Below are 57671 nucleotides of genomic sequence, written 5' to 3' on the forward strand. Positions count from 1 at the left end.
CTGTAGCGTTTAATAAATAAGTAACAACTATGATACGATAAGAGAGACTCTTTGCGAAATATTGCATTCGCAAAGGGTCTTTTTATTCATTTAGGAGAATATTTTTCCATTTTTCACATTGTTCACGAGAATAACTAAACAAAATGACACAGTTACTTTACAATAGCCCATAAAATTTTATACAATTAAGTTTATATCTAATCTGAAAAATTTGACGAGCAAGGTGGACATGTTATGGCGAAAGAGCAAATTTTGACTCCCGAGGACGTTTTTGAGTTAGTCAAATCCTACATGAATGATGAAAATGTCGCATTCGTGAAAAAAGCATATGAATTAGCAAGGGATGCCCATATTGAGCAATTCCGAAGCTCAGGTGAACCGTATATTATTCACCCTGTGCAAGTAGCTGGAATTTTAGCTGAATTACAAATGGATCCTGAAACAGTTGCAGCTGGTTTTTTACATGATGTTGTCGAGGATACGGATTTTACGCGCGACGATTTGGTTCGTGAATTCGGCGAAGAGGTTGCGATGCTTGTAGATGGTGTAACAAAGCTGGGGAAAATTAAATATTTATCTAAAGAAGCGCAACAAGCAGAAAATCATCGAAAAATGTTTGTAGCTATGGCGCAGGATATTCGTGTCATTTTGATTAAACTGGCAGACCGCCTACATAATATGCGCACGTTAAAGCATTTACCAGCCGAAAAACAACGCCGTATTTCTAAAGAAACGCTTGAAATTTTTGCACCACTTGCGCATCGTCTTGGGATTTCGACTGTTAAATGGGAGCTTGAGGATACGGCACTTCGTTATTTAAATCCACAGCAATATTATCGCATTGTCAGTCTTATGAAGAAAAAACGTGATGAGCGTGAGGCCTATTTAGATAATGTAATGGGTGAGATGAAGTCACAGCTTACAGATGTTGAAATTGAAGCAGATATATATGGTCGCCCAAAACATATTTACAGTATTTATCGTAAAATGGTGTTACAAAAGAAACAATTCAACGAGATTTATGATTTATTAGCCATTCGTGTACTTGTCGATAGTATTAAAGATTGCTATGCCGTACTTGGGATTGTGCATACATTATGGAAGCCAATGCCTGGACGTTTTAAAGATTATATTGCGATGCCAAAACAAAACCTATATCAATCCCTGCATACAACAGTAATTGGTCCTTATGGTGACCCATTAGAAGTTCAAATTCGTACGAAAGAAATGCATAAAATTGCCGAGTACGGGATTGCAGCGCATTGGGCGTATAAAGAAGGTAAAAAAGTTGATAATGAAAAACAAAATGTCGACCAAAAATTAACGTGGTTCCGAGAAATTTTAGAATTCCAAAACGAATCTTCTAATGCTGAAGAATTTATGGAATCTTTAAAATTTGATTTATTCTCTGATATGGTCTATGTATTCACACCTGAAGGAGATGTCATTGAATTACCAGCAGGCTCTGTACCAATCGACTTCGCATATCGTGTGCATTCAGAAGTTGGGAATCGTACAATTGGCGCGAAAATCAATGGTAAAATGGTGCCACTTGATACACCGTTAAAAACGGGAGATATTATTGAAATTTTAACGTCTAAGCAATCATTTGGTCCGAGTCGCGATTGGCTAAAAATTGCCCAATCCTCACAGGCGAAAAATAAAATAAAGCAGTTTTTCAAACGTCATCTTCGTGAGGAAAATATCATCAAAGGTAAAGAGATGATAGAAAAGGAAATCCGCGCACAAGGTTTTGACGTAAAAGAAACAATGTCAGCGGACAATTTGAAGCGAGTATGCGAAAAATTCAACTATACAAATGAAGAAGATTTATATGCAGCTGTTGGCATGAATGGCATTACAGCTCAGCAAGTTGTTAATCGTCTAGCGGAAAAACGTCGCAAAGAGCGTGAACAGGAAGAAGCGCTAGAGAAAATTGAACAAAAAATGAAAAACCCTATTCCGCAAAAACGTACGGAATCGGGTGTTATCGTAAAAGATATCGACAATATGCTTATTCGACTTTCACGTTGTTGTACGCCAGTTCCTGGAGATGAAATTGTAGGCTTCATTACGAAAGGAAGAGGTGTTTCAGTGCACCGTGCGGACTGTCCAAATATTCAAGTTGATGATGAGCAGGAGCGCTTAATAGAAGTTGAATGGGAACATGGACTAACTCCAGAGAAAAAAGAATACCCTGTCGATATTGAAGTTTCGGCCTTCGATAGACCAGGAATTTTAAATGAAATCATGCAAATTGTTAGCGAAACGAAAACGAATATTTTAGCAGTGAGTGGTCGTGCAGATCGTGATAAAATGGCAACGATTCATTTAACGATTTCGATTTCAAATATTTCGCATTTGCATAAAGTAGTGGAACGTATTAAGCAAACACCTGATATATATTCAGTACAACGTGTTATTAACTAATTAGGATGGTTAGGCAGTAGCAACTTTGTTATGTACCGAAAATGGAACTTCTGGTGCATACAATAGGAGAATTGAGGTTTTAAAAAATGAAAGTAGTTTTACAACGTAGTAAAGCAGCCTCTGTTACGGTTGACGGAAAAGTAACGGGTGCTATTGATAGCGGTTATGTTCTTCTGGTTGGCATTACACACGGGGATAAGCAGGAGGATGTTGAATATTTAGCGAAAAAAGTAGCAAATCTCCGCCTTTGGGAAGATGCTGATGGAAAAATGAATCATTCCATTTTAGAGCATGGAGGGGCTATTCTATCCGTTTCACAATTTACATTGTATGGAGATGCAAAAAAGGGGAATCGTCCAAGTTTTACAAGTGCAGCAAGACCAGAAGTTGCGGAACCGTTATGGGAGGCTTTTAATAATTCCTTACGTGAACACGGTTTACATGTGGAAACAGGAATATTTGGTGCAATGATGGATGTTGCACTGACAAATGATGGCCCTATTACAATACTTCTTGAGTCTAAATAATTGGTACATTTCCTATGATTCCTTCATACATTAAATAGTATGGTTAGTTTTGTAGGAAGGAAGTGTATTAAAGATGACGCAGGTAGGAAGCATATCAAATCCATATTTATACGAGACTCTTAACATGATGATTGGTCAGGCAATTGTAGTGCAAACTAAGAAAAATATTCAGCAAGGAAAATTAATCTCTGTATTACCTGATGATATTGTTTTAGAGGTTAGCCATACGCCATTTTTCATTAGTATGAAGGAGATTGTATGGGTTACGCTAGCAACAATGAAAAAATAAGCGCATAAAGGACCTCTATACTCATGTAATGTGAGTTGGAGGCCTTTTTTCGTTTAAGTGTACATAATATTTGACAGTGAGTACTGAAAGGCAAACACCATAACTTATAACGTCTATAACAAAGAGTCATTTAAAACAAAATAAATAAGCTGCAAGGGAAGTACAATTCTACTTTCCTTTGCAGCTTATTAATAATCCCCGCTGATACAAGTTTCACTTTATCGATCTTCGTTAAAGTATTTTAAAATACCTTGGTAGATACCGAGAGTAGCTTGTTCACGGAATTTAGCGTTTGTAATAACACGTTCCTCACTACCATTACTTAAGTAGCCTAGCTCAATGAGTGCAGCTTGTTGACGATTTTCTCGTAGAACTAAATAATTTCCTTGTTGGGTACCACGATTCTTTAAATCGATTTTATTGGAAAGTCCATTATTTATTGCCTCTGCAAGACCTTGTTGATTACTGTTCATATAATATGAGGTGAAGCCATTAACGGAGCTATCGTCTGTTGCATCATAATGAATACTGATAAAAGCATCTGCCTCATACTGGTGCGCAATTGAGACGCGTTTACGGAGTGCAACATATTCATCTGATTCTCTTGTCATGACGACATTTGCTCCAGCAGCACTCAACTTTGAAGCTAGAAGAGAAGCTGTTTTCAATGTAATTTCCTTCTCATTTGTTCCACGTTGTCCGGTAGTGCCGTGATCATTTCCGCCATGTCCAGCATCTACGACAATTGTTAGCCCATTTAAAGTGCCTTTCTTGCGTGGTGTAGATTTATCTTTTTTTATAGCAGTAGTTGTTTTGCTCGACGAAGAAGTAGTAACGACCCAGTTCGCCACAAATGCAGTTTTGTCATCTACTTGTATTTCATAAAAGTCATTTTTAGCGCCTACAATAGGGTAGGTTTCACCGGCATCTACACGTACAACAACATCAGCAGTCGTTGATGCATCTGTCCGTAGGTTTGTCCCATTATAAATGATTGTGACAGATTCAAGCTCTGAGGAAGAAGAAGCAGATTTTGATGTCGTTTTTCCTTTATTTGAAAAAGTACCATAAAAGCTATAAACCCAACCTGTTTTATTATCGTTATATTGAATTTTTACCCAGTTATGCTCTTGAGCCAGCACTTTAAAGGCTTGTCCATTTGAAGCTGTTCCTATTTTTTTAGCATTTAAGTCGGGATTTTGGCGCACATTAAGTGAATCTACTAAAACTGTAAATGTTGTATCTTTGTTGATTTTTTTTGTAGTAGATACTTCAACTTTAGGTTCATCAGCCTCAGCCTTAACCTTTTTTTCAGGTAGGTCATTGATTGTAACATAGTCAGTAGATACCCACCCAACTAGTCCGTTCCAATCTATTTTTGCCCATTCACCATTTTTTTCAATAAGTTTAGCTTGGCTGCCTATTGATAATTGTCCTAGAACTGCTGAAGATATGTCAGGCTCAGTACGAATATTTAGACGATCAACTTGTGATATCAACGTTTGATCAACCGTTTGTTTATCGTTTATTGAAGTTGTTAGCCAAGATGCTACCCAACCTTCGTAATTGCCTGCTTTTACTTGAATCCAGTCACCTTCACGACTAATAGAAGTTAGCGAATCACCCTCATCTAATGTTGTAATGATTGGATAAGACAGTCCAGGTCCCTCACGTAAATGAAGAATCGTTCCAGTTACTTTTAAATCACTGGTGTCTGCTAGTGCTCTTTGAATATTATTCATATTTGGAATCGCAATTATTAGCACTAGTACGAAGATGATACTAATATTTAAAAGTTTTGTCCTCATCAGACTCCTCCTATCTTGTGCTATTTTACCATGCTTTAGTAATAGAATTCGTGGGAAAAAGGTAATGGAATTTGTTATTTTATCGAATGTATTGTAAAAAAAATAAAAACAGTTGACATTGCCTTTTGTTGTGACTAACATAAAGGGTAATCAAAAAATGATTAACCGCTTATGACCAAGCGAGTAGCATATACCTCTATTGGAGAAGAGAGGGAAAGACCTAGGCTGAAATCTTTCCTACAAAAATGTATATTGTGAACAACACTTGAGAGGCTTTTTTCTGAAAAGGTAACGCTTAGTAGGAAAAAACGGAATCGGCCGTTATCCGATTTGGAGGAGGACGCATGTATTTGATGCGTCAACTAGGGTGGAACCGCGGAAGCTTGTACAGCTCTCGTCCCTTGCGTAACGCAAGGAGGCGAGGGCTTTTTTAGTGGACAAAAAATAAGAGAAGTCCAGAAGACAGCTTGCTCATAAGCAATTAATAAAGGAGGTTTTTCTATGAGTTTTAAAGTGCCACGAGGGACACAAGATATTTTGCCTGGTCAATCAGAAAAATGGCAAAAGATAGAAGCGGTTATCCGTGATATCTGTCGTGTCTATCGCTACAATGAAATTCGTACACCAATTTTTGAGCAAACAGATTTATTTGCACGTGGTGTCGGTGAAACAACAGATGTTGTTCAAAAAGAAATGTATACATTTGAAGATCGCGGTGGCCGTTCGTTAACATTACGTCCGGAGAATACAGCTGGTGTAGTTCGTGCTTATGTTGAGCATAAAATGTTTGGTGCACCTGATCAACCAGTAAAGCTTTCATATTTAGGACCGATGTTCCGTTATGAACGTCAACAAGCAGGGCGCTACCGTCAATTTGTTCAATTTGGAGTAGAAGCAATTGGTTCAGCTGATCCAGCCATTGATGCAGAAGTTATTGCACTAGCAATGGATGTCTATGAATCAGCAGGTTTAAAAGATTTAAAATTAGTCATTAACTCACTTGGTGACAAAGATACACGTGATACACACCGTACAGCACTGCTACAACACTTCGAACCACATATTCATGAGTTTTGTTCAGACTGCCAAAATCGTTTGCAAAAAAACCCACTACGTATTTTAGACTGTAAGGTAGACCGCGAGCACCCATTAATGCAATCTGCACCTGCATTAACTGATTTCCTAACTGAGGAGTCAGCAGCATATTTCGCTCAAGTTAAAACGTACTTAGATACACTGGGAATTTCGTATGAGGTCGATCCAAATCTTGTAAGAGGTCTTGATTATTACAATCATACGACTTTTGAAATTATGTCAACGGCTTCAGGATTTGGATCAATTACTACACTTTGTGGTGGGGGTCGCTATAATGGCCTTGTGCAAGAAATTGGTGGACCAGAAGTACCAGGTATCGGTTTCGCATTAAGTATTGAGCGTCTGTTGCTTGCACTTGAAGCTGAAGGTGTTGAATTAGACACAGCATCAGGACTCGATGTTTATATGATCGCTATGGGCGAAGAAGCGAAGCTAAAAACTGTAGAATTAACAAGTACCTTCCGTGCTAAGGGCATTTCTGCAGAGATGGATTATTTAGATCGCAAAATGAAAGCTCAAATGAAATCAGCAGACCGTTTAGGTGCGAAATATACGATTGTTTTAGGCGAAACGGAACTTGAAGAGCAAGTAGCTACTGTTAAACATATGGAATCAGGTGAACAACAAAAAGTAGCGTTCTCGGAATTAGTGAACTACCTATTAAAACAATAAGCGAATCTGTTAAAACATAAATCGTTTATAGATCAATACAGGATTATCTGTCCAATTCAAATATCTACGTCGTTTGGACAGATAATTCATCTAATGAACTGCTAATTTTCCTTGGCATCCATTCACTACTAGTAGGAACGGTATGCTACATAAGTAAAATAAACGGTTCATCAACGAAAGTTGGGGATGACATTTTGTGAAAACGTATGTCATGTGGATAAATCAACCCAAAGTTATGGAGATGAGCCAAATAAATTTTGGAGGAATTAAATAATGGCAACAAGAACACATGCTAGTAATGAACTTTCAGAAGTATTAAAAGGCGAAAAAGTCGTATTAAAAGGTTGGGTACAACGTCGTCGCGACTTAGGCGGTTTAATCTTCATTGATTTACGTGACCGTACTGGAATCACTCAGGTAGTGTTTAGCCCTGATGTTGCAGAAGCACATGCTCTAGCCGATAAAGTGCGTAGTGAGTACGTAATTGAAGTAGAGGGGACAGTTATTCTTCGTGCAGAAGATCAAATCAACCCAAATGTACCAAACGGCAAAATTGAAGTAGAAGCAACAAAATTAGTCGTTATTAATACGGCAAAAACAACACCATTCCAAATCGAAGATCGTACTGATGTATCTGAAGATTTGCGTTTAAAATATCGTTATCTTGACCTGCGTCGTCCTGTTATGTTTGACACATTTAAAATGCGTTCAGACGTTACTCGTACAATTCGTAACTTCTTACAAAACGAAGGCTTCTTAGAAGTAGAGACGCCAATTTTAACAAAATCATCTCCAGAAGGAGCTCGTGACTATTTAGTACCATCACGTGTTCATGAAGGCGAATTTTATGCACTACCACAATCACCTCAGCTATTTAAGCAATTATTAATGGTGTCTGGTTTCGAAAAATACTTCCAAATCGCACGTTGTTTCCGCGATGAAGACTTACGTGCTGACCGTCAACCAGAGTTTACACAAGTTGATATTGAAACAAGCTTTTTAACGCAAGAAGAAATTATTGAAATGAACGAACGCTTAATCCAAGCAGTTATGAAAGAAGTAAAAGGCATTGATATCCCTGCACCATTCCAACGTATGAAATATCAAGAAGCTATGGATCGTTACGGCTCAGATAAACCTGATGTACGTTTCGGCTTAGAGCTAGTTGCTTTAAATGATATTTTTGATGGCTGTAATTTCAAAGTGTTTGCTGATACAGTAGCACAAGGTAAGCAAGTAAAGAGTATCAACATTAAAGGTGCGGCAGACAAATACTCTCGTAAAGACATGGACGAGCTAACAAAATTCGTTGGTATTTATGGAGCAAAAGGTCTGGCTTGGTTAAAAGTAACAGAAGAAGGCTTAAACGGACCGATTGCAAAATTCTTTGACGAAGCATTAGCTGCTTCATTAATCGAACGTATGAAAGCTGAAGTGGGCGATATTTTAGTATTCGTTGCTGATAAAGCGTCTGTTGTAGCAGCATCTTTAGGTGCACTTCGTACGAAATTAGGTCAAGATTTAGGCTTAATCGACGAATCAGAATTTGCATTCCTATGGATCACAGATTGGCCATTATTAGAGTACTCTGAAGAAGACGGTCGCTATTATGCAGCGCACCATCCATTCACACGTCCATTTGACGAAGATATTCCGTTAATGGAAACTGATCCTTCAGCTGTCCGCGCGCAAGCATACGATATCGTATTAAACGGATATGAGCTTGGTGGAGGTTCGCTACGTATTTATGAACGTGAATTACAAGAAAAAATGTTTAATTTACTTGGTTTCACAGAAGAAGAAGCAAGAGCTCAATTTGGCTACTTATTAGAAGCATTTGAATACGGAGTACCACCACATGGAGGTCTTGCATTTGGTCTTGACCGCTTCGTAATGCTACTTGCAGGCCGTACTAACTTACGTGACACAATTGCATTCCCGAAAACAGCAAGTGCAAGCTGCTTATTAACGAATGCACCAAGTGAAGTTTCTCTAGAACAATTGAATGAGCTAAATTTAGCAATTAAAACATTTAAAAGATAATTAATACTCCTAAATACCTGGATTCTCTAGCGAAATTTGTTGAGAATCTAGGTATTTTTTGCGTTTTCGCAAGAATGAAGATTTTTTTGAAGAAAATAGTTTGAATTGTCAGAAATATCGTGTTATTATAACTGTAATACGAATCCTGATGTGTTTGTCTAATTGCTAGCTCTACTTAACAGTTTTGACCGAACACATTAGAATCGGGAGCCTTCATTTTGTAGTCGCAAACAAGCCCCATGCGGAGCGGGACGTTTAAAGCTGCAAACCAGGCACCCCCCTGCGAATTGCGGGTTCAAAACGAATGTTTCTTGGCATAACGGCACAATCGGGATTCGTCATACATAGTAAATAACCACAAAAGAGGAGCATAAAATTGGCTCCTTTTTTAGTGCGAATAAATGGGTATTCAAAAAGACAACTGCATAGCAAGACTTATAATAGAACAAATTTGATAATTGTAGAGGAGAAGTGACAATGATCCTTAGCTTAAAAAAGAATGAAGTGAAAATTGTGCCGTATGATAATGAATGGAAAAATGAATTTATACAGGTTCGTTCCGGGATCGTATTCAACATATTGGTAGCACATCGATTGATGGGATTCAGGCAAAAATTCAGTGAAAAGATTTAGAAAATACAAAAAATACTTTTTATTTTTGTAAAAGTGTCATATAATTGGTATAGACAACTATACCGAATCAAATGATAGCTTGGTAACTTCAGCAAAGCTCCTCAAAAAATGATTAGGGGGTGATCTATTGAAGAATACACTTTTAATTTCCAATGTTACGATAGTCAATCATGATGAGGCACCGATTAAGGGTGACTTATTCATTGATAATGGTAGGATTATTAAAATAAGTCATAACCTATCTGATCAGGCCGAATGCTATATAGATGGCAAAAATAAAAATTGGCTACTACTACCTGGCTATATTGATATGCACATACATGGCTCTGCTGGGCATGATGTGATGGATGCTACACAATTAGCATTACATCAAATGGCACGTTCTTTAATACAAGAAGGCGTTACGGGCTTCCTTGCTACTACAATGACGCAATCTATAGAAGCAATTGAAAGCGCTTTATCCAACGTTGCTCAATTTGAAAATAATGATGATGAGGCAAGCTTATTAGGGATACATGTAGAGGGGCCATATGTATCGAAAAAACGGGCAGGAGCTCAGCCAATAGAATACATTATTTTACCGTCTGCTGAGCAATTTACATCCTGGCAGAACATAAGTAAGCAACGCATTAAACAAGTCACAATTGCACCTGAGGTAGAGGGAGGCTTTACGTTTATTGAAGCGCTAAAAGATTTAAATGTTATTGCTTCCATTGGCCATTCTGACGCATCAATTGAGGAAGTGGATAAGGCAATAGCATTGGGAGTAAGGCAGGCTACACATTTATATAACCAAATGCGCCCTTTCCATCATCGTCAACCAGGTGTCGTTGGTGCAGTGCTTTTAGAAGATCAGGTGAAGACTGAAATTATAGCTGATTTCGTGCATAGCCATCCTCAAGCTGTAAAGCTAGCATATCGAATAAAAGGAGCGAATGGTATTATCTTAATTACAGATGCGATGCGGGCAAAAGGCTTACATTATGGTGATTATGATTTAGGTGGTCAAACCGTTCATGTTTCTAAGGATGGGGCTCATTTATCTAATGGGGCTTTAGCGGGTAGTGTGCTAACGATGGAGCAGGCAGTAAAAAATATGAAAGCAGTTACCGATTGCTCATTGCAGGAAATTGTCGCAATGTCCTCTACGAATGCTGCTAAACAATTACAGCTTGCAACTAAAGGTCGTATTGCAGAAGGCTATGATGCAGATTTTGTATTACTAGATGAACATTTAAATGTACAAAAAACTATTTGTCGGGGTAAAGTTGTATTTGAGAAGTGAAAGTAAAGAGGCGATAAGGATGGTGCAACACTTGTTAGATAAAAATTCTCATATACCTATCTATATACAAATAGAAGAGATTATTAAACAACGTATTTATTTAGAAGAATACAAAATCGGAGAAAATATTCCTTCTGAGCGAGAGCTTTCTATGCAGTTTGATGTTAGTAGAATGACAGTTCGTCAATCAATCACAAATTTAGTCAATAGCGGTTTACTGTACCGCGAAAAAGGGAAAGGTACATATGTTGCTAACCCAAAATTAGAACAACCGCTAAAAGGATTAACAAGTTTCACAGAGGATATGCGGGCTAGAGGAATGGAACCAAGCAGTAAAGTTTTACGCTTTGAAAAAATCGTACCACCAATTGATATTGCTAGAGATTTAATGTTAGAGCCGGGCGAAGAGGTATTCTTCGTTGTTCGAATCCGTAGTGCAGATTCCAAGCCAATGGCAATCGAAAGAACGTATATTCCTGTGAAAGTATATCCAGAATTAGATGAAAAGAAAATAATGGGGTCATTATATGCGTTAATTGAAGCAAAATTCCATCAAAAAATTGGCAATGCTATTCAGCAAATGGAGGCAGCTATTGTTCCAAAAGAAGATAGTAAATTTTTGCAAATTAATCATACTGCACCTGTGTTAATTATTAAACGTACAAGTTATTTATCTGATGGAGTTCCGTTCGAGCTTGTGCGAAGTACTTATCGAGCTGATCGATACAAATTCATTAGTGAAATTAAAAGGTGATCCTATGGATGCATATTATCTAGAAATTCAAAAGTTAATGCAGGTCGTGAGGGAGCAAGAATATGCCCGAATAAAAGAGGCGGCACAATTAATTGTCAAAAGGCTTCAATGTGGGGGAATTGTCCAATTATTTGGTTGTGGTCATTCTCATCTTTTAGCACAGGATGCATTTTATCGTGCAGGAGGGCTTGTACCTGTATGTCCTATTATTATTGAACCTTTAACATTACACGCAGGAGCAATGACGTCATCTGAAAATGAGAAGAACCCGACTATCATTGAACGGTATAAAGATCATTTTGATTTTCATGAAAATGATGTTTGCATTGTTATTTCAACATCCGGGAGAAATCAAGCACCTATTGATGTAGCATATTTAGCGAAAGAAGCTGGAGTGTTGGTCATGTCGCTGCAATCTCTTGCTTATTGCGAACAGCCGACCCGCCATCAAAGTGGACAGCGCTTAGAGGATGTAGTAGATATAGTGATCGATACGCATATACCAATAGGAGATGGTTTGCTGCATCACCATGAAATACAGTATGCGCCATCCTCTACAGTGATCGGTTCATTTATTTTAAATGCATTATTCAGTGAAATCATTGAGAACATGGCTTTATCTGACGAAATATTACCAGTTTTTAAAAGTAATAATGTTGACTCTGATTTGTCTCATAATGAGGCTATGATTACCAATTATCAACATCGTATTAACTTTAAATGACATGCGGAGGGATATCGATGAAGAAAATGTATAAAATAACAGCGCCAGAGGGACTACATGCTAGACCGGCAGCATTACTTGTAACGGCTGTAACACCGTTTGAGTGTGACGTTCAGTTAACGTATAAAGAGAAATCGGTCAATTTAAAATCAATTATGGGCGTTATGTCACAAGGGGTAGCACCTGGAAGCATTGTAGAAATTTCAGCAGAGGGATCTGATGCCGAGAAGCTTTTTCAAACAATAACAGAAGTTATGGTTTCAAAAGGAATTGGTGAGGAATGTTAGAAATACAAGGAATTGCTGTTTCTCGAGGCATCGCCTTTGCAAATGCGTATTGTTTAAAGGAACCAGATCTAACTTTTGAAGAAGTTAAGATTACTGATGTACATGCTGAACTAGAAAGGTTCAAGGCAGCTATTGTTAAAACGAAAGCGGAACTTCAAGAAATTCATGAAATAGCTCAGGAGAAATTTGGTGCTGAAAAGGCGGCTATTTTCGAGGCACATCTATTAGTGCTAGAGGATCCTGAAATGCTTACGTCTATTGAAGCGAAAATTCAATCTGGGGTGAATGCTGAATTTGCAATAGATAAAGTATCGAATATGTTCATTGCAATGTTTGAAGGGCTAGATAATGTCTATATGCAGGAGCGAGTCGCAGATATTCGAGATGTATCTAAACGGGTATTAGCCCATTTATTAGGGGTTGAAATGGTGGATATGAATCGTTTAACCTCTGAAGTTATTATCGTTGCTAAAGACTTAACACCGTCCATGACTGCGATGTTAGATACAACGTATGTAAAAGGGTTTATAACGGATATTGGTGGCAAAACATCTCATTCTGCTATTCTCGCAAGAACGTTAGAGATTCCAGCAGTAGTTGGGACGAAAAATGCCACGGAAGGTATTCAACATGGAGCATCAATTGTTTTAGATGGGACAAATGGCAAGATTTTTGTCAACGCTTCATCGGAAATAACTAGCTTTTATTTGCAGCAACAACGTTTACACAATGAAGAGAAGGAAGAACTTCTTCGATATCGTTCATTACCAAGTTTGAGTGCGGATGGATTTTCAGTAGAAATTGCAGGGAATATAGGAAACCCTGAAGATGCGGATATGGTCATTAATGCTGGTGGAGATGGTATTGGCTTGTTTCGTACAGAGTTTTTATATATGGAACGACAGGAGCTACCAACTGAGGAGGAGCAGTTTCAAGCATATAAAAGCGTACTTGAGAAAATGCAAGGCAAGCCAACGATTGTTCGGACATTAGATATTGGTGGCGATAAAAATCTACCATATTTAAAACTTGCTGAAGAGATGAACCCTTTTCTTGGCTATCGAGCAATTCGAATTAGTTTAACCCAACAAGAAATGTTTCGTGTACAGATTCGCGCATTACTAAAAGCAAGCGCTTACGGCAATTTAAAAATTATGTTTCCGATGATTGCTACATTGGACGAATTTAAAATGGCGAAGGCAATATTGCTTGAAGAAAAACAAAGTTTGAAGAGTGATGGATATCTTATATCTGAAACACTAGAAGTGGGGATGATGATTGAAATTCCGTCGGCAGCGATCATTGCAGATGTATTTGCAAAGGAAGTAGATTTTTTCTCAATTGGTACAAATGATTTAATCCAATACACGTTAGCAGCGGATCGCATGAACGAAAATGTTTCTTATTTATATCAACCGTATCATCCTGCTGTTTTAAGACTTATAAAAAATGTCATTGATGCAGCACAGCATCATGGAAAATGGGTAGGTATGTGTGGTGAAATGGCTGCAGATGAAATAGCGTTACCGATTTTACTAGGATTTGGATTAAATGAGTTTTCCATGAGTGCTTCCTCTATTTTAAAGACTCGTGCACATCTCGCTAAGCTTTCTAAACAACAGCTAACACCACATAATGAGCACATCTTACTATTATCCACGGCCTCAGAAGTCGAGGAATATGTGAAAAATAATCTATTAAGTTTATCTTGAATTGTGCGAATATTCAGTACTTGAAAGGGGTGGTCTAGCGTATGGAAATAAAAATAATCCCTCCAAAAGATTATTTACAGGTACATCAATTAAGAGATTATTGTTTTCCTAATAAGTATACGGGTGCGCAGCGCGATGATTTTCACTATTGGATTGAGCATAGCACAACATTAGGTGCTTACGATGAACATAAAGTAGTTGGACAGCTATTAATATTGCCACTTAATATGACAATTCATGGTGAAAATTATAAGATGGGTGGAATTGGCTTTGTTGCAACATATCCTGAATATCGGCAACAAGGTATTATCAAAAAGCTTATGACCGAGGCACTGAAAAAAATGCGAGAAAATGGGCAGAGCACTTCTGTGTTAGCACCATTCTCCGTATCCTTTTATCGTTACTTTGGCTGGGAATTATTTTTTGAGAAGTTATGTTATACCATTCCGCAATTGCTGTTTCCTTCTTTCGGAAAGCAGCTGGACGTAGTAAAACGTATGAGCTTTGAATGGCCAGATCATTATCTTTTTCAGGCAATTAAGGATTTTCATAATGCACAATCGATTTTTAATAATGGGAGTATGCTGCGAGATGATGCTTGGTGGAAAAGGATAGAAAGAAGGATGCCTGATAGTCATTTTGCGGCATATTTTAAGGAAGATAAAATTGCGGGTTATATTCGCTATATCATTCAGGATGGAACGTTTGAGATTCATGATTTTATAGCTGAAGATTTACTAGCAGAACAAGCGATTTGGCGTTTTATCACGTCTCATGCTGCGAGTGTAAGTAACATTAAAGGAGTTACTTCTAACGATCATCAATTTGGCTTTTATTTTAAAGAACCACAGTTTAAAAAGGAAGTCGTTCAAGATGTGATGGTAAGAATAGTAGATGCTTTGATGTTCATGCAACATTATCCGTGGGGCGATATTCAGGAGCCGTTATATATTCAAATTGAAGATCCATTTTGTAGTTGGAATGAGCACGCATATAAAATAAATAAAAGTGGAGATGTCTCGATAATTGAGACAAATTCTATCCCAAATGTGCATATGTTAACATTACCAATTAATCTTTTTTCAGCAATGATGGTAGGCTATCTTTCTGTAAAGGATGCTGTCTTGTATGCAAATGAAGAAATGGCTGATGACATTATTGATCGATGGCAGCAAGCGTTACCCTCTAATAAACCAGCATTCTATGAATACTTTTAACTTCTTTCAGCAAATGTCTTTGTAGCGAAAGTGAAGCGTCAGTAACATATGTCTTTTGTGCTGAGAGCGTAGCGACAGCAACAAGGGTGACCAACATCGTGCTACTGACGCTACGTTAGCACTACGTTAGCACTACGTTAGCACTACGTTAGCACTACGCTTTTGCGCAAAAAACATTTGTTGGCCAAAAGCCTCGAGACGCAATTATGCCGAGGTATAATTGATGTATCGATGTCGTGTCATGTGGTGAAAAGTGGATATGAATGTAGTTGATTCTGAAAAATTAAATTTTTTTGAACTTTTTTCTGGACTATACCAGTTAGGTGAATCCATTCTGTAGTCTGTAACAGAGTTATAGCCCAATTTTTAAAGTCTCTCCACAAGGGAGGAAATGGTGTAAAAAGTATATTGTGGTATATACCAATTGATGCTATTCTCATCATAAGAAAGCGATTTCATAGTTGAAAAATCATAAAAATAAAAGTTAAAAAGACGAACTTAATCATGAAAAGGAGTGTTTTTATGAAAAACATTATGCTAGTGTGCGTAGCGGGAATGAGTACTAGTTTGCTAGTGTCAAAGATGCAAAAAGCCGCACAAGATCAAAACATTGAGGCAGATATTTATGCGATTGCTGAAGGTGAGGTTGACAAAGTATTAGCTACTAAAATGGCGGATGTGATGCTATTGGGTCCTCAAGTCCGTTACTTAAAAGGGACATATGAAAAAAAATACAAGGCAATGAATTTTCCGATTGAAGTCATTAACATGGCGGATTACGGCATGATGAATGGCGAAAATGTTTTAAAGCAAGCGTTACAGTTGATTGGTTAAGGGGGCAGCGACAATGGAAGAAACAGTTTTGATGGAATCTATTATGGGACTGATTGTGCACAGTGGTAATACGAGAAGTGAATGTATGGAGGCTATCCAGCTAGCGAAAAATGGTCAGATTCAGGAAGCGAAGGAAAAAATACAGTTAGCTAACGATGCATTGATTGAAGCGCATCATTCTCAGACGGCTCTACTTTCACAAGAAGCAAGGGGAGAAAAAGTTGAAGTGTCAATGCTGTTAATTCACGCGCAGGATCATTTAATGAATGCCATTACGTTTCGTGATTTAGCAACTGAAATGATTGAGTTGTATGAACGAATCAAAGGGGAATAGCATCAAGCCTTGATGTCACAATAAAAAGTAAAGGGAGTGTGTGAAATGTTCCGTTTTTTAGAAGAAAAATTTGTGCCAGTCGCAGCTAGAGTAGGGAATCAGCGTCATTTAGTTGCCATTCGAGATGGATTTATTACAATCATGCCATTGACAATTGTTGGGACATTTGCGGTTCTTGTTAATAGTTTGCCTATCAAATTCTATCAAAATGCGCTCGATGCCATCTGGAAGCATGAAACTTGGACACAGTGGGGCGGCAATGTTTGGGGAGCAACATTTGGAATCATCTCTCTGTTATTAGCCTTTACAATTGCTTACAATCTTGCGAAAAGTTACGACAAGGACGGACTTTCTGCCGGTGTAATCAGCTTTTCAACTTATTTGACGTTTGGTACCTTTGGTGAAGGTGGATTAACAGGGTTAACGACAGGTACAGGTGGTATATTTATTGCCATTATTATTGCGTTGCTGTCAACTGAATTATTTTGTAAATTGACTGGCAATCCTAAGCTGTTAATTAAAATGCCGAATGGAGTACCACCGGCTGTTTCAAAATCTTTCGCCGCATTATTACCTGCTATTATTACAATTGGTTTATTTGCTCTAGTTCGTACAATTATTTCGGCAGGCTTTGATATTCCTGATATTGTCGGTTCATTCTACTCAGCAATCCAAGAGCCGTTTATGGGCTTAACGAATTCATGGATTGCGGCTTTACTTTTAGCATTCATTCCTACGTTTTTATGGACATTAGGTGTTCATGGTGCTAACATTATCGAACCATTTATGCAAACGATAAATTTACCAGCTATTGAAGCGAATGTAAGAGCGATTTCATCTGGTGAAGTAGCGCCATACATCGTAAATAAACCATTCTTTGATGCCTTCATCAATATGGGGGGTTCCGGGACAACAATAGCACTTATTATTGCTATTTTCCTTTTTGCTAGAAAGAATAAACAATATAATACCGTCGGGAAATTGTCGGCGGCACCAGGGCTTTTTAATATTAATGAACCGTTACTTTTCGGTCTTCCAATCGTGTTAAACCCAGTGTTATTTGTACCGTTTATTTTGACACCAATGGTGAACGTAACAATTGCTTTCTTTGCAACGAAGTGGGGCTTTGTGCCAGCAGCTACTGTTTCACCACCATGGACAACGCCACCGGTTATTAATGGATTCTTAGCGACTCAATCTTGGCAAGGAGCTGTACTTAGTCTTGTTTTACTGATCGTCGCAGTATGTATTTATTTACCGTTCATTTCAATGGCAAACCGCATGGCAAAGCAGAATGAACTACGGGCTGCTGAAGCAGAGTCTCAAAAAGATCAGCATGTTACAAAATTAGAGAGTCAAAAAGTAGAAGTGTAATTGTGAGCTAACGGAGGTATTTAAATTGAAAAGATTAGGGATTTCACTATATCCTCAGCATAGTACACTAGACGATATGAAGCGATATGTTCAGCTCGCTCATGACAATGGTTTTGATCGAATATTTACATGTCTTATGTCATTAAATAACGATCAGGAACGACAAAAATTACAACAAATCAATAAATTTGCGCAGCAGCTTGGCTTTGAAATTTCAGCTGATATTGCCCCAGCTGTTTTTGAAGATTTAGACTTAACGTATAAAGATATCGGTTACTTTAAGGAGCATTATCATTTAGCGGCATTGCGCTTAGATATGGGCTTTTCTGGTCAGGAAGAAGCGTTTATGTCGCTCGATGCAAGTAATTTAAAAATAGAATTAAATATTAGTAACGGTACTAAATATGTAGAAAATATATTATCCTATCAACCGAATAAAGATAATATTATTGGCTGCCATAATTTTTATCCGAGACGTTTCACAGGTTTATCACGTCAACATTTTTTACAAACATCTCAACAATTTAAAGCAAATCATATTCGAACAGCAGCCATGATTTCATCTCAGCATGCTATGTTTGGACCTTGGGAAGAAACCGAGCATGGCTTACCAACATTAGAAGAGCATCGTCATCTGCCAATTACAGTACAAGCGAAGGATTTATGGCACACTGGTTTAATAGATGATTGCATTATCGGCAATATGTATGCTTCTGAGGAAGAAATACGTGCGTTAGGTCAATTAAATCGCCATAAGCTAGAGCTGAAAGTTGAGCAGTCTATTGAAACGTCTATTTTAGAAGAAGCCATCCTTTTTAAGGAGCCACATTTTAATCGTGGCGATGTTTCGGATTATGTGATCCGTAGTACGCAATCTCGTGTTAAATATAAAAATGGTGACTTCCCTGTACATGATAGCCACCCATTAACATTGGGCGATGTGACAATCGATAATAATTTAGATGTACGTTATAAAGGTGAGCTCCAAATTGTTTTAAAGGAGATGCCGAATGCCGGATCAACAAATGTTGTGGCAAGAGTAGTAGAAGAAGAGCAATTTTTATTAGCACATATTCAGCCTTGGGCATCATTTGGCTTTACGAAATGATTACAGAAGAAGGGATTAAGCCATTAGTAGATAGTGCTTAATCCCTTTTTTATCTTTAGTAAGCAGATATTTTCTGAGCGAAAGCGAAGCGGCAGCTCCAAGTGATTGCTATAGCGACAGCCAAGCTAAGGCAAAATCTAGATGAAAGGAGTAAAGATATGTATGTATTAGCGATTGACGGTGGGGGAACGAAAACGTCAGCAGTGATTTGTGATGAACTGGGCAATGTTTATGCTAAAGTAGTAACGACTCGCAGTAACCCAACAGCTATGGGTATTCAATATTTTAGGTCAACGATTCATGATATACTACAAAATTTACAGCAACAGAATTCGCAAGTATTTGCAGCAATAGATAGTTGTTTTGCTGGCATGGCTGGTGTCAAGGAGCTACAGGCAGAGGAAGTTGTAGAAGCGATAGTACGTCAATACGTTCCTAAAACAGCACCTGTGATTGTTGATAATGATGCTCTAATTGCACTTTATGCAGGCACACTTGGGCAGGCTGGTATTGTGCAAATTGCAGGGACAGGCGCTATTACGATGGGCTACGATCGTGAGCAACATTTTCATAGAGTTGGCGGCTGGGGTTATCTTTTTGATGATGAAGGCAGTGGCTATGATTTAGGTGTTCAAGTGCTGAAGGCTATTTTTCAAAGCTATGATGGGCGAGGAGACCCAACAGCATTGACAGATGTAGTATTACGTTATTTTTCTGTAGAAAATGTACCACAATTAATAGAGCGCATATATGGAGAAGAGCATCCTCGGACAGTGATTGCACCGTTAAGTAAATATGTTTTTGACGTGGCAGAAGAAGGTGATCCTGTTGCTATTAAAATCATTGAGGATGCAAGTAAGAAATATTATGTGGCGATTAAAGCATGTTACGCTCATATGACTTGGGAGGAAGGGAAAGTACCTGTTGTATTAGTGGGTGGCGTTTTTAATAATGAAACATATTTTGTACCGAAATTACAGCAATTCGCACAGGCTGACGAGATACCATTGCAATTTATGGCACCAGTTTTACAACCAATCGGCGGGGCGGTAATTGCAGCTTTCAAGCAAATAAATATTCAAATTGCTTCAGAGTTTGTAGGGGATTTCCAGAGAAATTATGAACGGTGGAAATAACGAATTCTATTTGAAATATAGAAACCTAGAACATAAATCCATTTTGAAAAATATCAGAATGGATTTATGTTGTTATTTTAATTAATCTAGTATTAGTTTGTCTTTATTAAGTTTAAATGAATAAGCAGCCACTATTAATGCCACTAATACCATTAAGCCTCCAAGCCATATTAAATTGAAAACACTTGAATATTCTATTATCAATCCACCTAATCCAGCTCCTAAAGTCATACCAATATTCATGATGGCTGTGTCGAAACTTATAATAATTTCTGAGGATTTTGGCTTTAAAGAAGTCAGATAATATTGTTTAGCCGGGGTAGTTGTCCATGCTGCAGTTGCCCAAATGATAATTGTCATGAACGCTCCTATTGTTGAGAAAATAGTAAATGTTAAAACAAATAAAGCTAAGGAATGTATGGCAAGGCTTAAATATATCGTACGAGAAGAACCCCACTTGTCGACGGCATACCCGCCAAAACGAGAACCGAAAAACGCAAAAATACCTAGAATTAGAAGAGATATACTTATTATTTCTATAGAAAATCCTGCATATGAGCTTAAAATAGGAGAAATATAAGCAAAAACAAATGTATAACCGAGAATCCAAAATACGGTTATAAATAGCCCACTAAGTAAGCGCTTATCTTTTAAAAGTAGTAATTGTTCTTTAATGGGCATTGGCGTTGCCCCATCTAATTTAGGTAAATATTTAGAAAGTAAAATAATAGTAAGTAGCGTTATACCTCCTATAATAAGGAAAATGTTATGCCAATCTATATATGCTGCAATGAATGTACCAATTGGTACTCCAAGTGCTAACGAAATTGTGAACCCTGTAATTACCGTTGCCATTGCACTGCCTCGCTTTCCAGGCTTAGCAAGGTAGGAAGCGTAGTTTGTAGCTACAACAATAAATAAGCCTCCACTCATTGCTAGCACTACACGGGATAGCATTAAGAGAGCATAATTAAAGCTGAAAAAAGCAAGGATATTTCCAATTAAAAAAGTAATCAAGGAATAGATTAGTACTTTTTTTCTAGCAAAATTTGATGTGACTATTACTAAAATAAGTGCCCCTATAGCATAGGATAAGGAATACATGGTTATTAGTTGACCAGCAATTGCAATAGATACATTTAAATCTGAGGAAATTATTTCTAATGTTCCTGATACAACAAATTCAGCAGTACCTGTTAAAAAGGCACCTAATGCTAATAAATAGATGACATATTGTTTCAATATTTTCACTCCTTTTAAAAACTTGTTATCATTTTATCTAACATGCTACTATGAGTAAAATTGATGTTTTTCATTAAGGAGATGAGTAAATACTCATGACAATCACTCGTTTTGAAATATTTAGTAAAATTGCTGAGTTAGAGAGCTTTACGAAAGCCTCTGAGCAATTAAATATGACGCAATCTGCTGTAAGTCATGCCATCGCTAGTCTAGAAACAGAATGGGGAGTTATTTTAATTAATCGTGATCGAAGAAAGGGGATTACGCTTACTGAAATAGGTCAAAAAACACTTGTTCATATTAGGGAAATATTAAAACGAATGGAGAATATTAATCAAGAAATTGCCTTAACGAAAGATTTAGAAATAGGTACAATTCGTTTAGGTACTTTTGCGAGTGCTTCTTCATGTTTATTACCCAGAATACTTTCTGAATTTCAGAAAAAATATTCAAAGATAGAATTCAAATTTTATGAGGGTTCTTATGAAGAAATTACCGAATGGTTACATACTGGAATTGTAGATATTGGCTTTGTGGTTGAAACAGGCTCAAACGCAACATTTGAAATAATTCCACTTATCAAGGATGAAATGGTTGTGGCATTTCCTTTGAATCATAGATTTAGTCATCATGAAATTGTAAATATTCAGGAGTTACAAAATGAACCTTTTATTATGCCTACTGGTATGTATCAATGGCATATTCAGGAGTTATTTGAATTAGGAAATATAAAACCTGCTATTCGTTTTGAAGTACATGATTGTAATACAATAGCTAATATGGTACAGGAGGGGCTCGGTGTTACTATTGGTCCTGAATTGTTTTTAAAAACTCAGCAACATTTACAAATTGGAAGCTTGAGTATAACGAATTGGCGTAATGTATCATTAGCTTGTCCCTCTGTAGATGATGCTCCACCTGCAGTTAAAGAATTTATTGCAATCGCGAGGAAGGTTTTTAAAAATAAGAAATAATAATTTTCCTGCCATTCCTAGATTTCGAAATCGGCTTTTTAGAGACTAAAGTATTTTGTTAGGATTACATGTTATAATTTTCACTTGATAAATAACGTGATAAAATATAATATAGTTTTGATTTTCTTACTATTTGACTAGGTTTACTAATAAAAAATTCAATAGACGGAGAGTGTAAGGATGTTACATCAATTTTCACGTAACGAGCTCGCAATAGGAACAGAGGGACTCGAAAAATTAAAAAATACAACGGTAGCCATTCTTGGTGTAGGTGGTGTAGGTTCATTTGCAGCTGAGGCATGTGCGCGAAGTGGTATTGGCCGCATTATTTTGGTAGATAAGGATAATGTTGATATTACGAATGTTAATCGTCAATTAGTTGCCTATCTTTCAACGGTCGGACAATCTAAGTCAGGTGTCATGAAAGAGCGTATTGCTGATATTAATCCAGAATGTGAAGTAATCGATATGCATATGTTTTATACAGAGGAAACATATGAGGAATTTTTCGCGCAAGGCATAGATTATGTCATTGATGCAAGTGATACAGTGATGTATAAAATTCATATTATGAAGGAATGTTTAAAGCGTAAAATTCCAATGATATCTAGCATGGGTGCAGCCAATAAAATGGATCCAACTCGTTTCAAAATTGCAGATATTTCTAAAACGCACACAGATCCATTGGCTAAAGTAATCCGTACAAAATTACGTAAGGATGGTATTCATAAAGGAGTAACGGTTGTGTTCTCAGATGAGAGTCCTATTGTTGTTCGTCCAGATGTTGTAGAGCATGTAGGAAAACCGGATGCGGCTATCCGTAAAGCAAAAATGCCTCCATCTTCCAATGCCTTTGTTCCTTCAGTGGCAGGCTTAATCGCTGCCAGCTGGGTAGTGAATACAATCTTAAAAGATGTAAAAATTACACGTGTACAAGATTAAAACAACTTTGAAATATCTGTTATGTCGATAAATATAAAAAGTTAGTCGATAAATTCAAAACTTTCATCGATAAATTAACAATATCCATCGATAAACTCAAATAATTTCTCGATAAAATAAAAGTGGAACGAAATCACCCTTAGTAATGGTGATTGGCCATTTTATGGAAGTAGCTGTCTCAATTGAAGACAGCTGCTTTTTCTATGCTACAATAGGAGCGTTGTAAAAAAAGGGATCTACGATATTTGCTAGGGTATCTATACAATTTGAGATGTTTGGACGGCTTTATATTACGACTCCTCCAACATTTGCTGTAGAACCTACAAAAGGAGGCGTTTTATTATGGAGCAAATCTATCAAATGGAATATAGAGGCTTAAATCTATTCGATGAAATTAGTACAGTAGAATTAGCTATTGATGAAGAAGGGCAAACAATTCACATTTTTGATGTTGGACAAGTTGTTAGCCCTATTTTTAATTTTGATGTTTCGGCCTACGAGCTATCAGATGGTTTTTATAAAATGGCGGATATACTTCGACATAAACGTATATTGACAAATCAACAGCCAGGTAATGAATTAACGCTTAGCGAGTGGTTAATTACAAATACTGCCTATTTTTATATGCCACAAAAAAGAATAAAAAAATATGCTCAAGGAAGTATTATAGAAATAGTTGATCGAACGAAAGAGCAATCTTTATTTGCTGATTATGTACAAAGAATATAATTCTACCAAAATTGTTCGCATAAGGTGCTAAAAATGCTATTAATTCACTAAATTGCCTTATTTTTTTCATGTACCCACTTCTTTATTTGGTTTATTGCTATAATTTTAATAATTCCAATAGATAATAAAAAAGTTTGTTTGGATGTGCAGGACTGCCTAGGGGAGTAGGAATGACGTTTAGAAAACAAATGACAACATGGGAGAGTGGGAAAATGGAAATTCAAGTAATTCGTGATCATTTAGACATTGTAAAACTTCAAGAGAAAATGAATGATATTGTATTTGACTATTTGGATACATCTAATAATTATCCAAAGGCTATGAGGGAACTAAATCCTTTATATACACAGGCTACAACATTTTATAAAGAGTATTTAGACAATAGAGCGGGTGAATTACCAAGTGCCAATACATATTGGCATTTGTTTATAGATTGCTGTGCAAAGCTGTGTTACTTTTTAGCGGCATCAACGTATTATTCAACCAATGAGTTACAAAAAACACCCGAAAAAGTTGAGCAATTATTAACGATTGCTGCCTATTCTTTACCTAGCATTGACCAGGAAGAGAATGAACAATTATTAGCAGCAATTTTTGCACTTTATCGTGAAGTAGTAGGGGATGAAGAGAAAACATCATCATTACGAAATGCGGTGCTTGAACAAAAAGGTTCAATCAAACAATGCTTACAACAATTTAAAGTATTTGTTGATAATGAAATGACGAAATAATTTAAGAGTGATTGAATCATTTTTTTAAAATAATATAACAACTAGAATCTGCTTACTTTTTGAGGTTGATCCACCAATCCTTACAGTACTCTGCTTTGTGAGGGTGATTGGGTTTCAAGTTCTTAAAGTATTGCAGATTTTTTTGTGAATGTTAATAGATTATAGTGAGAAGACCGTGAAGTCCGTTATTGTAGTGTTAAAATTTTGTTGTGCGAAAATAAAAAAAGGACTTTTTTCTTAAAAGGTATTTATAAATTTTTGTCGAAATATAGTTAAAAATTGCAAATCTATTTGCAAGCTTTATGGCTCAGTATCAATAGTAACGGAAATTAACCATACGTTATGGTGGTGATGAAGGTTTATTCCATGCTGTATGAATTTATAGGAAAGGGGCCGTTCAATGTTAGTAAACGGTATCGAAATCGATTTGGCGAAATTAGAAAAACCGCTCTTATTAGTAAGTGAGGATGGGGAACTTCTATTTCGACAGTTAATACAAGAAACACCTGAACATGAGCTTACCCAATGCCAATTAGCCCTCTCGACAAGAAAATCTATCTCATTAGTAAGGGATTTCTGGTTCGCTATGTATAAAGATCGAGAAAAATTATATATCAACAGTGGACATGCGCTCCTGTATCCAATTCGTTTAATCATATTCGAACTTGTGACACAAGACGATTCCTTTAAACGTTTGTCGAAAAAATCTTTTGGAGATGAGTGTTTGTCACTTATTTATGCCATTGTCCTATTACAATTTGTCTTACGGTGGATAAAGGAACGTTTTAGTGATAACAAGGAAGTTTATGAGTCATTAAAATTATTATATAGAACAACTGATGATAATATAGATGATCAATCCTCTCCATCAAGAGAGCAATCAATTGGTCAAGCAATTGCTGTAAAAGCAATACGTTCTGAAGTACGGGAGAACACCCAGGAATTTGCTAGTCTACTTTATCAAACCTACAATTTTCTTCATTATTTACATGATATCGAAAAGGACAAAGAGGAGAAAGAAACGACGAGACTGCCAACGATGAAAAATGTAGAAGATGCATTTAACCAATTTTACAAAACACGCTATACAACAAATAAGGCAATCTTTACAGGATGATTGTTTAGCAGTCTGTCCTGTTTTTTTAGAGAAAGTAATAAGATAAAAAATAAGGCGCTTCTTGTTAAAATTGAAGTGCGATTGAAGTGCCCTATTTTCATGAAAAACATTATTATATGTTTTTCAGTAACCTTATTACTTTTTATCCTTATGAAAAGATTTAAGCTTTTCATAGATTCCTGCCATTCGTTTTTCTTCACCCGCAATAACAGGTTTATAATATTCTGTGCCTACAAGCTCATCCGGTAAATATTGCTGGTCTACCCATCCACCAAATGTTCCGATAGGGCTATTGTGGGGATATTGATAGCCTACATGACCTAAATCTTTTGCCCCTTCATAGTGAGCATCGCGTAGATGATGTGGAATATCGCCTGTTTTTCCCGCATGAATGCTGGCAATGGCGGCATCAATCGCACCAATTGCAGAATTAGATTTGGATGCAAGGCACATTTCAATAACAGCACTTGCAAGCGGAATACGCGCCTCTGGTAGCCCTAAACGCTCTGCCGCTTGCACAGCCGCAAGCATATGCGGTCCTACTTCAGGGTTGGCAAGGCCTATATCTTCATAAGCCATGACAAGTAAGCGTCGACTAACAGCTACTAAATCACCTGTTTCCAATAAATGAGCTAAATAATACATTGCTGCATTCGTATCACTTCCACGAACTGATTTTTGTAATGCAGATAGCAAATTATAAAAATTGGATCCTTTTTTATCACCATAAACGCCAATTCTGCCTACAAGATGCTCAATGATATGATCAGCAGCGATTGTTTGACCGTCTACTTCATCACTAGCATAATAAATTGATTCAAGCAAAGTTAATGCCTTCCGTGCGTCACCATTAGCTGCTTCAGCAATTTGATTAATTTGATGATCTGTTAATACAAAGTGATATTTACCAAGCCCGCGCCTTTCATCAGAAAGTGCTTTTTTTATAAGCTCGATTATATTTTCTTTCGTTAAACGTTTTAGTTGATATATTTCTCCACAACGTGAGCGGATAGCGGGATTGACATCATGGTACGGATTTTCCGTTGTAGCTCCAATTAACACGATGGAGCCGTTTTCAACATGTGGCAACAAAGCATCCTGCTGTAATTTATTAAAACGATGAATCTCATCCAAAAAAAGAAGGACTTTTCCTGAGATTCTAGCTTCCTGTACAATATCCTCGACGTCCTTTTTACCAGCACGAGTAGCATTAAGTGCGAAAAAGGGGAGCTTCGAGCTTCCTGATATGGCATTCGCTATTGACGTTTTGCCGATACCTGGCTCACCGTATAGCAGCATGGATGGAACATGTTCATTTTGAATCATTTTATAAAGAGCGGTGTTAGGACCGATAAAATCTTGGTGTCCTACAATTTCATCAAGGGTTAAAGGACGCATGCGAAAAGCGAGTGGTTCATTATGCATTAAAAATTCCCCCTTTCAACTGTTTTCAATGATTTTTTGTGCTTAGAATGAAGCGTTACACAATATTTTGCCTAACTATACTAAAGCGCAATTAATAGTATATCATAACCTTCCAAGAGTATTTCCGAGTTCTTCGAGAGGAGATTATGATATACTGTTGGTAGTATTTTTGACTAGACTATTTGAGGGTGATAAAATGAAAATTTCTACAAAGGGCCGTTATGGTCTAACGATTATGATTGAATTAGCAAAGCATTATGGAGAAGGACCTATTCCGCTACGCAAAATTGCTGCTGAAAAGGATCTTTCTGAGGCATACTTAGAGCAGTTAGTGTCACCATTACGTAATTCAGGCTTAGTGAAAAGTGTACGCGGTGCATATGGTGGGTATATGCTAGCAAATCCACCAAGTGAAATTTCAGCAGCTAATGTTATTAGCGTGTTAGAGGGTCCAATTCAACCTGTAGAAGGTATTGAAAATGAAGAGGCACCTCAGCGAGAGTTATGGCTCCGTATTCGTGATGCTGTGAAAAATGTATTAGATACAACGACGATTGAGGATTTAGCTCAATATACTGAGGAAAATGTAGCGGAAGGCTATATGTTCTATATTTAAAATTAGGCTAAAGCACATCTCTCTATCCTGAGGAAGGGAGATGAGTCTTTAGCGCTTTTCGTACAAAGGAGTTTTCAACATGAATTCATATATTTATCTCGATCATGCAGCGTCATCACCAATGAATGACAAAGTAATAGACGCTATGACTACAGCAATGCAACAGGTTTATGGGAATGCATCAAGTATTCATGGGATAGGTCGAGAGGCACGTAAATATTTAGATAATGCACGTGAAATACTTGCCCAATCAATTGGTGCTGAACCTGGAGAAATTATTATAACAAGTGGTGGAACAGAGGCGGATAATACGGCTATTTTTGGCACTGTTTATGCACGGGCTGCTGAAGGGAAGCATATCATTACCACACAAATTGAACATCACGCGGTGTTACATACTTGTGAAAAGCTTGAGCGAGATGGCTTTGATGTGACATATTTGCCAGTTGATGGGAATGGACGTGTTTCTGTAGAAGATGTGCGAAATGCATTAAGAGAGGATACAATTTTAGTAACGATTATGTACGGCAATAATGAAGTTGGTTCGATTCAACCGATTGCTGAAATTGGTGACTTGTTACGTGAACATAAGGCTATTTTCCATACAGATGCTGTTCAGGCATATGGTTTAGAGTCAATTAATGTTACTGATCTACATGTTGATTTACTAAGTGTTTCAGCACATAAGATTAATGGTCCTAAAGGTATTGGTTTCCTATACCAAAAAACAGGAACACCATTCACTAGTTATGCATTAGGGGGAGCACACGAGAAAAAACGTCGTGCAGGTACTGAAAATGTTCCTGCAGTGATTGGTTTTGCGACTGCAGTGCAAATTGCGAATGAGTTGCGAGAAGAAAAGCGCGTGCTATACAATCGCTTTAAGCAAATTATGCTGGATGTTTTCACGAAAGAAAATCTAGCTTTTCATATGAATGGAGATTTAGACAATACGCTCCCACACGTTTTAAATGTAAGTTTTTCTGGTATGGAAGTAGAGTCATTCCTAGTAAATCTTGATATGGCGGGTATTTGTGTATCGAGTGGTTCTGCTTGTACTGCTGGTTCCATTGACCCATCACACGTTTTAGTTGCGATGTTTGGACAAGAGGCAGAAGAATTACGTAACTCGATCCGCTTTAGCTTCGGTCAAGGTTTAACAGAAGATGATGTACAACATGCAGCTGAAAAAACAGCGGCGATTGTAAAAAGACTGGCAAAAAAATAATTGTTAAAAATATACATTTAATGGAATTTGAATAAAAGAAAAGGTGACCAATATGAAAGAAACACGTGACCCCTCACAAATTCGTGTTGTAGTCGGCATGTCGGGTGGGGTAGATTCTTCGGTTGCTGCATATTTGCTAAAACAACAAGGATATGAAGTAATCGGGATATTTATGAAAAACTGGGATGATACAGACGAAAATGGCGTTTGTACAGCTACAGAAGACTATGATGATGTGATTAAAGTATGTAATCAAATCGGGATTCCATACTATGCAGTGAATTTTGAAAAGCAATATTGGGATAAGGTTTTCACATACTTTTTAGAAGAGTATAAAGCAGGACGTACGCCAAATCCTGATGTTATGTGTAATAAGGAAATTAAATTTAAAGCGTTTTTAGAGCATGCGATGGATCTTGGAGCTGATTATTTAGCGACAGGTCACTATGCTCGAGTTGATCGTAGTAGCGATGGCGAAGTTAAAATGCTTCGAGGCATTGACAATAATAAAGATCAAACGTATTTCTTAAACCAATTATCACAGGAACAATTGTCGCATGTAATGTTCCCAATTGGACATATTGAGAAAAAAGAAGTCCGTAAAATTGCGGAGGAAGCTGGGTTAGCAACAGCGAAGAAAAAAGATTCAACAGGAATTTGCTTTATTGGAGAGCGTAATTTCAAAGAATTTTTAAGTCAATATTTACCGGCGCAACCTGGTAAGATGGAGACAATGGATGGTGTTGTAATGGGTCAACATGACGGATTAATGTACTATACCCTTGGTCAACGTCATGGTCTTGGAATTGGTGGCGACGGTGAACCTTGGTTCGTGTTAGGGAAAGATTTAGAGCGTAATGTGTTACTAGTTGGACAAGGCTTCAATAATGATTCGCTATTTTCAACTTCACTGACTGCTGTGAAAATGAGCTATACTTCGACAAAAAAATTGCCCGGGAAATTTTCATGCACAGCAAAATTCCGTTATCGTCAAACAGATACACCAGTAGAAGTGGAAATTTTAGAGGATGGACGTACACATATTACGTTTGCTGAGCCAGTACGTGCGATTACACCTGGACAAGCTGTGGTACTATACGACGGTGAAGAATGTTTAGGTGGCGGTACAATCGACGAAGTCTTTAAAAATAATGAAAAACTAACATATGTAGGTTAATTTGCGAAAAGATTGCTCATACTCTTTCCTAAAGCGTATAGAGTTTAGGCAGTCTTTCGCTACATAGAGATGAGGAAAAACAATGGATTTTAACGAGCAGGGCATTCAAGCGTTTCAAGAAAAGCGCTACGAGGATGCTGCACAACTTTTCACACAAGCAATTGAAGCAGAGCCTGAAAACCCAATTGGTTATGTGAACTTCGGAAATCTTTTAGCGGTCTTAGAGGATACTGAACGTGCAGAGCGTTTTTTTCAAAAAGCAATCACAGTTGATGAAACGGCGGCAACTGCTTATTATGGTTTAGCAAATTTATATTATAATGCAGAACGATATGCGGAAGCAGCAAAGCTTTATGAGCAAGCACTAAAACATAAAATTGAAGGCGCAGATGTGTACTATATGATGGGCAAATGTTTTGAGCGAATGGAAAATCCGAAGCTTGCACTGCCATATTTACAACGAGCTTCAGAGCTTGCACCAGAAGACGCACAAATTCGTCTAGCATATGCCATCGTGCTATGTGCGCTAGAAATGTTCGAAGAAGGTAAAAAGGAATTAGACTATTTGATCGAACAGGACTGGAATAACGCAGATGCACATTATAATTTAGGTGTACTATATGCGGTATCAACTGAACAAACAGAAGATGCTATGTACCACCTAAAACAAGCCTTTACATTACAGCCAGAATACGACCAAGCACGTTATATTTATGATATGATTGCTCAGCGATTTAACTAAAATAATTTAAAAGCTCACAAACACGGAAAGGATGCCAAAATTATGTTGGTATCCTTTTAAATTATCTACAAGAGAACATTTATTAAAGTGTATCAATAAACAAAGGGTGATTTTCACTCCGAGTTGGCGCTTTCCGCGGGCTTGGCTTCAATTTCCTCGTCACTACGTTCCTACGGGGCTTTCAGCGCAAGCTCTCCCGCAGGAGTCGCCACTCTCCGTGAAAAATCAACAACTCCTCAGCAAAAGTATTATTATTATAAATAACATCCTATGCTAAATAATACATGCTAGGTGAATTGGTTGATTGGAGTGGAGGCTGGGCGACTCCTTGGGGATCAGTAATAGAGGAACGAAGGCTAAAACCATCACGTCCTGTGATAACGCCTTCGTGACCAACATCGTGTTGGCCCGAGACCCTGCAGCGAAGCGAAGCGGCTCATCGGACGCCCCCAGGAAGCTTTGCTCTGTGCGAAAGCGAAGCGTCAGCGGCAAATGTTTTATCTGCGCGAAAGCGAAGCGTCAGCGGCAAAGCGCCCAGCCGGAACGGAAATCACCCCCTCGTTGTGCCGAAGAGTAAAACTATTCATTTACATAATAGGATTTCTACAAGCTAAAAGGATGCCGAAACTAGTTCAGCATCCTTAGTTATTTTAGTCTTCATCATCATCTGAAGGATTATCAAATGGTAGTTGATATATATATTGTGCTAAATGTGCAATTGGAGTAGTTTCTAAAGTTGATGATTCTGTTTCGTTCGCTTTTAAAATATTGATTTCTTTATTAAGTCGCTCCATTTTTCGATCCAGCTCAGCTACTTGAATAGCAGCCTCCTTCAATTCAAAACGGATATGTTCAGGTACTTCTTTGTTGTATTTATAATAGATTTTATGTTCAAGGCTAGCCCAGAAATCCATTGCAATTGTACGAATTTGAATTTCGACATATACCTTCTCCATACGATCGGACATAAAAATAGGGATTTTTATAATAAGATGTAAGCTTTGATAGCCATTTCCCTTTGGATATGCAATATAATCCTTTACATCCACAACTTCAATATCATTTTGTGCCTGTAGCATCGCACTCACTTTATATATATCTTCAACAAAGGAGCAAGTGATTCGAACACCTGCAATATCACGAATATCTTCACGAATCGCTTCAATAGATGGCTCAAGGTTCTTTTTCTTGACCTTTAATAATATACTTTTCGGTGATTTTACGCGAGTGGATAAATGCTCTATCGGGTTATATTCATGGATTAGCTTAAACTCTTCTTGTAAAATAGTTATTTTCGTTTCAATTTCCTGCAAGGCAAATTTATAGACTAAAAAGAAGCGTGTTAATTCTGTTTGTAAAGTTTGTATAGTAGTTGCTTCAAGTTCATTTTTCATACTTCATAAAATCCTTTCTTTTAGTAGTAACTAAATTATTTAATATTCAATATTAGCTTAACAAAAATAGCTACTAAATAGAAATAAGGGCTCCGAATCTATGTATAATATTCTTGTTTCATAAATTTATTTTGTAAAAATAAAAAAAGGGGTGTCGAGTCCCCTTAGTAATTAAACGACAATTTCGGCATTTAAGTTGTATCGTTTATTAAATTCATCAACAAATATTTGTAAATCGATATAAATACCAATATAAGGCTCTATTTCTTGATCACATAAGAAGCCGCATGTTGTCTTTAAAGATTTTGAAAACTCAAGTAACATTTGTTCATCATCTAGCTGTATATGCAACGAAAGAGAGTTGTCTTTTGTATTTATCTTAAAATATTTGCCATCTATAATCCGTTCTAAATTTGTTTCTTGAAAAGGAAAAACATAATCCTTATATATTAACTTCACAATAACCCGCCTTTTTTGCAATAATTCACCACGTCTGAATAAGGTAAATCTCCACCGAAAATTGAAAGAGCGCTACCGATTGTAACATGAAGTTTACCAGTTGCGATTTTTTTAAAATTCTTCAAGTCGTCCAAAGAACGAACTCCGCCAGCATATGTTGTTGGAATTGTTGTCCAAGTGGCTAAATCATGCACTAAGCTTTCCTGCATACCACCTTTTTTTCCTTCCACATCAACAGCGTGAATAAGTAGTTCATCACAGAAATTTTCGATAAATGCAATAGACTCAGCATTTACTTCAAAATCACTAAACTTTGTCCATTTATCAGTAACAACAAACCATTTTCCATCGCGCAGACGGCAGCTTAAATCGATAACAAGATGTTGTTTACCAATAATCTGTACTAGTTGCTTTAGTCGATCTAAATGGAGCTTGCCATCATAGAAAATAAATGATGTGACAATAACATGGGTAGCTCCCGCATCAATATACTTTTTTGCATTTTCCGTGGTGATGCCGCCACCAACCTGCAACCCTTGAGGATATGCTGCTAATGCTGCTAATGCGGCTTCTTCGTTTCCATCACCTAGCATAATGACGTGACCACCTGTTAATTGATCATGGGCAAACATTTTTGCATAATAACTAGAGTCATGATTTGAAATAAAGTTCTCGATAACTTCTTGATTTTTATGACCTAGTGTGCTGCCAACAATTTGTTTTACTTTGCCATCGTGTAAATCAATGCAAGGTCTAAATTCCAATAGTTTCACAATCCTTCCGTGCGACAAATTCACCTTTATCATAGCATGGAAAGGTTGATAAAAACCGTGAAATGTTATTTATCACACTAATTTCAACTTCTTTCAGCAATTATTTTATGTAGCAAAAGCAACGCGACAGCTACAAATGTTTACTGTAGCGAAAAGTGAAACGGCTGTTACAAATATTCTTGTAGCGATGTCTGCTAACAGAAGTCTCCCACCTCTATAAGTGGTGAAATACGGGTTTTAATCTCTTTACAGCTGGTGTTGCCTCGTTGAAATAGATGAACTCAGGTTTAGAACTTCACATCTTGTGAAAATACCTAAGTGAGCAATATCGTGTTGTTGTTGTTGTTGTTGTTGTTGTTGTCGCTACGCTTTCGTCCAAAAAACATTTGTTGGCCAAAAGCCTCTGGAGGATGTCACGGAATTATACATAGGCATAATTGATTAAAATGGAATAAAATTTATTGAATTCTCTTTTTAAGCGATTTTACACATTATGGTGTGGTAAAATATAATGGTTGAAATGAACACGAAAGGACGAACCGAGAATGGCAGAGAACCTTGATTTATTTGAACTAAATAAATTTTTTATACTCGGACGCCCTATTGTCTCTATCTTCCATAATGCGCAAAATATGTATTCGATAGTTCGTGTGAAAATTCAAGAGACCAACTTACAGTACGAAGATAAGGAAATAATAGTTGTTGGATATTTTCCGCCGTTACAGATGGATGAACAATATCGTTTTACTGGTGTATTGAAACAGCATCCAAAATATGGTGTGCAATTTCAAATTGAGACATTTACCAAGGAAGTGCCAGCAACAGAGCAAGGAATTATTCATTACTTATCGAGTGATTTGTTTGTTGGAATCGGAAAAAAAACTGCTGAAACAATCGTAGAGAAATTAGGAGCAAATGCGTTGCGTCTTATTTTAGAGGACCCAAATGCTCTTGATGCTGTGCCTCGTTTATCTGCTGAAAAAAAAGAGGTTATCCATCGTACAATTGAACAAAATTTAGGCTTAGAACGAGTGATGATTCAACTTAATGAATGGGGTTTCGGACCACAGCTCGGCATGAAAATTTACCAAACATATCGAACAGAGGCCGTTGAATTATTAACTGAAAATCCATACCGTCTGATTGAAGATGTAGAGGGTGTTGGTTTCTTTCGTGCAGACGAGCTAGGTGCAAAATTAGGGATTACTGGCAATCATCCAGACCGTATTAAGGCGGCGATTTTACATACTCTAAATACAGCAGCTTTATCGGATGGTCATGTGTATTTAGATGCAGAAAATGTTTTACCACTAGTAAAAGATATGCTTGAGCAAAGCCAACGAGAGGAAATTCCCTTTGAAATCATTTCTAAAGCTTGCATCGAATTGCGCGAGGAAAGTAAAATTTGTGGGGAAGAAACAAGACTATATTTACCATCCCTATATTTTTCAGAAGTAGGAATTGCATCAAAAATATTAGCTTTAATCGAACGTAACAATAAGGCTGAACATTTTAGTAAGGACGAAATACGAAAAGTGATTGGTGAAACAGAAGAGTTTCTTAATGTCACATATGCTGAAACGCAAGCGAATGCGATTGAACAAGCACTAAATTCCGCCGTTATGATTTTAACTGGTGGACCTGGGACAGGTAAAACAACTGTTGTTCGGGGTGTAGTAGAAGTGTATGCAAAGCTACACGGACTATCATTGAACCCGAAGGAATATGCACAAAAAGAAGAACCCTTTCCGATTATTTTATGTGCTCCAACAGGACGTGCTGCCAAGCGCCTCTCGGAATCGACAGAACTTCCAGCAATGACAATTCATCGATTGCTAGGCTTTACAGGTCAGGAAAAAGAGGAAGAAACTGAGCGTGAGGTAACAGGGAAACTCATTATTGTAGACGAAATGTCGATGGTCGATACTTGGCTCGCGCATCAACTATTAAAATCCTTACATGAGGATGTACAAGTCGTTTTTGTAGGAGATCAAGATCAACTTCCACCAGTAGGACCAGGACAGGTGTTAAAAGATTTGTTGGCTTCTGGGCAAATACCTACTGTGGAATTGACAGATGTTTATCGACAAGCTGAAGGCTCAACAATTATTGAACTTGCTCATCAAATTAAACGTGGTAATATCACAAATGACCTAACTTTAAAAACATCTGACCGTTCATTTATAAAAGCCTCCTCAGATCAGGTAGCAAGCGTTGTCACACAGGTTGTGAAAAGTGCGGTTGTGAAAGGTCAAGAAATTCGTAATATCCAAGTGTTAGCACCCATGTACAAAGGTCCAGCGGGAATAGATAATTTAAATAAAATGATTCAAGAACTTATTAATCCAAACGATACTGGTACTAGAAAAGAGCTCGTTTTTGGTGATGTCACATATCGCATAAAGGACAAAGTTTTACAGCTTGTCAATCAACCAGAAAGCAACGTTTTTAATGGTGATATGGGTGAGGTAATTAGCATTATTAAGGCAAAGGAAACAATTGAGAAACAAGATTTGCTTGTTGTATCATTCGACGGTATTGAAGTAACTTATCAACGAAGTGATCTCAATCAATTGACACTTGCCTACTGTTGCTCTATTCATAAATCGCAAGGCTCTGAGTTCCAAACAGTTATTATGCCGGTTGTACGAGGTTATTCTAAGATGCTGCGTCGTAATTTGTTATATACAGGTATTACGCGTGCTAAAAATTTCTTAATTCTATGTGGCGAACCTGATGTGCTAGCAGATGGCTTACAGCGTACGGATGATTTACAGCGCTTTACGTCTTTACGTGCAAGACTCAATCCAATGGAAATTGCAGAGGGAATTGTAGAAGTAGTAACGATTCCATTAAACGAAGATTTACAAAATGAAAAACAATCCGTTGATTTCAAACTAACGGTAGAAACAGAACCATATATCCATCCATTGATTGGAATGGATGGTGTCTCGCCGTATGATTATTTAGATAAGTGATCCTTTAGTATCCAGGGTTCTGAAGGAAAATATGATTTATGAAATTAATTCAACCAATAAACTTTTATTGGTTGGAAAATCGTCTAATGATTGAAGTAAAAGATAATAAAAATTTTTTGAGGTGAATAAAGAGTGAAACGCTTATTATTATTGCTTCTATTCATGATGCTAATACCTTTTGCAGAAAAAGCATATGCAAAAAATACTGTCATCCAAGTGAATGAGGAAGCAACTGTCTTTGATAATCGTTCAGGCTCACTAGTGCAGGTGGGGACATTATCAGCAGGGCAAACTTTTGAAGTAACAAAAGATTATGGAGCCAATTGGTGGCAAATCCGTTGGGGTGGTTATTATGGTTATGTTGAAAAACGTTATACAACCGTTGTTCCAGCAACAACTTATAAAAACACAGTCCCAACTGTTGCTAAAATAACTGATTATATAGTCGCAACAAAGGTTGCACCGATTTACGATAATACTGGCAATAAACTTGTTCAATTTGCTACATTGTCAGAGGGAGTTCGCTTCCCTATATATAGCGGAATGGGTAATTGGTATGGAATTGCTGTGAACGGACGCTTAGGATTTGTACATAGTAATTTTGTAGAAAAAGAAAAAGGTCAAAATTCAACAAATACAAATACAAATACCTCAAAGCCTGTTGAAAAACCAACTACAACTCCTCCTAGTAAACAAAATGGCTATATAGAGGCGTTAGAAAACGTAATTCTGTATGATTTCCGCCGTGATAAAGAGATGGCTATTGCTACGTTAATGAAAGGCCAACAGCTAGAGGTTGTAGATTCAATGGACCCAACATATGTTCAAGTTCGTTGGGGGAAATCATATGTTTATGCAGAAAAATCAAAGATGAAATTTTTAAATACGCCTTCATATAAAAATGTTGGTAAGGACAATGCCATGAAAAATGAGTATTTCATCCCTGTTTCTGCAAACAGTGAGATTTATGATACCAAAACAACAACATTACAACCATTTGCTAAGCTAGATACAAATCGCCGTTATCCGATATTGCGGAAAGAGGGAGCTTGGTACGTAACAGTACTTGGTGGTCGTGAAGGTTATATCCATAGCTCTAAAGTAGCGATTGATCGTGGCGTCCCTGTAATGATGTATCATCATATATTAAAAGAGCATGAGCTTGGGCGTTTCAAAAATTTAAGTACTACGGTGACAGATGTTCAATTTACAAAAGAAATGCAGTATTTAAAAAGTAAAAACTACGAAGCCATTACTGTAGATGAATTATGGCGTTTCATGCGCAATGAAATTACACTGCCTGCCTATTCAATTGTTTTGACTTTTGATGATGGTCTATTATCGACACGTGAATATGCGTATCCTGTACTTAAAAACAATGGCTTTAAAGCTACACAATTTTTAATTACGTCCCGTAATGAAAGTGCGAAAGATGGGCAAATTTTTAATTATAATGATTTACAGCCCCTTTCACGTCAGGATATAACAAATATGCAAGATGTTTTTGCGTTTGAATCACACACTTACAATTTACATGTTTTAGAAGGAAATAAAGGCAGAATGCTTCTAATCCCTTACCGTGAGGTTGTTCAGGATTTACAGCGTAGTTTAGCAATTATTCCGAATGCTAAGGCTTTTGCTTATCCGTTTGGGCAATATAATTCGAATAACATTAATGCTGTAAAGGAAGCTGGATTCACAATGGCATTTTCAACGAAGGTTGGCTATAACAATCCGTACGATGATGTATATCAAATTAAACGATTAGCAACTCATCAAAATACAACATTTGACAATTTCCAAAAAATGGTTCTTCCGTACACGAAGTAAAATAAAAAACCCGATCAAATCGAATTGATCGGGTTTTTTGTGCGATTTTTTTAACTTCTTTCAACGGGTGTCCAAACATCTGTACCTGTCGCGTGTTTTCGGTACAAAAAACATTCACTGAAACTGATTCCGGACGCAATTATACCGAGGCATTATTGATTTAATGGATGCCAACTAGGTGATGTTTAACGACTTCATATGCTTGGCAAACATTTTTAAATTGATCTTTTTCTTTGGCAATCATATCTGAAGCAATAGAAAATAAAAGATTCTCTTCATTATGATCCTCCATTTTATTCATTAAAGCAGCTTCCATTTCCGCCACGTACGAGACGATTTGTTTATTCATATATATTCTCCCTTAATAAAAAGATGTATTTTGTTTTGGTTACGAAGCTATCTTACACCTGCATATACAAAAAATCTAGCAATTCTGTACTAGTCGAAAATGACTTTTTTGTGAATATGTCGCAAAATTGAACTCGTTAAAAAAGTGCTAATTGAAACCGTTTTTATCTAAAGTAACTGAAAAATCGTGCAATAATTGCAGGCTTTAAACTGTATTTAAAAAGTAATACAGTTAAGAAAAAATAGGGTTTGCTATAATACAGTTGGCGTATCCGGAACCTAATATTGGGAAAAATCATATACTAATCAAGTATAAAAACATTTGTAACGTTTAGGGGTGACTGTATGCCAGTAATTACAGGAAAACAATATATTGACCGTATTGACGCTTTACAAACTTATATTTCGATTGATGGGAAAGTTGTCACAGGGAAGGTGTCGGAGCATCCAGCATTTAAGGGAGTAATGCAGAGTCAGGCAAGGCTTTTTGATTTACAAAGTGAAGAGGAATTGCTTGAAAAGATGACATATGTTTCACCAACAAGTAATAAGCGTGTAGGTATGTCTTTCCTTCAAGCGGTGACAGTCGATGATCTCGTGAAAAGACGTAATGCAATACGAGAGTGGGCATTATCCAATAATGGCCTTATGGGGAGAAGCCCAGATTACATGAATACGACATTAATGGCTCTAGCATCCGTAGCAGAATATTTGAAAGATAAGCCAAATTGTTTCCCTCAGCATTTATTAAGATTTTATGAGTATGCTCGTGAGAACGATTTGACGATGACACATACATTTATCGAGCCACAAGTAAACCGTCAAAAGTTTTATTTTGAAGATGAAGATGTTACAATTGCTGCTAAAATTGTAGATAAAACGAGCGAAGGGTTAGTAATTAAAGGTGCGAGATTACTAGCGACACAGGGAGGAATTACAGATGAACTCCTTGTTATATCAACAAATGGTTTTGATGAAGGAAAAGGCTTTGCTTTCTCTATCCCAAGTAATACAAAAGGTTTAAAGTTTTTATGTAGGCAATCATTTGTCGGAGGGGAATCGGTTTTTGATTATCCATTAAGTAGTCGTTACGAGGAAATGGATGCAATCGTTGTGTTTGATAATGTTGTAGTGCCGTGGGAACGCGTCTTTTATTATGAGAATGTGGAAGTTGCCAATAACTTTTTGAACGTAAGTGGTTTTCAAACATATGGTTTACATCAAGTTCTAACACGTCAAATTGCCAAAACAGAATTTGTCTTAGGTGTTGTACAGTCAATTGTAGATACGATAAATATCGGCGGATATCAACATGTGCAGCAAAAGGTCGTGGATATCATCGTGACATTAGAAACGATGAAGGCCTTACTGTTAAAGTCTGAAGTAGAAGCAAAAATAGATGAATTTGGTTTTATAAGACCTGATCTCCCAACAGTACAAGTAGCTATTCAGATGTTCCCTAAAGTATATCCGACCTTTACAGAAATTATCCAGTTACTTGGCGCAAGCGGATTAATGTCCATTCCAAGTGAAAAAGCATTTACTGCGGATGACGGCGACCTTGAGCATTATTTACAGTCTTTTCAGGATGGTGGAAAGGAGCGCGTCAAAAAATTCCGTCTAGCTTGGGATTTAACGATGAGCAGCTTTGGTACAAGACAAACACTGTATGAGCGCTTTTTCTTTGGAGACCCAGTTCGTTTAGCCAGCGCGCTTTATAATTCTTATAATAGGGAAGAATTAGTTAATCGGGTAGAAAACTTTTTGAAAAATAATAATTAGTTTTGAGGAAGTAACTGTTTAAAATTAATTTAACTTCTTTCAGCGGGTGTCCAAATATCTGTACCTGCCGCTGCGCTTTCGGTACAAAAAACATCCGCTGAAATAGAGGAACCCAGTCTATGAACGCTACGTCCTGTGGCAATTTATCTGTGCGAATGCGCAGTGGCGGCAACAACACAAGGCTGAGTGACCAACGTCATGTTGTTGCCGCTGCTGCTCCGCTCTCGCGCAAAAAAACAACTGCTGCTGCCGCTTCGCTTTCGCGCAAAAAAATATTTACAGACCTAAGCATAAAGTCGATTCCGGACGCATTTATCCGAGGTATAATTGATACAATTACTTCTCATTGAGTATAATTGCTGTGAAAATATCACTATCTTTATAGATAAGTCAGCGCATCATCAAAAGTAACGATTCCAAGCAGTTCATAATTCTCTGTTACAACAGGGACTGCTAAAAGACCATATTTACGTATGATTTGGGTTACCTCGGACTGATTTGTATGGGCAGACACTGAAATGATCCCAGAGTTCATAATTTCACCCATTCGACACTCTGGTGGGGAAATTATTAGCTCTCGTAATGATACGACTCCAAGCAATTGTTTATTGGTATCTGTTACATATAAGTAATAAAAAGTTTCTGCATCTCCTTCACTATGCTTTAGGCGTTCAAACACATCAATTACTAAGTCATCTTTTGCAACTATTACTACGTCTGTTGTCATCAAGGCTCCGACTGACCCTTTTTTATATTGAAGTAATTGCTTAATATCATCGGCTTCATCTTTTTCCATACGTTCCAAATAAAAATCGGCTTCTTTATATGATAGTAGTCCCAAGAAATCTGTGGCGTCATCTGGAGGTAATTCATTTAACATTTCCACTGCAAATCGACGGTCAAGCTCTATAATACATTTTTTCTGCATAGATGGTTCTAGCTCGCTAAAAATTTCTCCAAATTCACAAGGAGTTAAAAAAGAATAAATCGTGAAACGTCTTTCCTCACTAAGTTCTATAAAAAATGTTGCTTGATCCATAGGGTGTAAATCTAGAAAATCCTTTCGAAAAGAATCTTTTTTTTCAGACTTTAAAGATTGCAACATGTAGTATGTGTACTCTTCTTTATATTTATATTGATGTAGTCTAATCATTATTGACGCTCCTTTCTATTACAAATTCTCAATTTCGACACTCAGGACGTGATCAATCTTTTTAACATAATAATAAATCTCCGTCGTATATTGATCTTCTGGTACCGAAAGAACTAAGTCAATTAATTGGTGATCGTTATCAATATCTTTAAGCTTGAAGTGCCGAATTTTATATTCATATTTTTTTGAAGATCCATTTTGCCCTCTATGCTTAATCATTTTAATTAATTCTGTCATACGATAATTCGATTCCACGATAATTTTTAATGAAATATCCTGTCGGTTAAGTGTTGATAGACCTAATGTTTTAATGAAAAAGGGCACAATGTTGACTGCCACTATCAAAAGGATAACAGCACATGTTGCCTCTATATAAAACCCCGCCCCGATAGAAATTCCAAGCGCAGAAGCTGACCAGATTAGCGCAGCGGAAGTAAGACCAGAAATCACCTCGTTACTTCTTCGTAAAATAACACCAGCACCAATGAAACCAACTCCACTTACAATCTGCGCAGCAAGTCTCATCGGATCCATATTCGGATGATTGGCACCTCCAAATTTTCCGAATGCTTCTATGGATACAATTGTTAATAAACAGCTGGCAATACAGATGACCATACTAGGTCTCATGCCAAGTTGTTTTTGTTTAATCTGTCTATCAATCCCAATCAATAATCCGAATAGTAAAGCTAGGCTTAACTTGATTATCATTTCTACTGTCATTATCATCGTCAATCACCTCTTCAGTTCTTTTTATAGAATGCCACTAAAATAAAAATAATATAAAAAAGCTCCCGTAAAAAAGGGAGCTTCTTGCTTAGAATGTATCTTGTTCGACGTACACATCAAATAAACCTATCTTGGTAAACGCCAATTTGCGAAAAAATTCATAATTGGATTTTTGAAGAAAGGGACATATGCGGACTGAACGCAAAAACGCTGCCTTTTGCCATATTCGAATTATTTAAAAATATGAAATGCCATATCGAATAACTATCCATCACATGTTCCCCCTTTTATAGTCAAATAAAATAAAAACCCCTCTAACGATTTAGAGGGGATGAAAAGCGCACGAAAAAATAAAAAAGTACGTTCGATTCCCCTTAATCGAGTTTTAGCACTATGCACCGTAAAGAAATGACATCATTTCTTAGCCACCTTATGAAAAGCCTTAATTCGGCAATTCCTGTTCTACCCATGGGTATCTTTCGATATTTCTGGGCAGTGGCCTATGTTTACATAGGAGCCTCACCTAACGAGGATTTATTGTTTTCAGGTGAATTGTACTCCGAATAATTTTGGTTGTCAACAACTGTTTCAAAAATTAAAATCTTAAAATGGTATCAGGGGAATAGTGTATTTTCGACGTATCATCATAAAGTGGGAGGATTTCCGTAACGTCTGGGGGGACGATGAGCAGCTTGGGGTGAAATGATATTGGCCACGAAGGCGTACCACAGGAAGGAATGCCTTTAGCCTCTTATCCAATCTCCGTTCCAATAAATTTTTTTACAACATATATGCCTAACCGTTGTTGATGTGGCTTATTTTTATGCTAACAAAGGACTTCAAATCCAATCTTAGGGAAGTGGTTTTTTGAATTAAAAATTTATAAATTTGTATCGATAGCTTCTGTAACTGTTGTTAAGTCTGTGTATGTTTTTTTTGTGTTAAAACTGCTGAACAATCTATTCTTGATTAAAAAGAAAGTGCCTATGAAAGTACATAGAGATTGAAGAGAGGCAAGTGCTTTTTGTCGCTCTGTTTTCGTTGCGGAGCGAAGTCTACCGGAATATTTACTAAAGTTTCTTATCAATTTTTCACTTGAAATAAACAGCTTAAAAGAACAGAGAAATAGTTTAATAGAGAAAATTTTCTTCGTAAACAACCGCAAAAAAATTTTGTTGAAGACTACTCTGTTTATTTCTCATTTCATGCGGAAATTCGTAATAAAAAAACCTGAAAAATATTTTTTCACTCTTGACAAATTAAAAAATACGGCTTACGATTGCGGTGAAATTAAATAAAACCTCGTTAGGTGAGGCTCCTATACAAACATAGGCCACTGCCCAGAAATATCGAAAGATGCCCATGGGTAGAACAGGAATTGCCGGATTAAGGCTTTTCATAAGGTGGCTAAGAGATAAATTCGTCTCTTTACGGTGTATAGTGCTAAAACTCGACTAGGGGGAATCGAAAGTGCTTTTTTGTGCTGCTTATTTTTGTGCACTTTTTATACCCTCTAGGACTCCTAGAGGGTTTTTTAATTTCCAAAAAGATCCTTATTGCATAATGCCATATCGATTAAATCCTTTTAGCAGGGGTAAAAGAGTTCGTTTTTAGAAAGGAGGGGGTCAAAATGGAGAGTCCGAGTCCGACCGATGGAGATAGTAGGAGTAAAAAACTTAAATCTGTTTTAATTCAGCAGATTAGGAGGACGATTCAATGCTTAAAATCTATAAAAGAAGCAAAGAAGGGCTACTGGAAGAACAGCCTAAGATCGTTCAAGGTAGCTGTGTATATCTTATTGAACCATCAGAAGAGGATATACAGTATGTTGCTAATCGCCTTGGAGTACCAACTGACTTTATCAGTGACTCCCTTGATATTGATGAACGATCAAGAATTGAAAAAAGTGGAAATAATTCATTGCTGATTGTCAATGTACCCTTAAAAATGCCAAATGATGAAACTATACCATATAGGACAATTCCAATCGGTATTATTCAAACAAGTGAAGTAATTGTAATAGTTTGTCGTGTTAGTCATCCAATTTTACAGGAATTTAGCAAAATTCTCGATAAGAATAATCATATAAACGTATCTTTTATTTTACAGTTATTGCTTGTTGCGGCTCGTTATTGTTTACGATGCCTTGATGATCTTAATCAAAAAGTTATTGTATCTGAAAAAATAATACAAAAATCAATCAAGAACAGTGAAGTGTATACTTTACTCAATATTAATAAGAGCCTTGTTTATTTCATAAAGGCACTAAAAGTCAATCTTGTGATGATGGGGAAATTGTCAAGAGTACTAGAAATGAATAAAGAAGATGAAAAACGGCTACAAGTCACTCTTAATGAGATGCAACAAGCTCTTGATACATCAAAAATTTACAATGAAAATTTGAGCAGCATGATGGACGCATATTCTGCGGTGATTGAAATTAACCTTAGTATTGTAGTGAAAGTTTTAACTGCATTTACGATTATCTTGACGTTTCCGACGATGGTCGCAACGATATATGGGATGAATTTCCCGTTGCCAAGGCAGGATGAAGAATACGCGTTATTAGTACTTATGTCCCTCTCTATAGTCATTAGCGTGTTAACAGGTTGGGTGTTTTACAAAAAACGACTATTTTAGTAGAGAAAGCGAGGAGAAAAGATGCTTACAATATATCAAAGTAATTCAATAGGTCAATTACAGCAGGTATCTAATATTGTTCACAACACGTTGCTTTATCTTGTGGATCCGACAGATACTGAAATATCTCAAATTTCAAATAAACTTAATATTCCGGAAGATTTTATTCGTGATTCTTTAGATATCAATGAACGGCCTCGGATTGAAAAGGATGATTCGTCAATGGGTATCATTCTCAATTCCCCCGTGGCGATGAATGAGGAACGTTTGTACAAAGAGATTCCTTATCGAACAATACCAATCGGCATCATCCATGTAAAAGATCATTTGGTGATTGTCACAAAACAAGACAATCCATTATGTAGAGACATATTTTCAGGAAAGTACGGAACTTTTCAAACGCATATGAAGACTCGAATAACATTGCTACTATTTGAAGCAATTGCTCAATCGTATCTTGATATTCTCAAGCGCATAAAAGCGCAGGTTGGACGATTACAGCAAGAATTAAAAGAATCGCATAATAACCGAGAGTTGTTCGGTCTGATTCATATTAATAAAAGTTTGGTATATTTTTCGACATCTTTACGAGCTATGCGCAATGTTTTTTTACACCTTTCCAAAGGACAAGATATAAAACTATATAGTGAAGATGAGGAGATGCTGCATAATGCATTAGTAGATCTTGAACAAGCAGCGGAAGTAACGGAAATGCGTAGTCTTAGTTTAAGCAATCTAATGGATGCGTACGCGGCAATTACTCACAATAACTTAAATAGCGTTTTGAAAATATTGACTACTCTTACGCTTGTGCTAATGATTCCGACAATAATTGGAAGTGTGTTCTCGATGAACGTTCCATTGCCCTATGAAGATCAGCCAATTATGTTTTTAGTAGTTATTGGACTAATGCTAGGGGTCAGTGGAGGTCTTGTCTACGTATTTTACAAAACAAAATTTTTACGTTTCTAATATTTTCATACAATACCGTAGATAGAAAGGATGTTGCAAAATGCTTTTAATACACAAAAGTAATTCCGAAGGTAAATTTGAGCAAACATCAAATATTGGATATAACAGTTGGCTTCATCTTGAAGCGCCAACATCCAGTGAAATTGAACGTGTAGTGGCAGCTCTTGCCGTTCCAAGAGATTTTTTAACTGATTCACTTGATATCGAAGAACGCCCGCGAATTGAAGAGCGCAACGGAGCGGTCTTGATGGTTATTCATGTCCCGTACGATCAGTTAGATGTCGAGAGTTCTTCTCAAGATGTGAAATATCGAACTATTCCTCTGGGGATTATTCACACAAAAAATCATATGATTACGATATGTAATGAAGAGCTGCCTTTCATGAAAGATTTGTTTAATGGCGGGATGACTCTTTTTGAGACACATTTGAAAACGCGCAACACTTTAAATATATTAAGCATAACAGCTCGGGCATATATTCATTTTTTAGCTACAATTGAACGGGAAATCACATTAGCAGAAAAAGAACTTGCCAAATCATATCGTAATAGTGAGCTATACACACTACTTTACTTGAATGAAAGTCTTATATACATGGTAACATCACTTAAACAGATGAAATTTACAATGCAAAAAATATTACAGGGTAGTAATATCAAATTAGATGATGATGATGCAAGTATTTTAGACGATGTGCTTATTGAAATCGATCAAGCATATGAAGTGACGGAAATTAATCAAACGAATTTAAATAATATTATGGATGCATATGGTAACGTAATTCAAAACAACGTAAGTCAAGTACTTAAATTACTTGCTTCATTTACAATCATAATATCGGTGCCGATGTTAATTGCCAGCATTTATGGGATGAATGTGCCTCTACCTTATCAAAATGCATCTAATGCATTTTGGGTAGTAATCGTCGTAATGGTCTTGTTAACAGGAATGTCTACCTTCGTTTTTTACAAAAAAAATTATTTCTCGCGATAGCATAAAAAGTGAGCTTAGTTAGGATTAGCAATTATAGTGCGAATTTGACAGAAGGAAATATTTTTTTTATAATTCTCGTTAGAAAATTGTAAAAAACGATGATGGAAAAAGTACGTATTTGTGCGTGTAAAAGAAAGGGATTTCTTGGCTGAAAAAATCCTCACAATAGCAAGTACCGAAAGCTACTCCAGAGTGCAGTTAATCCCTGCCGTTCACTTACGTTACAAGTGCTAAAGAGGTAAGTATACTTTTACTTACAACTAGGGTGGTACCGCGAGACAAATCACAAGTCCTCGTCCCTTTTTTGGGGATGGGGGCTTTTTTATGTTTATCTGCGTGAAAGCTTACGCCAAGGCAAAATTGATTTGCGGATTCATTTCGTGATTTTTACAAAACATATAGGGAGGAACTTTTCAAATGAAAGCAGTAGAAATTCGTCGCATGTATTTAGAATTTTTTAAAGAAAAAAGTCATCATCATGAACCATCAGCACCACTAGTGCCAATCAATGACCCATCATTACTTTGGATTAACTCAGGTGTTGCAACACTTAAACCATATTTCGATGGTCGTATTATTCCAGAAAATCCACGTATTACAAATGCCCAAAAATCAATTCGTACAAATGATATTGAAAACGTAGGTAAAACGGCTCGACATCATACATTTTTTGAAATGCTAGGAAACTTCTCAATTGGGGATTACTTCAAAAAAGAAGCTATTCATTTCGCTTGGGAATTCTTAACGGATAAAAAATGGATGGGCTTTGATCCAGAGCTTTTATCTATTACGATCCATCCTGAAGATCAAGAGGCGTATGACGTTTGGCATAACGAAATTGGTATTCCTGAAGAGCGTTTAATCCGACTTGAGGGGAACTTCTGGGATATCGGTGAAGGCCCATCTGGTCCTAACTCAGAAATTTTCTATGACCGTGGGGAAGAATACGGTTCAGATGAAAATGATCCAGAAATGTATCCAGGTGGTGAAAATGAACGCTATCTTGAAATTTGGAACTTGGTGTTCTCTCAATTCAACCATAATCCTGATGGCACATATACGCCGCTTCCAAAACAAAATATTGATACTGGTATGGGTCTTGAGCGTATTGTATCAGTTGTTCAAAATGTTCCAACGAACTTTGATACTGATTTATTCATGCCTATTATTGAAAAAATCGAGCAATTAGCAAATCGCAAATACAAACGTCCAGGTGAAGTAGCGTTAAGTGAAATCTTCGGTTCAGAAGAAGATATCAATACACCATTTAAAGTTATCGCGGACCATATTCGTACAGTAGCGTTTGCCATTGGTGATGGTGCTCTTCCTTCAAATGAAGGTCGTGGTTATGTATTACGTCGTTTACTACGTCGTGCAGTGCGCTATGCAAAACAAATCGGCATTGAAAAGCCATTTATGTTCGAATTAGTACCAACTGTTGGTGAAATCATGAATGATTTCTACCCAGAAGTAACGGAAAAATGCGAGTTTATCCAACGTGTTATTAAAAATGAAGAAATTCGCTTCCATGAAACATTAGACGGTGGTCTTGCTATCTTTAACGAAGTAGTAGAAGCTCAAAAAGCAGCTGGCCATGACTATATTCCAGGTGCAGATGCATTCCGTTTATATGATACTTATGGTTTCCCAATCGAATTAACTGAAGAGTATGCGGAAGAAGTAAGCATGAAGGTAGATCATGAAGGCTTTGAAGCAGCAATGGAAGAACAACGTGAACGCGCACGTGCAGCTCGTCAAGATGTGGATTCTATGCAAGTACAAAATGAAGTACTAACAAACTTGACGGTTGCGAGTGAATTTGTTGGTTATGATACATTAACGACAAATACAGAAATTGCAGCGATCATTGTCAACGGACAAGTGTCAAAGGTAGCATCTGAAGGGCAAGAAGCATTAGTTATTTTAGCTAAAACACCATTCTATGCTGAAATGGGTGGTCAAATTGCGGATAGCGGTGTTATTTCAAATGATAGCTTCACTGCTATTGTAAAAGATGTACAAAAAGCTCCAAATGGTCAACCGCTTCATACTGTACTTGTACAATCTGGCGAAATGCAAGTTGAAGATGCAGTGAAAGCAGTAGTTAACCGTGAAGAACGTAATTTAATTATTAAAAACCATACAGCAACACATATTATGCAACGTGCGCTAAAAGATGTACTGGGCGACCATGTTAGCCAAGCGGGATCATATGTAGGACCTGATCGCTTACGCTTTGACTTCTCTCACTTCGGACAAGTGACAAAAGAGGAATTACAACAAATTGAACGTATTGTAAATGAAAAAGTGTGGGATGATATAGAGGTCGTTATTGAAGAAAAAGGAATCGATGAAGCGAAAGCTATGGGAGCAATGGCGTTATTCGGTGAAAAATATGGCGATATCGTTCGCGTTGTTTCAATTGGTGACTACTCTATTGAGCTTTGCGGTGGTATTCACGTAAAACGTTCTTCTGAAATTGGCTTCTTCAAAATTGTTTCAGAAGGTGGTATAGGTGCAGGTACTCGTCGTATCGAGGCTGTGACAGGTAAAGTTGCTTATGAAGCGGTAAAAGAGGAAGAAGCTCTATTAAACGAAGCTGCAGCATTATTAAAAGCAAATTCAAAAGATCTTGTGACAAAAGTACATGCGTTACAAGCCGACTACAAAGATTTGCAACGTGAAAATGAGGCATTATCACAAAAAATCGCGAATGCACAAGCAGGCGCAATTGTGGACGCAGCGCAAACTTTTGGGGATGTAACTGTTTTATCTACGAAAGTTGAGGCGAAGGACAATAATCAACTGCGTCAAATGATGGATGACTTGAAAGCAAAAATGCCTAAAGCTGTTATCGTTCTTGGTGCAGTCGATGGCGAAAAAGTTATGCTATGTGCTGGTGTAACAAAAGATTTAGTTGGTGGTAATTACCACGCAGGAAATATCGTAAAAATGGTAGCAGAAGCATGTGGTGGTAAAGGTGGCGGTCGTCCAGATATGGCGATGGCAGGTGCGAAAGAAGCGTCAAAACTTGATGAAGCACTACTTTCTGTGTATGATTATGTTAAATCCATTTAATTAATACGCCAAAACATGTTATAATAAAGAGAAATTGGAGATGAGCTTTTGCACATCTCCTTATTTCTGAAAGCGAGGTGCTGGTCATGAGTTCATTTGATCAAACTATGAAATTTAATTTTCCAGAAGAATCAATGGAACAGGAAGTCAAGCAGGTAATGTTGAAAGTACATTCTTCATTAGAGGAAAAGGGATATAACCCTATCAATCAGATTGTCGGTTATTTACTTTCTGGTGATCCGGCGTATATTCCTCGCCATCAGGATGCTCGTAATTTAATTCGCAAGCTTGAGCGTGACGAAATTCTAGAAGAGCTTGTTAAGTTTTATATTAAAAAGAACAACGAGGACTAGAAATGAGAATTATGGGATTAGACGTTGGGTCAAAAACTGTTGGCGTTGCTGTTAGTGATGCTTTAGGGTGGACGGCCCAAGGTATTGAAACCGTAAAAATTGATGAAGCTAACGGCGAGTTCGGCATTGACCGAATAGCCGAGCTAGTGAAGGAGTATGTTATAACAGAATTTGTTGTAGGATATCCGAAAAACATGAATAATACGGTGGGACCGCGTGGAGAAGCTTCTGAAAACTATAAAAAGCTTTTAGAAGAAACATTTTCACTACCGGTCAAGCTTTGGGATGAGCGTTTAACTACGATGGCTGCTGAGCGTATGCTAATCGAAGCAGACGTGAGTCGCAAAAAGCGTAAGCAAGTCATTGATAAAATGGCTGCTGTGATGATTTTACAAGGCTACTTGGATAGCAAAAATTAATTGATGAGGTGACAACTACATGGCACAAGAGCATAACCATGAAGAAGAATTACATGTACAACACATTACAGTGATTGACGAGAACGGAAATGAACAGCTTTGTGAAGTAATTCACGTACATGAATCAGCTGAATTTGGCAAATCATACGTATTTTACTCTATGGTAGGCGCAGAAGAAGATGAAGATGGCTCTGTAGAAATCTTCGTATCTTCATTCGTTCCATCTGAAAATGGTGAAGATGGTGAATTAACACCAATCGAAACTGAAGCAGAGTGGGATATGGTAGAAGACGTATTAAACGCTTTAGAGGATGAAGACGAAGAATAATCATCGTTCTTTATAAGTGTGGAACAAGGATGGCACAAGCACTCCTTGTTCCTTTTTTACTTTAGAAAGAATAAAGCTGTTTCATCACCGAAAGTTGTGGATGACATTTTTTTAACTTCTTTCAAATGTTTTTTGTATCGAAAGCGTAGCGACAGGTACAGAAGTCTCCACCTATATAGATGGTGAAATGAATGTGTATTTAAGTTATTTTTCAGCTGGTGTCCAAACCCGCTGAGATAGAGGAACTCAGTCTAAGAACGCCACGTCCTGTGGCAACGACTGAGTGACCAACATCATGTTGGCCTAAAGACTCCGGACGCAATTATGCTGAGGCATAATTGATTATATACCCTGTATATTAGTTGATTGGAGTGGAGGCTGGGCGACTCCTTGGGGATCAGCGATAGAGGAACAAAGGCTAAAACCATCACGTCCAGTGATAACGCCTTCGTGACCAACATCGTGTTGGCCCAAGCGGCTCATCGGACGCCCCCAGGAAGCTTTGCTCTGTGCGAAAGCGAAGCGACAGCAACAATTGTTTTATCTGCGCGAAAGCAAAGCGTCAGCGGCAAATGTTTTCTGTAGCGAAAGCAAAGCGTCAGCTACAAATGTTTTCTGTAGCGAAAGCAAAGCGTCAGCTACAAAGCGCCCAGCCGGAACGGAAATCAACCATACGTTATGGTGTTGAGCCATATAGCTGTGAGGTTATGTGAGACTATGACGAATCCAATGAATTTAAGATGATATTTTTGTGTTACCCAAAAAATGACTCGTATCAAAGTTGGAAACATAATTAAGTCTAATTAAGGAGGAAATTATATGAACGAAGAAACGCAAGAATTTCTTATAGTAGGGGAAAATGGCAAGGAGCAAAAGTGTCGTGTTGTCTTCACTTTCGATGCAGATGAAAAATCATATGTATTGTTTTCGTTAATCGACGAAGACGGTAATGAAATTCCTGGAGACATTTCTGCTATGACATTTGATTATGATGATAACAATGGAGAAATGACAAATCTACAGCCTGTAGAAACAGATGCAGAGTGGGAAATGATTAATGAGGTAGTCCTGACACTTCTAGACGAATTTGAAGAAGAGCCGCAACTATTTACAATAACAGATGAGGATGGGGCAGATCAGGTCTGTGAGGTTATTCATACATTTTCATCAGAACAATTTGGCAAATCCTATGTACTTTATGTTCTGGCAACGGACGAGCCAATAGAGGAGCGAGATATTTTTGCTTCACAATTCGTATCTGGAAATGACGGAACGATTGATGAATTATTACCGATTGAAACAGATGAAGAATGGGCATTTGTTGAAGATGTATTAAATGAATTATAATTAGAACTCCGAGTGGTTAAATGCTACTCGGATTTTTTTTATTTCGTAGCTTGTAGAGTATTAATAGAATATTTCTATCTCGTATGTAAAAATATTCTATTCTAAAATTAAATTTGCGTATTTTCGAGCTAATTTAGTTATTTTTCTAGACAAAACGGAATTTTCAACTTGTTGTTTTGTCTGAATTTTTAAATATTTACAGATAAAATGTAATATCGAGCGTTGACCAAACATAAGTAAACAGATAAGATTTATTTTAAATTAAAACCAAGTAAATTAATTCGAAAAGGAGGAAATTAAATGAGGACTATATGGGGACTACTAGTTGGTGTATTAATAATAGGTTTGCTGGTAGGTTGCACAAACAAAGGGGAAGCGAGCAAAGATGAAACAGTAACGTTAAAGGTGGGGGCAGCCAATGTGCCACACGCTGAAGTACTAGAGTATTTAGCAAAGGATCTTGAAAAAGATGGTGTGAAATTAGACATTACTATTTTAAAAGATGCTGTTCAAACAAATCAGCAAACAGCAGATGGTGAACTAGATTTTAACTATTTTCAACACATTCCCTTTTTAGAACAAACGAATAAAGAAAGCCATTTAGATTTAGTGAGTGTAAAAGAAATTCATATTGAACCATTTGGTGTGTACTCTAAAAAAATTAAAAATATTAATGATATACCGCAAAATGCAAAAGTTTCCGTCCCAAATGATGTCGTCAATTTTTCTCGAGCTTTACTACTATTTCAAAATAATGGACTAATTGAATTAGATAAAACAAAGGAAAATGATTATACAGTTGAGGATATTACAAAAAACGAAAAAAATATTCAATTTATCGGTGTCGATTCTCAGTTATTGACTCGTTCATTAGATGATGTAGATGCAGCGGCTATTAATACGAACTACGCCTTAGAAGGGGGCTACAACCCTATGAAGGATGCTCTTATTATAGAAGGTCCAGAATCGCCATATGTCAATATTGTTGCGACGACAAAAGAAAAACAAAATGATCCAGCGATTCAAAAAGTCGTTAAATGGCTGACAAGCGAAAAGGCGCGTACCTTTTTTGAAGATCAGTATAAGGGGGCTGTCGTTCCAGCATTTTAACTTCTTTTAAAAGTCGAGAGTAGTCGAAATGAAATGCTAAGGAGGTAGACGTGAAATGATTGAATTTATCGAAATGACAAAGGAATTTCAGGTAGGAACAACCGTTGTAACGGCATTAAATAACATTAATTTAACGATTCAAAAGGGTGATATTTTTGGTGTTATCGGCTTTAGCGGTGCTGGTAAAAGTACATTAATACGGACAGTGAATTTATTGGAGGAACCAACATCTGGTCGCGTTCTTGTGAATGGCAAAGAGCTGACAACATTAAGCAAAAAGCAGCTTCGCGAGGAAAAGAAAAATATTGGTATGATTTTTCAACACTTCAATCTTCTTCGTTCAAAGACTGTCTTTGAAAATATTGCGATGCCTTTAGTATTAAGTGGCGTAAAAAAATCAAACATTGAAGGTCAAGTAAGGGAGGTTTTGTCGTTTGTCGGTTTACAGGACAAAGCCGAGCGCTACATCGATGAGCTGTCAGGTGGACAAAAGCAGAGAGTAGGCATTGCTCGTGCACTTGTCACAAAGCCAACAATTTTATTATGTGATGAGGCGACGTCTGCTCTTGACCCGCAAACGACTAAATCTATATTAGAGCTACTAAAGCGAGTAAATATCGAGTATGGCATTACCATTTTAATGATTACGCATGAAATGGAAGTCATAAGGGATATTTGCAATCGTGTAGCTGTTATGGAAAACGGACGAGTTATTGAAACAGGCAATGTACTTGAAATTTTTTCTGCACCGCAAGAGGAGACGACTAAAAGCTTTGTACAATCGGTAGTTCGAGATGACATTCCACAATCTGTCTACGAGCAATTAAAAACGATAGATCAATCTAAAAAGATTTATAACCTGAAATTTATAGGTGTAGACGTTGGGCAACCAGTTGTCTCTCAAGTAGCGAAAAAATTTGATGTCGATGTCAATGTACTGTTTGGCAATATTACAGAGCTACAAGGGATTCCCTTTGGTAATTTAATCGTTGAACTAGTTGGTACAAACAAAGAAATAGACAAGGCACATCAATTTATTCAAACGAAAGATATTCAAATAGAGGAGGTTATTGCACATGAAGGTGAGCTCACAAATAATTATCGACGCAGTGCTAGATACGCTGTACATGGTTAGTATTTCGTTATTTTTTGGAGCTATTTTGGGCTTTATTTTAGGGATAACTTTAGTTGTGACGAGAAAAGGGCATATTCTTGAAAATAAAATAATCTTTTCAATCATTAATCCAATCGTCAACACCCTGCGCTCCATTCCGTTCATTATTTTGCTAGTTGCTATCATTCCATTTACACGTTTACTCGTTGGAACAGCGATAGGAACAACGGCTGCTATTGTACCGCTTGTCTTGCATATAGGGCCATATATATCAAGATTAATAGAAAATTCATTATTGGAAGTGGATGAAGGCATTATTGAAGCAGCGAAGGCGATGGGTGCCTCTCCACGTCAAATTATTCAAAAGTTTTTATTACCTGAAGCCTTCCCCTCTTTAATATTAAGTGTCACGACTGCAACAATTGGGCTTATTGGAGCGACTGCAATGGCAGGGGCAGTTGGAGGCGGTGGCCTTGGTGATGTAGCCATTACTTACGGCTATCAACGCTTTGACAATGTAACGATTTTAGTAACAGTGGTGATTTTAGTAGTACTAGTACAAATCATTCAAAGTATTGGAAATAGTCTTGAGCGAAAATTACGCAGAGTGTCATAAAGGAGAATTTTAATATGAGGAAACTAAATTATCTATTAACTTTAATTGCATTACTGTTCCTACTAGTTGCTTGTGCAAAAGCAGATGAAAAAGATACTGTGAAGGTTGGTATCCGTAGCTCGGAATTGAAAACATGGGAGTATATAAAAGAACAGGCTGCAAAGGAAGATATTAACCTCGATTTAGTGACATTCTCAGCACAATACGACCCGAACCAAGCATTGGCGGAGAGAGAGGTTGATATCAATGCGTTTCAGCATGTCGCTTACTTAAATTTATTTAATACAAATAACAAAACAGATTTACAGGCGATTGGCACAACAATTATGGCTCCGATAGGCTTATATTCAAACAAATATAAATCTTTGGATGATTTGAAAGAGGGAGCGAAAATTGCTGTACCAAATGATCCTTCTAACTGGGGTAGAGCTTTATTGCTGCTACAAGAATATGGCTTATTGACGGTTACGGATAATTTTGATGGTAATGGTGGAGAGGACCGAATTAAAGATAATCCGAAAAAATTAAACATTTTACCAGTAGATGGTGCGACGACACCGAGGGTTATGGAAGATGCCGATTTTGCGGTCATTAATAATGGGGTTGCCGTCGAAGCAGGCTTACTATTGAAAGATGCCATTATTCATGAGAATGAAACGGCGAAGCCATTTATTAATGTCATCGTGGCAAGGCCTGAAGATAAGGACAATAAGACATTTTTAAAAATTGTTGACATCTATCAGCGTGAAGAAACTGCGAATTTCATTAAAGATATTTCTAATGGCAATTATATTCCTATAAAAATGCCATTAGATGAATTAGCTACATGGAAAGACTTTTATCTTCATTGATCAACACTGTATTGGCCTATTGCCTCTGTTTATTTGTGCGACAGCGAAATTGATTCATATTAAGGGAGATGACGAGAAAATGACTAAGAAAAAGGAGTTAAAGCTTGCGTTATATTTAATTGGGGCAGGAATGCATGTGGCAGCTTGGAAACATCCGTCTGCAAAAGTTAATGCAAGCATCGATATTAATGCATTACAAAAGGCGGCGCAAATTGCTGAAAAGGGCAAGTTTGATATTGCTTTTGTTGCGGATAGTTTAGCGATCAATCATGAATCACATCCACATATTTTAAATCGCTTTGATCCTCTTATACAGATTACAGCTTTAGCAGCTGCGACAACCAAAATCGGACTTGGGGCAACTGCATCAACCACATATAGTGAGCCATATGTGTTAGCAAGGCAGCTAATGTCCGTAGATCATATTAGTAATGGTAGAGTCGGTTGGAATCTAGTGACAACAGCAGATGCAACAGGGCAGACGGCTTTAAACTTTAGCCGTGACAAGCATTGGGAGCACGATCATCGCTATGAACGTGCGGAGGAATTCATCGATGTAGTGCAGTCATTATGGGATTCGTGGGAGGACGATGCTTTTGTCTACGACCGTGATCATAATATTTTTTATGATCGCAATAAAGTACATGAGACCGCTTTTAAAGGTAAATATTTATCAGTGAAAGGTCCGTTGAATATTGCACGTTCCGTTCAGGGTCAGCCTGTTATTGTGCAGGCTGGTGCTTCAAAACCAGGGCAAACATTAGCAGCGCGAACAGCGGAGGTTGTTTTTGTTCATTGGGACGATATAGGGAAGTCCAAGGAGCATTATCGCCACTTAAAGGCACAGCTTGCTCTCTTTGGGCGCACCGATGAGGAGTTACTTGTGTTACAAGGGATATCGCCAATTGTGGGGGATACGGAGGAAGAGGCCATTCGTAAGTATAATGAATTACAAGCGTTGATTGACCCATATGAGAGCTTAAAATTTGTTTCGGGTTATATGGGAAATGTTGATTTCTCAAAATACTCGTTAGATACACCTGCAATCGAAGTGGATTTTCCTGAGGTCAATAGTATTCAAAGTCATTTCTACGAGCATTTGGAGATTATCAAAAAAGAAAATTTAAAAGTCGGTGAATTATATGCGCGCCTTTTTGGCCCTGCAAAGCGTGATGCCTTTGTTGGGACAGCAACGCAAATTGCCGATGAGATGGAACG

At 37.2% G+C, this 57671-nt stretch carries 53 protein-coding genes, 1 other RNA gene, 2 riboswitches and 2 other annotated features (2 of these 58 cut by a window edge); of the genes, 44 read left to right on the forward strand and 10 right to left on the reverse strand.

Annotated features, from left to right (window positions below; all coding sequences use genetic code 11):
- The 4 genes from ACMZ42_RS08385 to ACMZ42_RS08400 form a co-directional block, all read left to right on the forward strand.
- Positions 1–20: the 3' portion of a pseudouridine-5'-phosphate glycosidase gene (locus ACMZ42_RS08385; RefSeq protein ID WP_415731149.1), read on the forward strand. The gene continues 889 nt to the left of window position 1, outside the view; the window shows 20 of its 909 coding nt (coding positions 890–909); its start codon lies beyond the left edge, outside the window; the stop codon is at positions 18–20.
- Between the two features lie 214 nt (positions 21–234).
- Positions 235–2430 carry a RelA/SpoT family protein gene (locus tag ACMZ42_RS08390; RefSeq protein ID WP_370075397.1) on the forward strand — a complete coding sequence of 732 codons (2196 nt, stop codon included), beginning with the start codon at positions 235–237 and terminating at the stop codon, positions 2428–2430.
- An 86-nt stretch (positions 2431–2516) separates the two neighbouring features.
- On the forward strand, positions 2517–2957 hold the full coding sequence (gene dtd, locus ACMZ42_RS08395; RefSeq protein WP_415731150.1) for a D-aminoacyl-tRNA deacylase: 441 nt from the start codon (positions 2517–2519) through the stop codon (positions 2955–2957).
- Between the two features lie 73 nt (positions 2958–3030).
- Positions 3031–3246, forward strand: coding sequence for a DUF2642 domain-containing protein (locus ACMZ42_RS08400; protein ID WP_370075395.1), 216 nt, complete (start codon positions 3031–3033; stop codon positions 3244–3246).
- A gap of 218 nt (positions 3247–3464) precedes the next feature.
- On the opposite strand, the gene ACMZ42_RS08405 is transcribed toward ACMZ42_RS08400, so the two are convergent.
- Positions 3465–5054, reverse strand: coding sequence for an SH3 domain-containing protein (locus ACMZ42_RS08405; protein WP_415731151.1), 1590 nt, complete (start codon positions 5052–5054; stop codon positions 3465–3467).
- 162 nt (positions 5055–5216) lie between these two features.
- Positions 5217–5459, forward strand: a binding site (T-box leader).
- A 96-nt stretch (positions 5460–5555) separates the two neighbouring features.
- On the opposite strand from ACMZ42_RS08405, the gene hisS reads away from it, so the two are divergent.
- From hisS to ACMZ42_RS08475, 14 genes are all read left to right on the forward strand, one after another.
- On the forward strand, positions 5556–6821 hold the full coding sequence (hisS, locus tag ACMZ42_RS08410; protein ID WP_370075393.1) for a histidine--tRNA ligase: 1266 nt from the start codon (positions 5556–5558) through the stop codon (positions 6819–6821).
- A 273-nt stretch (positions 6822–7094) separates the two neighbouring features.
- Positions 7095–8864 carry an aspartate--tRNA ligase gene (gene aspS, locus ACMZ42_RS08415; protein WP_415731152.1) on the forward strand — a complete coding sequence of 590 codons (1770 nt, stop codon included), beginning with the start codon at positions 7095–7097 and terminating at the stop codon, positions 8862–8864.
- Positions 8865–9003: 139 nt separating this feature from the next.
- Positions 9004–9203: non-coding RNA, 6S RNA (gene ssrS, locus ACMZ42_RS08420), on the forward strand.
- Positions 9204–9624: 421 nt separating this feature from the next.
- The gene (gene nagA / locus ACMZ42_RS08425) at positions 9625–10782 is read left to right on the forward strand and encodes an N-acetylglucosamine-6-phosphate deacetylase (RefSeq protein ID WP_415731153.1); all 1158 of its coding nucleotides are present in this window, start codon (positions 9625–9627) and stop codon (positions 10780–10782) included.
- 31 nt (positions 10783–10813) lie between these two features.
- Positions 10814–11536, forward strand: a complete 723-nt coding sequence (locus ACMZ42_RS08430; RefSeq protein WP_415731220.1) for a GntR family transcriptional regulator — start codon at positions 10814–10816, stop codon at positions 11534–11536.
- 4 nt (positions 11537–11540) lie between these two features.
- Positions 11541–12260 (forward strand): sugar isomerase domain-containing protein, encoded by a 720-nt coding sequence (locus ACMZ42_RS08435; protein WP_415731221.1) that lies wholly within the window; start codon positions 11541–11543, stop codon positions 12258–12260.
- 17 nt (positions 12261–12277) lie between these two features.
- A complete protein-coding gene (locus tag ACMZ42_RS08440) occupies positions 12278–12547 on the forward strand; it encodes an HPr family phosphocarrier protein (RefSeq protein WP_402870270.1) in 270 nt (89 codons plus the stop codon).
- A complete protein-coding gene (gene ptsP / locus ACMZ42_RS08445; protein ID WP_415731154.1) occupies positions 12541–14259 on the forward strand; it encodes a phosphoenolpyruvate--protein phosphotransferase in 1719 nt (572 codons plus the stop codon). The genes ACMZ42_RS08440 and ptsP overlap by 7 nt, the downstream gene beginning before the upstream one ends.
- 41 nt (positions 14260–14300) lie before the next feature.
- A complete protein-coding gene (eis, locus tag ACMZ42_RS08450) occupies positions 14301–15476 on the forward strand; it encodes an enhanced intracellular survival protein Eis (protein WP_415731155.1) in 1176 nt (391 codons plus the stop codon).
- 522 nt (positions 15477–15998) lie between these two features.
- On the forward strand, positions 15999–16310 hold the full coding sequence (locus tag ACMZ42_RS08455) for a PTS sugar transporter subunit IIB (RefSeq protein ID WP_370075386.1): 312 nt from the start codon (positions 15999–16001) through the stop codon (positions 16308–16310).
- Positions 16311–16323: 13 nt separating this feature from the next.
- Positions 16324–16644 (forward strand): PTS lactose/cellobiose transporter subunit IIA, encoded by a 321-nt coding sequence (locus ACMZ42_RS08460; protein WP_049667708.1) that lies wholly within the window; start codon positions 16324–16326, stop codon positions 16642–16644.
- Between the two features lie 45 nt (positions 16645–16689).
- Positions 16690–18018, forward strand: coding sequence for a PTS sugar transporter subunit IIC (locus ACMZ42_RS08465; RefSeq protein ID WP_415731156.1), 1329 nt, complete (start codon positions 16690–16692; stop codon positions 18016–18018).
- A 25-nt stretch (positions 18019–18043) separates the two neighbouring features.
- Positions 18044–19126, forward strand: a complete 1083-nt coding sequence (locus ACMZ42_RS08470) for a DUF871 domain-containing protein (protein WP_415731157.1) — start codon at positions 18044–18046, stop codon at positions 19124–19126.
- Positions 19127–19284: 158 nt separating this feature from the next.
- Positions 19285–20262, forward strand: a complete 978-nt coding sequence (locus tag ACMZ42_RS08475) for an N-acetylglucosamine kinase (RefSeq protein WP_415731158.1) — start codon at positions 19285–19287, stop codon at positions 20260–20262.
- Positions 20263–20343: 81 nt separating this feature from the next.
- Here the strand turns inward: ACMZ42_RS08475 and ACMZ42_RS08480 are convergent, their stop codons facing one another.
- Entirely contained in the window at positions 20344–21504 is a 1161-nt protein-coding gene (locus ACMZ42_RS08480; protein WP_415731159.1) for an MFS transporter, read from the reverse strand.
- Between the two features lie 95 nt (positions 21505–21599).
- Between ACMZ42_RS08480 and ACMZ42_RS08485 the strand changes: the two genes are divergently transcribed.
- From ACMZ42_RS08485 to ACMZ42_RS08505, 5 genes are all read left to right on the forward strand, one after another.
- Entirely contained in the window at positions 21600–22478 is an 879-nt protein-coding gene (locus tag ACMZ42_RS08485) for a LysR family transcriptional regulator (protein WP_415731160.1), read from the forward strand.
- A 180-nt stretch (positions 22479–22658) separates the two neighbouring features.
- Positions 22659–23420 carry a ThiF family adenylyltransferase gene (locus tag ACMZ42_RS08490; protein ID WP_415731161.1) on the forward strand — a complete coding sequence of 254 codons (762 nt, stop codon included), beginning with the start codon at positions 22659–22661 and terminating at the stop codon, positions 23418–23420.
- A gap of 342 nt (positions 23421–23762) precedes the next feature.
- Positions 23763–24149 carry a hypothetical protein gene (locus ACMZ42_RS08495; RefSeq protein ID WP_415731162.1) on the forward strand — a complete coding sequence of 129 codons (387 nt, stop codon included), beginning with the start codon at positions 23763–23765 and terminating at the stop codon, positions 24147–24149.
- Between the two features lie 170 nt (positions 24150–24319).
- Positions 24320–24880: a hypothetical protein gene (locus ACMZ42_RS08500; RefSeq protein WP_415731163.1), complete on the forward strand. Its 561-nt coding sequence runs from the start codon at positions 24320–24322 to the stop codon at positions 24878–24880.
- Positions 24881–25280: 400 nt separating this feature from the next.
- Positions 25281–25997: a hypothetical protein gene (locus tag ACMZ42_RS08505; RefSeq protein ID WP_415731164.1), complete on the forward strand. Its 717-nt coding sequence runs from the start codon at positions 25281–25283 to the stop codon at positions 25995–25997.
- A gap of 135 nt (positions 25998–26132) precedes the next feature.
- Here ACMZ42_RS08505 and ACMZ42_RS08510 read toward each other — a convergent pair whose 3' ends face one another.
- Positions 26133–27422 (reverse strand): replication-associated recombination protein A, encoded by a 1290-nt coding sequence (locus ACMZ42_RS08510; protein ID WP_370075378.1) that lies wholly within the window; start codon positions 27420–27422, stop codon positions 26133–26135.
- Between the two features lie 196 nt (positions 27423–27618).
- Between ACMZ42_RS08510 and cymR the strand changes: the two genes are divergently transcribed.
- The 4 genes from cymR (at position 27619) to ACMZ42_RS08530 (ending at position 31185) form a co-directional block, all read left to right on the forward strand.
- A complete protein-coding gene (cymR, locus tag ACMZ42_RS08515) occupies positions 27619–28038 on the forward strand; it encodes a cysteine metabolism transcriptional regulator CymR (protein WP_132356936.1) in 420 nt (139 codons plus the stop codon).
- 79 nt (positions 28039–28117) lie between these two features.
- Positions 28118–29266: a cysteine desulfurase family protein gene (locus tag ACMZ42_RS08520; protein WP_402870286.1), complete on the forward strand. Its 1149-nt coding sequence runs from the start codon at positions 28118–28120 to the stop codon at positions 29264–29266.
- 52 nt (positions 29267–29318) lie between these two features.
- Positions 29319–30443: a tRNA 2-thiouridine(34) synthase MnmA gene (gene mnmA, locus ACMZ42_RS08525; RefSeq protein ID WP_370075376.1), complete on the forward strand. Its 1125-nt coding sequence runs from the start codon at positions 29319–29321 to the stop codon at positions 30441–30443.
- 82 nt (positions 30444–30525) lie between these two features.
- Entirely contained in the window at positions 30526–31185 is a 660-nt protein-coding gene (locus ACMZ42_RS08530; RefSeq protein WP_415731165.1) for a tetratricopeptide repeat protein, read from the forward strand.
- A gap of 650 nt (positions 31186–31835) precedes the next feature.
- Here ACMZ42_RS08530 and ACMZ42_RS08535 read toward each other — a convergent pair.
- From ACMZ42_RS08535 to hisA, 3 genes are all read right to left on the reverse strand, one after another.
- A complete protein-coding gene (locus tag ACMZ42_RS08535; protein ID WP_415731166.1) occupies positions 31836–32579 on the reverse strand; it encodes a GTP pyrophosphokinase in 744 nt (247 codons plus the stop codon).
- Between the two features lie 171 nt (positions 32580–32750).
- On the reverse strand, positions 32751–33038 hold the full coding sequence (locus ACMZ42_RS08540; protein WP_415731167.1) for a hypothetical protein: 288 nt from the start codon (positions 33036–33038) through the stop codon (positions 32751–32753).
- Entirely contained in the window at positions 33035–33802 is a 768-nt protein-coding gene (gene hisA, locus ACMZ42_RS08545; RefSeq protein ID WP_415731168.1) for a phosphoribosylformimino-5-aminoimidazole carboxamide ribotide isomerase, read from the reverse strand. Before hisA ends, ACMZ42_RS08540 begins: the two co-directional genes overlap by 4 nt.
- Before the next feature lie 554 nt (positions 33803–34356).
- Here hisA and ACMZ42_RS08550 point away from each other — a divergent pair.
- Positions 34357–36789 (forward strand): ATP-dependent RecD-like DNA helicase, encoded by a 2433-nt coding sequence (locus tag ACMZ42_RS08550; RefSeq protein ID WP_415731169.1) that lies wholly within the window; start codon positions 34357–34359, stop codon positions 36787–36789.
- Between the two features lie 132 nt (positions 36790–36921).
- On the forward strand, positions 36922–38619 hold the full coding sequence (locus tag ACMZ42_RS08555) for a polysaccharide deacetylase family protein (protein WP_415731170.1): 1698 nt from the start codon (positions 36922–36924) through the stop codon (positions 38617–38619).
- A 160-nt stretch (positions 38620–38779) separates the two neighbouring features.
- Here the strand turns inward: ACMZ42_RS08555 and ACMZ42_RS08560 are convergent, their stop codons facing one another.
- Positions 38780–38968 (reverse strand): hypothetical protein, encoded by a 189-nt coding sequence (locus ACMZ42_RS08560; RefSeq protein ID WP_370075369.1) that lies wholly within the window; start codon positions 38966–38968, stop codon positions 38780–38782.
- 344 nt (positions 38969–39312) lie between these two features.
- Here ACMZ42_RS08560 and hpaB point away from each other — a divergent pair, with 344 nt between their 5' ends.
- A complete protein-coding gene (gene hpaB, locus ACMZ42_RS08565) occupies positions 39313–40749 on the forward strand; it encodes a 4-hydroxyphenylacetate 3-monooxygenase, oxygenase component (RefSeq protein ID WP_415731171.1) in 1437 nt (478 codons plus the stop codon).
- A 379-nt stretch (positions 40750–41128) separates the two neighbouring features.
- Here hpaB and ACMZ42_RS08570 read toward each other — a convergent pair whose 3' ends face one another.
- Together ACMZ42_RS08570 and ACMZ42_RS08575 are read right to left on the reverse strand one after the other, a co-directional pair.
- Positions 41129–41902 (reverse strand): magnesium transporter, encoded by a 774-nt coding sequence (locus ACMZ42_RS08570; protein ID WP_415731172.1) that lies wholly within the window; start codon positions 41900–41902, stop codon positions 41129–41131.
- A gap of 18 nt (positions 41903–41920) precedes the next feature.
- Positions 41921–42625, reverse strand: coding sequence for an MgtC/SapB family protein (locus ACMZ42_RS08575; protein WP_402870433.1), 705 nt, complete (start codon positions 42623–42625; stop codon positions 41921–41923).
- Between the two features lie 369 nt (positions 42626–42994).
- Positions 42995–43169: riboswitch (M-box (ykoK) riboswitch) on the reverse strand.
- Positions 43170–43925: 756 nt separating this feature from the next.
- A riboswitch (M-box (ykoK) riboswitch) is annotated at positions 43926–44100 on the forward strand.
- A 247-nt stretch (positions 44101–44347) separates the two neighbouring features.
- Here ACMZ42_RS08575 and ACMZ42_RS08580 point away from each other — a divergent pair.
- From ACMZ42_RS08580 to ACMZ42_RS08610, 7 genes are all read left to right on the forward strand, one after another.
- A complete protein-coding gene (locus tag ACMZ42_RS08580) occupies positions 44348–45271 on the forward strand; it encodes a magnesium transporter CorA family protein (RefSeq protein WP_415731173.1) in 924 nt (307 codons plus the stop codon).
- A gap of 21 nt (positions 45272–45292) precedes the next feature.
- On the forward strand, positions 45293–46243 hold the full coding sequence (locus ACMZ42_RS08585; protein ID WP_415731174.1) for a magnesium transporter CorA family protein: 951 nt from the start codon (positions 45293–45295) through the stop codon (positions 46241–46243).
- Between the two features lie 40 nt (positions 46244–46283).
- A complete protein-coding gene (locus ACMZ42_RS08590) occupies positions 46284–47237 on the forward strand; it encodes a magnesium transporter CorA family protein (RefSeq protein WP_415731175.1) in 954 nt (317 codons plus the stop codon).
- An 89-nt stretch (positions 47238–47326) separates the two neighbouring features.
- Positions 47327–47541, forward strand: a binding site (T-box leader).
- A gap of 113 nt (positions 47542–47654) precedes the next feature.
- On the forward strand, positions 47655–50315 hold the full coding sequence (gene alaS / locus ACMZ42_RS08595) for an alanine--tRNA ligase (RefSeq protein ID WP_402870309.1): 2661 nt from the start codon (positions 47655–47657) through the stop codon (positions 50313–50315).
- An 86-nt stretch (positions 50316–50401) separates the two neighbouring features.
- A complete protein-coding gene (locus tag ACMZ42_RS08600) occupies positions 50402–50668 on the forward strand; it encodes an IreB family regulatory phosphoprotein (RefSeq protein WP_004226839.1) in 267 nt (88 codons plus the stop codon).
- 2 nt (positions 50669–50670) lie between these two features.
- Positions 50671–51087 carry a Holliday junction resolvase RuvX gene (gene ruvX / locus ACMZ42_RS08605; protein ID WP_370075361.1) on the forward strand — a complete coding sequence of 139 codons (417 nt, stop codon included), beginning with the start codon at positions 50671–50673 and terminating at the stop codon, positions 51085–51087.
- Positions 51088–51106: 19 nt separating this feature from the next.
- The gene (locus ACMZ42_RS08610; RefSeq protein ID WP_370075360.1) at positions 51107–51415 is read left to right on the forward strand and encodes a DUF1292 domain-containing protein; all 309 of its coding nucleotides are present in this window, start codon (positions 51107–51109) and stop codon (positions 51413–51415) included.
- A 342-nt stretch (positions 51416–51757) separates the two neighbouring features.
- On the opposite strand, the gene ACMZ42_RS08615 is transcribed toward ACMZ42_RS08610, so the two are convergent.
- Positions 51758–51898 carry a hypothetical protein gene (locus tag ACMZ42_RS08615; protein ID WP_370075359.1) on the reverse strand — a complete coding sequence of 47 codons (141 nt, stop codon included), beginning with the start codon at positions 51896–51898 and terminating at the stop codon, positions 51758–51760.
- Between the two features lie 26 nt (positions 51899–51924).
- Here ACMZ42_RS08615 and ACMZ42_RS08620 point away from each other — a divergent pair, with 26 nt between their 5' ends.
- From ACMZ42_RS08620 to ACMZ42_RS08650, 7 genes are all read left to right on the forward strand, one after another.
- Positions 51925–52128, forward strand: coding sequence for a hypothetical protein (locus ACMZ42_RS08620; protein WP_415731176.1), 204 nt, complete (start codon positions 51925–51927; stop codon positions 52126–52128).
- A gap of 106 nt (positions 52129–52234) precedes the next feature.
- Entirely contained in the window at positions 52235–52762 is a 528-nt protein-coding gene (locus ACMZ42_RS08625) for a DUF1292 domain-containing protein (RefSeq protein ID WP_402870316.1), read from the forward strand.
- A 300-nt stretch (positions 52763–53062) separates the two neighbouring features.
- The gene (locus ACMZ42_RS08630) at positions 53063–53872 is read left to right on the forward strand and encodes a MetQ/NlpA family ABC transporter substrate-binding protein (protein ID WP_415731177.1); all 810 of its coding nucleotides are present in this window, start codon (positions 53063–53065) and stop codon (positions 53870–53872) included.
- A 55-nt stretch (positions 53873–53927) separates the two neighbouring features.
- Complete coding sequence (locus ACMZ42_RS08635) at positions 53928–55007, forward strand: methionine ABC transporter ATP-binding protein (protein ID WP_415731178.1); 1080 nt, start codon at positions 53928–53930, stop codon at positions 55005–55007.
- Positions 54949–55602, forward strand: a complete 654-nt coding sequence (locus tag ACMZ42_RS08640) for a methionine ABC transporter permease (RefSeq protein WP_415731179.1) — start codon at positions 54949–54951, stop codon at positions 55600–55602. The genes ACMZ42_RS08635 and ACMZ42_RS08640 overlap by 59 nt, the downstream gene beginning before the upstream one ends.
- A 14-nt stretch (positions 55603–55616) precedes the next feature.
- Complete coding sequence (locus tag ACMZ42_RS08645) at positions 55617–56453, forward strand: MetQ/NlpA family ABC transporter substrate-binding protein (protein WP_415731180.1); 837 nt, start codon at positions 55617–55619, stop codon at positions 56451–56453.
- Positions 56454–56532: 79 nt separating this feature from the next.
- Positions 56533–57671: the 5' portion of an LLM class flavin-dependent oxidoreductase gene (locus tag ACMZ42_RS08650; RefSeq protein WP_415731181.1), read on the forward strand. The gene runs 205 nt beyond the window's last position; only the first 1139 of its 1344 coding nucleotides appear in the window; it begins with the start codon at positions 56533–56535; the stop codon falls past the right edge of the window.

The organism is Lysinibacillus sp. NPDC056185, from assembly GCF_047737915.1.
GTDB lineage: Bacteria > Bacillota > Bacilli > Bacillales_A > Planococcaceae > Lysinibacillus.

What these genes read in the sequence shown, in the direction of transcription:
- cymR (WP_132356936.1), top strand. Translation starts at nt 27,619, where the DNA reads ATGAAAATTTCTACAAAGGGCCGTTATGGTCTAACGATTATGATTGAA.
- ACMZ42_RS08645 (WP_415731180.1), top strand. Translation starts at nt 55,617, where the DNA reads ATGAGGAAACTAAATTATCTATTAACTTTAATTGCATTACTGTTCCTA.
- ACMZ42_RS08640 (WP_415731179.1), top strand. Translation starts at nt 54,949, where the DNA reads ATGAAGGTGAGCTCACAAATAATTATCGACGCAGTGCTAGATACGCTG.
- aspS (WP_415731152.1), top strand. Translation starts at nt 7,095, where the DNA reads ATGGCAACAAGAACACATGCTAGTAATGAACTTTCAGAAGTATTAAAA.
- hisS (WP_370075393.1), top strand. Translation starts at nt 5,556, where the DNA reads ATGAGTTTTAAAGTGCCACGAGGGACACAAGATATTTTGCCTGGTCAA.
- ACMZ42_RS08495 (WP_415731162.1), top strand. Translation starts at nt 23,763, where the DNA reads ATGGAGCAAATCTATCAAATGGAATATAGAGGCTTAAATCTATTCGAT.
- ACMZ42_RS08390 (WP_370075397.1), top strand. Translation starts at nt 235, where the DNA reads ATGGCGAAAGAGCAAATTTTGACTCCCGAGGACGTTTTTGAGTTAGTC.
- hpaB (WP_415731171.1), top strand. Translation starts at nt 39,313, where the DNA reads ATGCCAGTAATTACAGGAAAACAATATATTGACCGTATTGACGCTTTA.
- ACMZ42_RS08560 (WP_370075369.1), bottom strand. Translation starts at nt 38,968, where the DNA reads ATGAATAAACAAATCGTCTCGTACGTGGCGGAAATGGAAGCTGCTTTA.
- ACMZ42_RS08635 (WP_415731178.1), top strand. Translation starts at nt 53,928, where the DNA reads ATGATTGAATTTATCGAAATGACAAAGGAATTTCAGGTAGGAACAACC.
- ACMZ42_RS08465 (WP_415731156.1), top strand. Translation starts at nt 16,690, where the DNA reads ATGTTCCGTTTTTTAGAAGAAAAATTTGTGCCAGTCGCAGCTAGAGTA.
- dtd (WP_415731150.1), top strand. Translation starts at nt 2,517, where the DNA reads ATGAAAGTAGTTTTACAACGTAGTAAAGCAGCCTCTGTTACGGTTGAC.
- ptsP (WP_415731154.1), top strand. Translation starts at nt 12,541, where the DNA reads ATGTTAGAAATACAAGGAATTGCTGTTTCTCGAGGCATCGCCTTTGCA.
- ACMZ42_RS08580 (WP_415731173.1), top strand. Translation starts at nt 44,348, where the DNA reads ATGCTTAAAATCTATAAAAGAAGCAAAGAAGGGCTACTGGAAGAACAG.
- ACMZ42_RS08400 (WP_370075395.1), top strand. Translation starts at nt 3,031, where the DNA reads ATGACGCAGGTAGGAAGCATATCAAATCCATATTTATACGAGACTCTT.
- mnmA (WP_370075376.1), top strand. Translation starts at nt 29,319, where the DNA reads ATGAAAGAAACACGTGACCCCTCACAAATTCGTGTTGTAGTCGGCATG.
- ruvX (WP_370075361.1), top strand. Translation starts at nt 50,671, where the DNA reads ATGAGAATTATGGGATTAGACGTTGGGTCAAAAACTGTTGGCGTTGCT.
- ACMZ42_RS08570 (WP_415731172.1), bottom strand. Translation starts at nt 41,902, where the DNA reads ATGATTAGACTACATCAATATAAATATAAAGAAGAGTACACATACTAC.
- ACMZ42_RS08485 (WP_415731160.1), top strand. Translation starts at nt 21,600, where the DNA reads ATGACAATCACTCGTTTTGAAATATTTAGTAAAATTGCTGAGTTAGAG.
- ACMZ42_RS08550 (WP_415731169.1), top strand. Translation starts at nt 34,357, where the DNA reads ATGGCAGAGAACCTTGATTTATTTGAACTAAATAAATTTTTTATACTC.
- alaS (WP_402870309.1), top strand. Translation starts at nt 47,655, where the DNA reads ATGAAAGCAGTAGAAATTCGTCGCATGTATTTAGAATTTTTTAAAGAA.
- ACMZ42_RS08590 (WP_415731175.1), top strand. Translation starts at nt 46,284, where the DNA reads ATGCTTTTAATACACAAAAGTAATTCCGAAGGTAAATTTGAGCAAACA.
- ACMZ42_RS08530 (WP_415731165.1), top strand. Translation starts at nt 30,526, where the DNA reads ATGGATTTTAACGAGCAGGGCATTCAAGCGTTTCAAGAAAAGCGCTAC.
- ACMZ42_RS08500 (WP_415731163.1), top strand. Translation starts at nt 24,320, where the DNA reads ATGACGTTTAGAAAACAAATGACAACATGGGAGAGTGGGAAAATGGAA.
- eis (WP_415731155.1), top strand. Translation starts at nt 14,301, where the DNA reads ATGGAAATAAAAATAATCCCTCCAAAAGATTATTTACAGGTACATCAA.
- ACMZ42_RS08440 (WP_402870270.1), top strand. Translation starts at nt 12,278, where the DNA reads ATGAAGAAAATGTATAAAATAACAGCGCCAGAGGGACTACATGCTAGA.
- ACMZ42_RS08435 (WP_415731221.1), top strand. Translation starts at nt 11,541, where the DNA reads ATGGATGCATATTATCTAGAAATTCAAAAGTTAATGCAGGTCGTGAGG.
- ACMZ42_RS08520 (WP_402870286.1), top strand. Translation starts at nt 28,118, where the DNA reads ATGAATTCATATATTTATCTCGATCATGCAGCGTCATCACCAATGAAT.
- ACMZ42_RS08535 (WP_415731166.1), bottom strand. Translation starts at nt 32,579, where the DNA reads ATGAAAAATGAACTTGAAGCAACTACTATACAAACTTTACAAACAGAA.
- ACMZ42_RS08575 (WP_402870433.1), bottom strand. Translation starts at nt 42,625, where the DNA reads ATGACAGTAGAAATGATAATCAAGTTAAGCCTAGCTTTACTATTCGGA.
- ACMZ42_RS08455 (WP_370075386.1), top strand. Translation starts at nt 15,999, where the DNA reads ATGAAAAACATTATGCTAGTGTGCGTAGCGGGAATGAGTACTAGTTTG.
- ACMZ42_RS08475 (WP_415731158.1), top strand. Translation starts at nt 19,285, where the DNA reads ATGTATGTATTAGCGATTGACGGTGGGGGAACGAAAACGTCAGCAGTG.
- ACMZ42_RS08610 (WP_370075360.1), top strand. Translation starts at nt 51,107, where the DNA reads ATGGCACAAGAGCATAACCATGAAGAAGAATTACATGTACAACACATT.
- ACMZ42_RS08615 (WP_370075359.1), bottom strand. Translation starts at nt 51,898, where the DNA reads ATGAGCCGCTTGGGCCAACACGATGTTGGTCACGAAGGCGTTATCACT.
- ACMZ42_RS08460 (WP_049667708.1), top strand. Translation starts at nt 16,324, where the DNA reads ATGGAAGAAACAGTTTTGATGGAATCTATTATGGGACTGATTGTGCAC.
- ACMZ42_RS08625 (WP_402870316.1), top strand. Translation starts at nt 52,235, where the DNA reads ATGAACGAAGAAACGCAAGAATTTCTTATAGTAGGGGAAAATGGCAAG.
- ACMZ42_RS08490 (WP_415731161.1), top strand. Translation starts at nt 22,659, where the DNA reads ATGTTACATCAATTTTCACGTAACGAGCTCGCAATAGGAACAGAGGGA.
- ACMZ42_RS08585 (WP_415731174.1), top strand. Translation starts at nt 45,293, where the DNA reads ATGCTTACAATATATCAAAGTAATTCAATAGGTCAATTACAGCAGGTA.
- ACMZ42_RS08630 (WP_415731177.1), top strand. Translation starts at nt 53,063, where the DNA reads ATGAGGACTATATGGGGACTACTAGTTGGTGTATTAATAATAGGTTTG.
- ACMZ42_RS08600 (WP_004226839.1), top strand. Translation starts at nt 50,402, where the DNA reads ATGAGTTCATTTGATCAAACTATGAAATTTAATTTTCCAGAAGAATCA.
- ACMZ42_RS08405 (WP_415731151.1), bottom strand. Translation starts at nt 5,054, where the DNA reads ATGAGGACAAAACTTTTAAATATTAGTATCATCTTCGTACTAGTGCTA.
- ACMZ42_RS08510 (WP_370075378.1), bottom strand. Translation starts at nt 27,422, where the DNA reads ATGCATAATGAACCACTCGCTTTTCGCATGCGTCCTTTAACCCTTGAT.
- ACMZ42_RS08505 (WP_415731164.1), top strand. Translation starts at nt 25,281, where the DNA reads ATGTTAGTAAACGGTATCGAAATCGATTTGGCGAAATTAGAAAAACCG.